This window comes from Microvirga pakistanensis (genome assembly GCF_004458765.1).
GTDB lineage: Bacteria > Pseudomonadota > Alphaproteobacteria > Rhizobiales > Beijerinckiaceae > Microvirga > Microvirga pakistanensis.
This window is the reverse complement of record NZ_SPJX01000012.1, coordinates 226,170-281,777: the sequence shown is the minus strand read 5'-3', so window position 1 is coordinate 281,777 and position 55,608 is coordinate 226,170. Positions and strand designations below refer to the sequence as shown.

Sequence of the window (55,608 nt, the reverse complement as noted above, 5' to 3'; positions counted from 1 at the left end):
CTCTNATCCGGCCGACTGCGCCCTTCGGGCTCAGTCGGCCGGCGTACCGATCGGACCGAAAAGCAGTTCGCGGCTTTTCAGAACATGGTCCGCCATCAGCCTGGCGGCCTTCTCGCTGTCCTTGGCCTCGAGTGCATCGACGATGCCTGTGTGCTCGGCGTTCGAGATCTTCATGCGGCCCGGCATGTCGAGGGTTCGGCGACGGAACAGGTGCATCTCACGATGAACGGACGCACACATGCTGAGGAGCCGCCCGTTGCCGCTGAACTCCACGATCGCCTCATGGAAGCGCACGTTGAGCGGATAGAAGACGTTGAGCTCGTCCTTTTCGGCGGCCTCCTCCATCCGCCTGGTCATGCGGCGCAGCTCCGCGACCTGCTTCTTGGTGATCTTCGGTGCGAGGAGCCGCCCTGCGAGCGCATACAGTGAAGCGCGAATGTCGTAGAGCTCGGCCGCTTCACGGTTGCTGATTTCCCGGACGAACACGCCGCGATTGACGATGACATGAACGAGGCCGCTCTGCTCGAGCCCGCGGCAGGCCTCCCGCACCGGCCCGCGACTCACGCCGAGCTTGGCCGCAAGAGCGTTCTCGTTGAGGCGATCACCGGCTTTGAGCTCGCCAATTTCAATCATCCGTTCGAGTTCGCGCCGGATAAGGGAGGTCAAGGATTCCGTTCGCCGGATCCGCAGCCCCAATCCTGGATCTAAAGTCGAGTCCATCGTCCACCACCATCTGTTGCGCACCCCTTTAAATGATACCGCATTCCAATGCCAGTCCGCAAAAGATTGTTGACAATAAACAATGAATGCAAAATGCTCACGGGCTCAGAGACCCTTCAGGGTCAGCACAAGGGAAGGAAGAGTATGGACACGAAGGTCGAAACCGGAGAGCGCGCTCTCACGTGGTATGTCGCCGATTTCATCTGCAACACGGACGCGGCGGATCTGCCGCAGGACGTCGTCGATCTCGGCAAGAAGTCCATTCTCGACGGTCTCGGGCTCGCGCTCTCCGGTTCGGTTGCCAAATCAGGTGAACTCGTCCGCCGCCATCTCGCCGATCTGGGGCTCCGCGAAGGCCCGTCGACCGTGATTGGCACCTCGTTGCGTGTGGCTCCCCGGTTCGCCGCCTTTGCCAATGGCGTGGGAGTCCATGCCGACGACTACGACGACACCCAGCTCGCGGTCGCGGCCGACCGTGTCTATGGGCTTCTCACGCATCCGACCGCGCCTGCGCTTCCGGCTGCTCTGGCGGTCGGCGAGATGGTCGGCGCGGATGGCCGCTCCGTCATGCTGGCCTACCATCTCGGCGTCGAGGTCGAGTGCAAGATCGCCGAAGCGATCAATCCGCGCCATTACCAGACCGGCTTCCATGCAACGGCGACCTGCGGCACCTTCGCGGCCGCTGCGGCGACCTCGCGCCTGATGGGCCTGAACGCCGAGACCACGAACAGGGCCTTGTCGATCGCGGGAAGCCAATCGGCGGGCCTTCGCGAGAACTTCGGCACGATGACGAAGCCGTTCCATGCGGGACGCTCGTCCGAGAGCGGCGTCGCAGCTGCCCAGTTCGCGAATTATGGATGGACCGCGACGGACAAGATCCTTGAGGCGCCAAGAGGCTTCTTCCGCGCGGCAGGCGGAGGCTTCGACGCCAACGCTATCGTGGGCAAGCTCGGTGCGCCCTGGACCTTCGCTGAGCCGGGAGTCTCGATCAAGCCGCATCCGTCAGGCTCCCTCACGCATCCCGGCATGACCGAGATGCTCAGGCTCATCCGTGAGAACGGGATCCGTGCCGGAGACGTCAAACGGGTTCGTGTCGGCACCAACTCGAACATGCCGAATGCCCTGATCCATCACCGCCCCACCAATGAACTCCAGGCCAAGTTCTCGATGGAGTTCTGCATGGCCATTCTCCTCCTGGAGGGAAGAGCCGGATTGAACGAGTTCACGGATGAGGTGGTGCTGCGTCCGGACGTGCAGGCGATGATCGAGAAGGTGGACTTCGTCGTCGACGACGAAGCCGAGAATGCCGGCTACCACAAGATGACGACGATCATCGACATCGAGCTCGCCGACGGGCGCAAGATTTCCGGCCGAGCGGATTTCGGCAAGGGCAGTCCGTCGAACCCGATGTCCTATGATGAGGTGGCCGACAAGTTCCGCGAATGCGCCGAGTTCGCCCGCTTCCCCCGTCAGCAGGCGGAAGAGGTCGTCGCCATGGTTCGCGATCTTGAGTCGCTCAAGTCCATCGAGCAGCTGACAAGCCGGCTGCGCGTGAAGGACTGAGCATCCGCCGCGTCACCGGTCAGCGATAAGAGGCCCGGCTTTGCCGGGCCTCGAACACGGCGCCGCGACCCGCGAAGGTCCGGCGCTTCATTTCATACCAAGATCAGATCATCAAAGATCAAAGGCTGCGTGGCCGGAACCGCCGGCATCGTGGCTCCAGGAACGGAGAAAAACAGTGAGCAGCAAGACTCTCAAGATTGGCATTCTGGAGGGCGATGACATCGGCCACGAGGTGGTGCCGGCCGCCGTCGAGGTGGCCAAGGCAGCGGCGCGACGGCACAACCTGTCGATCGACTGGCTCCCTCTGCCGATCGGACGAAAGGCCCTCGACACCCACGGCTCCACCATGCCCGATGGAACGCTCGAGACCCTGTCGACGCTCGACGGCTGGATCCTCGGGCCGATCGGGCATCGGGCTTATCCCCGCGTTCCCGGCGCCATCAATCCCCACCCGATCCTGCGCAAGCATTTCAATCTGTTCGCCAATGTGCGGCCGACGCGTTCCTATCCCGATATCGGCTGCCTTCATGACAATGTCGATCTCATCATCGTGCGCGAGAACAACGAAGGCTTCCAGCCGGATCGCAACGTGGTCGCCGGCTCGGGCGAATTCCGTCCGACGGAGGATGTGACCATCTCGGTCCGCGTCATCACGCGAGCGGGCAGCTATCGCGTCGCCAAGGCCGCGCTCGAGCTCGCGCGCCATCGGCGCAAGCACCTGACCTTCGTACACAAGGACACCGTCTTCAAGCTCGGATGCGGCATGTTCGTGGAAGAGTGCAGGCGCGCCGCGCAGGAATATCCGGATGTTCTCGTCGACGACGTGATCGTCGATACCTTCGCCATGCGCCTCGTCAAGGATCCGCAGAGCTTCGACGTAGTCGTGACCACGAACATGTTCGGGGACATCCTGTCCGACGAAGCCGCCGGTCTCGTCGGGGGCCTCGGCATGGCGCCGGGCCTCTGCATCGGCGAGGGTAACATCGCCATGGCGCAGGCGACCCATGGTTCGGCGCCCGACATCGCCGGCAAGGGCATCGCAAATCCCTATGCGATGATCGAGTCGACCCGGATGCTCTTTGATTGGCTCGGACATGCGCGCGATGTTCCCGAGGCGGTTGCTGCCGCAGCCTCCATGGAACGCGCGACGACGCAGGCTCTGATGGATCCCGCAAGCCGCACCGGCGACATCCGCGGCCACGGCGGTACCGAAGTCATGACCCGCGCCATCGTGCGGGGAATCGAGGCGGAAACCCGCGCCGTCGCATAAACGCGATCAGGACCACAGAGGACACGGCGGCGGAGCGGGCCGCCGTGTCGGCGGCATCAGAGCAGGAACGTGCCCCGTTCCTGGGAATCCAGCCGCTCGATGAGCCCCATCTCCCAGGCGAGATATTGCCGGGCCGCATCCAGATTGCCGTCATGCCTGTCGTGAACGAAGGCGAGGAAGTCGACGGGCCGCGATGACGTCCTCGTCCACCCTGTCTCCGTGGGAAGACCTACCAGCTTCCATGCGGAGAAGCCGCCATCCACGATGCGCACGTCGTTGTGCCCCAGTTCTCCCAGGTCCACGGCAGCAAGGCCGGCGATGGCCGGATCGTCGACGATCAAGCTGATGCCGCCCTGCCAGCCTCCGACAGCCTTCCCTAGCTCGGGACGGATCGCCCAATGGCTCCGCGCGGCATGTTCCCGCCGAAATTCGATGGAGGGGCGCAGGTCCAGCACCATCGCATCGCCACAAGTGGCAGCCTTTGCGGCATCTTCTGCCGAGATTCGGCGCAGCGACGGAGCCACGAAGTCGGGCATGTGCCGGGAGGGTTGCCACCCGTCATGGGCGAGAGGACCATCCGCGTCCGGCAGAACATAGGTTTCATAGCCCATTTGCTTCAGCCAATAGGCGGCGATCGCGGCACGCAGGCCGGTATCGTCGACGAGCACGATCCGTGCGCGCCGGACGGCGATCCAGCGGTCCGTAGCCTGCACGATCTGAACACAGGGCGCATGGACTGTCCCGTCCAGGTGTCCGGCCGCAAATTCCTCCGCGCTGCGGACATCGAGCAGATACAGCGTGCGGCTGCCATCCGCAGCCAGCGCATTCAGATCTTCGACGCCGATCATCCTTATGCCGGCTTCTTGCGCGAAGCTCTGCGCCCGGAGACGGCTTGCGGCAAGATCCGCATGGGACAGCACCGGGTACTCCAAGGGATCCTGGCCGCGGTTAAGATCGAGACCCGCGAGAGTCCACCCCTGGGTGCCGTTGCGCAGCCCATAGACGGGATTTTCGATCCCGAGCAATCTCAGGCTGATGGCGCCGATAAGGCTTCTCGTGCGCCCGGCGCAGGTCAGCACGATCGGCGTCGACGGATCCGGCACGGCGGAGGGCAGGCGGTGCGGGAGTTCGCCATTCGGTAGGCAGCGTGCCCCAGGGACGGTCATCTTGCGGTGCTCCGCCGGGGGGCGTACGTCGAACAGAAGATGCGGACGGTGCTCCCTTCGCCATTCGGCCAAGGTCTGCGGATCGATCACGCTTGGATGAAAGATGTGTTCGGCGAGTTCTCCCAGAGTCTTGCTCGGGACATGCTCCCCTTCGAACAGCGTGTAGCCCGCTTCCGTCCATGCCCGGATGCCTCCGGCCATCACCATCACGGCCTGATATCCGAGTCGCTCCAGGCGAGCCGCGGCCTTCTCGGCAATGCCATCCCCGCCATCGAACAGGATGATAGGCACTCGCAGATTGGGAACGAGCTCCAGGGCCGCGACTTCAAGCCGGCTGTAAGGGCACCATACCGCCAGAAAGGGGTGCCCTTCGCCATAGGGTCCGTGCTCGCGAACGTCCAGGAAGGCAACCTCGGCGGCCGAGTGGACAAGCGCTTTGGCGGTGGCTGGATCGATGCTCCGCATCACTGCGCCACGGCTTCGACAGCAGCCTCGCGGAAAGGTGCCGGCTCGCGGCCCGTAAAGAATGTCCAGAAGGCGTCATAGACAAGATCCGGCCGATGTTCCGCAGGATAATGGCCCGTCGGGACCGCCCAGCCTCTCAGATCCGGCGCCCACGGCGCCCAGGCCTCGAGCGGCTTGAAGTGGCGGCCGCAATGGCTGTTCGAGCCCCACAGGACCAGGACCGGGCACTTGATCGTCTTCACGCCGAACTCCGCTTGGTCCATGGCGAGATCGAGTGTGACGGTCGCACGATAATCCTCGCAGACCGCGTGGATCTGCTCAGGGGTGGTGCACCGAACGTATTCCGCCATGGCCTCGGGCGAGAAGATCTCGAGGCCGACGCCCTTCTTGTTAAGTTTGTAGTGAATGTAATAGTCGAGATCGGCACAGATCAGCTTCTCCGGGAAGGGGGCTTTCTGCGCCATGAAGAACCAGTGATAGGCTTCCAAGCCCCATCCGAGGGACACGTTGGTCAGCACATGGTGGGTCGGAACGATGTCGAGGGCTGCAACCCGCTCGATGTGGTCGGGGTAATCCAAGGCCATGCGGAAGGCGACGCGTGCGCCACGGTCGTGACCCGCGACGGAGAAGCGCTCGAAGCCGAGGGCTGCCATGACTTCCATGTTGTCCCGCCCCATGGCCCGGAAGGTATAGGCTTCATGGTCAGGGCCGCCATCGGGCTTCGAGCTGTCGCCATAGCCACGCAGATCCGGCGCAACCACCGTGAACGTTTCCGCAAGGCTCGGAGCGACCTTGTGCCAGCTCACATGCGTCAGCGGGTTGCCGTGAAGGAGAAGAAGAGGCGGGCCGTTCCCGGCGACGGCCACTCGGATGTCCGCACCCGCCGTCTTGACGGTCCTGTAGGTGAAACCCTCCATCAGCGAGGTGCCGTAGGGCCGCAAGGGCGGCATGGAAGAGTTTCGCTCGAACAAAGCTCGATTCATGGCTGGCACCTGAACTGACCGATGCCGCAAGGTCAGCCCGATTTCGTAAATTGTCAACAATCTTCGATTGACTATTTGCCCCAAGTTGCCATGCTTCCGAAAAGACGTGTGCCGGACAGGGCAGGCTCGCATCGACTCCGCCGCCCTGTTTCGAGCGCCACCGGCCGACAAGAGGAGTTTTGAACGTGGCAACGCTGAATACGGAAGGGCAGATGCTGCCCCGGGTGGCGCTTCTGCTCGGCGATTACACCGGCATCGGGCCGGAGCAATGCGCGCGGGTGCTGTCGGACGGGCGCCTGAACGATGCGGCTCGTCTCGTCGTGGTGGGCGATGTGCGCGTCCTGGAGCAGGGCATGCGCGACGCAGGCGTATCGCTGTCCTGGCGGACGGTTGCTTCCGTTGCTGAGATCGACTGGAGCCGTCCGGAAATCCCGATCGTCGATCTCAACAACATCGATCCCGCAAGCCTGCCCCGAGGCGTCGTCTCCGCCGAGTCGGGGCGCTTGACGGGCGATACCCTGGCTCACGCCATCGAAATGGCACGCCACGGCGAGGTGGATGCCATCACGTTCGCGCCCCTCAACAAGGCGGCATTGCATGCGGGCGGATGGCATTTCCCCGACGAGCACAAGATGTTCGCTCATCTTCTCAAACACCACGGCTACTTCTCTGAGATGAACGTTCTCGACAACCAGTGGATGTCGCGGGTCACATCGCATGTATCCCTCCGACAGGCCATCGAGCAGGTCAATTTCCAGAGCATCACGGATGCCATCCAGCTGGCCGATCGAACCATGCGACGCGCAGGCTTCGTCAAGCCGCGCCTTGCCGTCGCGGCTCTCAATCCTCATGCCGGCGAGGGGGGATTGTTCGGTAGCGAGGAGATCGAGACCATCGCTCCCGCTGTGGCGGCCGCGGCGCAGAGCGGTATCGACTGCCGCGGTCCGTTTCCTGCCGATACGGTTTACCTAAAAGCATTCGCCGGCGAGTATGATGGCGTGGTCGCCATGTACCACGACCAGGGACAGATCGCCACGAAGCTGCGTGGCTTCAACCGCGGCGTCACCGTCACGGCGGGCCTCGAAGCGGTGTTTACGACACCCGCCCATGGAACCGCGTTCGATATCGTCGGAAAGGGTATCGCCTCCACGGGGGCTTTGGAGAATGCGGTGCGTCTGGCCGCGAAGCTCGCGAGCGCAGAGAAGGCGCGCATGGCAGCCTGACCGATCCAGGCTCGACGAAGATCACCATCCCTCGATCGACGCCGACCAGGCACAATATCAAGCGCATCACAGGTATCAACGATGTCTCTGGATCAGAAAAGAAAATACCGCCTTGCGGTCATCCCGGGCGACGGCATCGGCAAGGAGGTCGTTCCGGAAGGGGTACGGGTGCTCGAAGCCGCGGCATCGAAGTTCGGCTTCGACCTGCAGCTCGATCACTTCGATTTCTCCTCCTACGACTACTATGCCAAGCATGGACGCATGCTTCCTGAAGACTGGAAGGAACAGATCGGCCGCCACGACGCCATCTTCTTCGGAGCGGTCGGCTGGCCGGACAAAATCCCGGATCACATCTCGCTTTGGAGTTCGCTCCTTCAGTTTCGGCGCGAGTTCGACCAGTACATCAACCTGCGGCCCGTGCGCCTGATGCCCGGCGTCCCCACGCCGCTTGCGAACCGCAAACCGGGCGACATCGACTTCTGGGTGGTCCGCGAGAATACGGAAGGCGAGTACTCGTCCATCGGCGGCAGGATGTTCCCGGGCACCGAGCGCGAGGTCGTGATCCAGGAAACCGTCATGACGCGGGTCGGCGTCGATCGCGTCCTGCGGTTCGCGTTCGACTTGGCGCAGAAGCGCCCCAAGAAGCATCTGACGTCGGCCACGAAGTCGAACGGCATCTCCATCACCATGCCGTACTGGGACGAGCGTGTGGAGGAGATGGCCCGGAAGTATCCGGATGTGAAGTGGGACAAGTATCACATCGACATCCTCACGGCTCATTTCGTGCTGCACCCGGATTGGTTCGATGTGGTGGTCGCATCCAACCTGTTCGGCGATATCCTGTCCGATCTCGGCCCCGCCTGCACGGGAACGATCGGCATCGCACCCTCGGGCAACATCAATCCGAACGGCGATTTTCCGTCGCTCTTCGAGCCGGTCCACGGATCCGCTCCGGACATCGCGGGGCAGGGGATCGCCAATCCCATCGGCCAGATCTGGGCAGGGGCCATGATGCTCGAACATCTTGGGGAGAGCGAAGCGGCGGCCGCAATCGTGAGGGCGATCGAGAGCACGCTGAGCGAGCGGACCCTGCGGACGCGCGACCTTGGGGGCAATGCCGATACCGAGACGACCGGGAAAGCCGTCACCGACGCCCTCGGCTAAAGGTTTATCGCTGAAGACATATCGGATCGAGTGGTCGAGTCCGAGCAGGAGATTGTCGTGAAGAACTACAGGATCGCGGCCATTCCGGGTGACGGGATCGGCAAGGAAGTCATCGCCGCCGGCGTCGAGGTTCTCCATGTGCTCGCCGAGCGGGAGGGAAGTTTCCGCCTCGGCTTCGAGACCTTCGATTGGGGGTCCGACTACTACAAGCGGCATGGGATCATGATGCCCGAGAACGGATTGGAAATTCTGAAGCCGTTCGATGCGATCTATTTCGGTGCGGTCGGTGCTCCCGATGTGCCCGATCACATCACCCTCTGGGGCTTGCGCCTTGCCATTTGTCAACCTTTCGATCAATACGCCAATGTTCGTCCGACGCGCATTCTCCCAGGTATCGAGGGTCCCTTGCGCAACATCGAGGCCAAGGATCTCGACTGGGTGATCGTCCGGGAGAACTCGGAGGGCGAGTATGCCGGGCAGGGGGGACGTTCCCATCGAGGTCTGCCCGAGGAAGTCGCGACCGAGGTGACGATCTTCACCCGGGCCGGAGTTACGCGGATCATGCGCTTCGCATTCGAACTCGCCCGCTCGCGTCCGCGCAAGCTGCTGACCGTCGTGACCAAGTCGAACGCGCAGCGGCATGGAATGGTCATGTGGGATGAAATCGCCGCCGAGGTGGCGGCGGAGTATCCCGATGTGACCTGGGACAAGATGCTCGTCGACGCCATGACCATGCGCATGACGCTCAAGCCCTGGTCCCTCGACACCATCGTCGCGACGAACCTTCAGGCGGATATCCTGTCCGACCTCGCGGCGGCACTCGCGGGCTCTCTGGGCATCGCCCCGACGGCGAATCTCAATCCGGAGCGCAGATTTCCGTCGATGTTCGAGCCCATTCATGGCTCCGCGTTCGACATCACGGGCAAGGGCATCGCCAATCCCATCGGCACGTTCTGGTCGGCGACCATGATGCTGGAGCATCTCGGCGAGAAACCCGCAGCCGACCGCCTCATGAGGGCGATCGAGCGCGTCACAGCGGACCGCAATCTCCACACACCCGATCTCGGCGGGCCGGCGACGACGCGGCAGGTGACGGATGCCGTCATCGCGGCCATTCTGGGCGACAACGCATAGCGGCCTTATAGGGCATAATCTCGTTCATTGTGCCCCACAGTCTCAGGTATAGTAAATCGAGATCCGCCGCCCCTGGATCTCCTGGATCTCGACGTCCATGTCATAGACGTCCCGAATTGCCTCACTCGTCATGATCACGTCGGGTGGACCATGGCGGACGACGGCTCCGTCGCGCATGGCTACGATGTAATCCGAATAGCAGGACGCAAAGTTGATGTCGTGGAGGACGAGGACGATCGTCTTGCCCAAAGTATCGGCAGCCTGTCGCAGGAGCTTCATCATGCCGACCGCATGTTTCATGTCTAGATTGTTCAGCGGTTCGTCGAAAAGCACGTAGTCCGTGTCCTGGCACAGCACCATGGCCACGTAGGCCCTCTGCCGCTGTCCGCCCGACAACTCGTCGAGAAAGCGGTCGGAGTACGCTTGGAGGTCAAGGAAACGGATAGCCTTGTCCGCCTGGGCGCGGTCTTCGGGCGTGAGACGGCCTTTGGAATAGGGATAGCGCCCGAACTCGACCAGGTCCCGCACTGTCAGCCGTGAGCCGACCCGGTTGTCCTGCCTGAGGATGGACAGGCGCTTCGCCAGCACGTCCGAGGGCGTCCTCGTCACGTCGAGGCCGTCGACCTTCACCGTTCCAGCCGTCATGGGCGCGAGGCGGCTGATCATCGACAGGAGGGTGGATTTGCCGGCCCCGTTGGGTCCGATGATGGAGGTGACGCCGCGGCGTGGGATCTGGAGCGAGACCTCGCGCACCACGATAGTGTCGCCGTAGCTTTTGCTGACGTTGGAGATCTCGATCAACGGGCTGCTCCTCTGATCAACAGGGCGAGGAAGACGATGCCGCCCACGAATTCGATGACGATGCTCAAGGCGGTATCGAAGGCGAAGATCCGCTCAAGGATGAGCTGTCCACCGACGAGACAGATCACGGCGAGCAGCACTGCGACAGGCAGCACGACGCGGTGCTTATGGGTCCCGGCGAGCTGATAGGCAAGATTCGCGACGAGCAGCCCGAAGAAGGTGACCGGCCCAACCAAGGCGGTGGAGACCGACACGAGAATCGCCACCATCATAAGGACGATGGTCACCACCCGGTTGTGATTGACGCCCAGATTGATGGATGGATCGCGCCCCAGCGCCAGCACATCATAGGCATGCATGAACCGCCACGCGACGACCGATACGGCCAGGATCGTAGCGGTCGACACCGCAAGAAGATTGCTGTCGACGCTGTTGAAATTCGCGAACAGGCGGTCCTGCAGGAGCACGAACTCGTTGGGATCGATGATCCGCTGCATGAAACCCGAGAGGCTGCGGAACAGCACGCCGAAAACGATACCCACGAGAATGAGCAGGTGAAGGCTGCGGCTGTTGCCGGAGAAGAGCCAGCGGTAGAGCAGGCTGGAGAATGCCACCATCAAGGCCACCTCACCCGCGAACAACAGACGGGGGTCAAAATCCGTCACCGCGGCCGAACCGACAGCGAAGATCAGGCTCGTCTGGATGAGGACATAGAGAGCGTCGAAGCCCATGATCGAGGGCGTCAGGATCCGGTTATGGCTCACCGTCTGGAACAGGACGGTCGAAACCGCGATGGCATGGGCCACCAGGACCATGGACAGAACCTTCGCGCCGCGGAAGGGCAGGACGAAGTCCCATCGACCCTTTGCGCCCAGCGTCATGAAAAGCACGATCACGCCTACCGCCAAGGCAGTGAGGATCAGGAGCACAGGGATCGTCTGTCTCTGCTCACGCAAGGCGTTCGCGCCCCTTGAGCAGGAGGAACAGGAACAGACCGCTGCCGATGATTCCCATGATCGTCCCGATGGGGATCTCGTAGGGATAGTAGGCCACACGCCCGATGATGTCGCAGGCCAGGACGAGCCCTGCGCCCAGCAATGCGACCCACGGCAAGGAGCGGCGCATGTTATCGCCCATCATCAGGCTGACCACGTTCGGCACGATAAGCCCTAGAAACGGCAGCATGCCGACGGTCACCACGATGGTGGCCGTCACCATCGCGACGATGATGAGGCCGAAGGACACGACACTCCGATAGCGCAGACCCAGATTGGTGGCGAAGTCTCGCCCCATGCCGGCCAGGGTCAGCCGATCGGCGGCGAGATAGGCGAGGAGGGTCAGGGCGAACGCGATCCAGAGGAGCTCGTAACGCCCGCGCAGGACACCGGAGAAATCGCCCGTGGTCCACGCGTTCAGCGATTGAAGCAGGTCGAACCGATAGGCGAAGAACGTGGTGATCGCACCGATGACGCCGCCCAGCATGATGCCAACGAGGGGAACGGTCAGCACCGAGCGCAGGGGCACGAGCTTGAGAATGCGCAGGAACAGGGCGGTTCCCGCCAATGCGAACCCCCCTGCGACCAGCATCTTCACGATGACCGGCGCTTCAGGCGCGAACAGGGTAACGATGAGGAGTCCGAGGCTCGCGGACTCGACCGTTCCCGCGGTGGACGGCTCCACGAAGCGGTTACGGGTCAGCATCTGCATGATCGTTCCGGCGACCGCCATGGCTGTTCCGGCCAGGATGAGGGCCAAGGTCCTGGGGATCCGGGAGATCAACAGGACCTGTGTGGCGTATTGTCCCTCCTGCGGCGAGAAGAGCGCCTGCAGCGACAGGTCGCCGACACCGATCAGCAGGCTGATCGATGCGAGAGCGATCACGATGGTGGCTGCGAGCAGGAGGCGTTTCACGATTCTTCGGCAGCACTCGCGGCGAGTGCGTCCCGTTGAGGGTTTCACATGGCAAAGCGGACCACCCATGGGGTGATCCGCTGTCGAAGGCAATGCCCCGAAGAGCAGAACCATTCAAGCCTATTTCTTGGTGATGGCCTTCGCGATCTGGTCCACGCTGGCCTGCAGGGCCGTCAAGCCACCGCCGACCAGATACCAGTTCACCGGATCGAGGTAGACGACCTGCTTGTTCTTCCAAGCTTTGGTCTGGGCTACGAGGTCGTTGTCCAGCACCTTCTTGGCCGCGTCGCTGCCGCGGCCCGTCGCCGCATCCCTGTCGATCACGAAGAGCCAGTCCGGATTCGTCTTGAGGATGAACTCGGCATTCACGGCTTGTCCGTGGTTCGTCGTAGCCAGCCCCTCGACGGCCGGCACGATTCCGAACTCCGTGTGCAGCAGTCCGAAGCGCGAGCCGGGTCCATAGGCGCTCATTTTACCGCCGGTGGTGAGGACGAGAAGGCCCTTGCCGGCTTTCGCGGCTTCCTGCCGAAGGGAGGTGATCGACTGATCGAGCCTGGCGATCTGCGTGTCCGCCTCGGCCTGCTTGTCGAAGATCTTGGCGAGAAGCTGAACGTTGCGCTTGACGCTGCCGACATAGTCCTTCGGGTCGACCGTCATGTCGATCGTGGGAGCGATCTTCGACAATTCCTCGTACTTGGCGCTGGAGCGGCCTCCGACGATGATCAGGTCCGGCCCGGCGGCATTCACGGCCTCATAGTTCGGCTCGAACAAGGTGCCGACCTTCTCGTACTGATCCGAGCCGTACTTCGCGAGATACTCGGGAAAACGGGCCGCCGGGACGCCCGAGACCTCGACCCCTAGCGCGTTCAGCGTGTCCAGGGATGCGAGATCGAAGGCGAGCACCTTCTTCGGCTTCAAGGGAACCGCCGTTTCACCTTTGGTGTGCTGGACCTTCAGATCCTGCGCCTGCACGCCCGTGGTCAAAACACCGAACGTGAGAGCTCCCGCAAGGATTGTGGCAAGGACGTGTGGTAGACGGGCAGAGACATTGATCATGACATGGTTCTCCAGAAATAGGGTCAGGCAATGGTGCATGGGGCGTCAGTCATCGACATGGTCGTGGCCGCCGATGCGCCCCGGGCGCCAGTAGCCCTCCGATGAAATTTGATCGCGGGTGAGCCCTCGCGCGATGAGGGTGTGCCGTTGACGGCGGACGTTGCTCGTCTCGCCGATGAGGTAAGCGTGGCCTTTGCCGGGTGGCAGGACAAAGTCCTGTATCACACCGTTCATGAGCCCGCTCGGACCGGCCGGTGCGCCATTGCGATGCATCCAGCGCACGGAGGCATCGGCCTTTGTTTCCAGCGCGATCTCACCATTCCTGTCGCTTGTCTCGATGAACACAAAGGCTTTGGTGCCGGCCGGCATGGTCTCAAGGATGTGGGCGATAGCCGGGATGCAGGTTTCATCCCCGGTCAGCAGATGCCAGTCCGCATCGGGGCGCAAAACGGTGCCGCCGCGCGGGCCCCTGACTTTGATGATATCGCCGCGTGCGACGCGCCGCGCCCAGGTAGGCGCCGGCGTGTCGCCATGGAGCAGAAAGTCGACGCTGATCGTTCCTTGAATGCGGTCCTGGCTGCGGATCGTATAATCTCTCCGCCCCGTCCCGCCGTCCGGGAGAGGAATCATCATGACGATGGCCTGCCCCGGCTTGTAGTCGAATTCGTGGATGTCATCCGCAGTCAGAACGACCCGTCGCATGCCAGGCGGTACATCGAAGCTGTCGACGACATGAAGATTCCAGCTCCGCAGCGGAGGGCGCTGCCGCGGCTTCTCGTGAGTGTCTGGTTTGCTGTCTGCAGCCATGCCTGTTCCCGTTGACGTCACTGAGGCCAGATGTGAGCGGGAAGGCATTGCCTCCCGCATGGATCAGAAGGTGGCCGACATGCTCACCCAAAGACGCCGTCCTTCGACGACTGTGTTGTAGTCGGTGGGTTCGACTTCCTTGTCGAAAACGTTGTAGAGGGCCGCATTCAGAGTGAGCTGTTCCGTGAAATCGTAGGACAGGCCGACATCCATGGTGGCGTAGGCGTCGTACTTGCGTCCGGCCATGCCGTTGATGATCACCGGCGTTCCATTGGTGCCGATGCGGGCGCCGCCCACGATCTCGGATCCGTGATAGTTCGCCGACACCCATGTCGCCAAACCGGCAACAGGCGTGATCCAGTCCACGCGAGCATTGGCGATGTGCCTGGGGGTGCGGGCGAGGGGAAAGCCGGCGTATTCACCTGTCCGCTGCTCGGAATCCGTGAAGGTGTAGCTGCCGCGAAGGGAGATTGTATCCGTCGCCCGCCAGGTGGCTGCCAGTTCGACGCCTTGGATGACTGCATCGTCGATGTTGTAGCTGTACCAGAGACGGTAGTTCGGATCCTCGGACCAGCGCACCGGGTTGCCGGCATCGTCCAGCACCAGCGCGTTGCTGATCTTGTCCCGGAAATCCGTGTGGAAATACGTTGCGCTGGCGGTGAAGCCGTTGAGATTGTCCCACACGGCGCCGATTTCATAGCTCGTGCTGGTTTCCGCCTGCAGGTCCGGATTGGCGAGAATGACGCCGCAGGTTCCGTTGGGGCCGTAACTGCAGCCTCCGCCGCCCGTCGTATAGGCATAGCCTGGCGCGATCTGGCGGATTTCAGGTGCGCGGAAGCCAGTGGAAACGCCGCCCTTCAGGGTGAGATTGTCGGTGGCGTGCCACACGGCGTAGCTGCGCGGGCTGTAGTGGGCGCCATAGATCTCGTGATGATCCATGCGCAGGCCGTTCGTGATCGAGAACGTGTCGGTCAGGCGCCACTCGTCCTCGGCGAAGAGCGCCCATTGGTTGATCTCGAAGCGCTCCTCGAGTCCGGTGCGTCGGCCGGGATTTTGATCCCTCAGCATGGCGTTGAACCATTGACCTCCCGTCACCAGGGTATGGGAGCCGAAGAACTCGAACGGCGTCGTGAACTTGCCGTCGACGACCGTGTTCCTGATCTCGGGCGATCGGGAGTTCTTGTCGAAGGCGGAGGTCAGCGGATTTTCCGTGTAGCTCCTCCGCTCGGCCCATTCCTGCATGATGGAGAAGTTCGACGTCGTCGGGCCCCACCGGCCCTCATGGCTCAGCGACCAGTACTTGCGGTCGTTGAGGTTGTAGGTGTCATTGGCGGTTTCCTCGAGTGTTCCCCACTTCGACGCATTCCGGCGGATGCGGGTGTAGCCGCTTTCCAGCATCAGGTCGTGGTTCGCGGTGGGCGTGAAGGTCAGGCGTCCTCCCACATTGCCTTCGCGTGCCCCGGTGATGCCGCTCAGGAGTTCGTCCTCATCGCGGCCGAACCCGCGGCCCCAGAGCTGAAGTCCCAGCATCCGGTGGATCAGCGGCCCGCTCGTGTAGAAGGTGCCCTGGGCGGAATGGCCGAATTCATCATGCTGCTGGAGCGTGCCTTCCGTCGTAACCGTCCCGCTCCAGGTGTCGGACACTTTCCTGGTGATGATGTTGATCACGCCGCCCATGGCATCCGAACCGTAGAGCGACGACATCGGGCCGCGGACCACCTCGATGCGATCAATGGCCGCGACGGGAGGAATGAAGCTCTGCTCGAAGCCCGAATTGCCGTTGGTGCGGGAATCGCGGGTGCTCTGGCGCTTTCCATCGACGAGGATCAGCGTGTAGCTGCCCGGAAGGCCCCGGATGAGGATGTCCTTCTCGTTCGCGACGCCCGACACCGTGACCCCCTGGACCTCCTTCAGGGCGTCCGTCAGGTCGCGGAAGGCGCCCTTCTTGAGGTCCTCACGGGTGATGACCGAGATGCTCGCCGGAGCATCCTTGACGTTCTGCTCGAAACCTGCGGCCGTGACCACGACCTGATCGAGGGCGATCACGTCGCCTCCCGCCGCGTCGGGGTCTTCGCCCGCCGTCTGGGCCATGGCGGTCGGACCGGCGAAGAAGGCAGCCGACAGGCCGGTGCAAGCCAGGAGAGCGAGCATCCGGCCCGCGTTGCTCCGCGCCGCGACTCCGGTGCCGACATCCCGCTGAATCGACGCGTCAAATCCCATCATGTGCCCCCAACTCATGAGAAACCAAGCGATGGGAGCTAGTAGGTTCTGCGGAAGAAGAGGGTCAACGGCTATGTTTGAGAGTCATTCTGAGTTCAGGAAATCGCAATTTATAATGTCTCTAAGGTGTTCCTGCCTGGCTTGAAAGACTTGCCTGAATAGGGAATAGGCAGGGAACCCTGAACAACAGACAGATAATTGTCCGATGCCTGCGGCTCGGCTGTGAAACAGAGTTATCTTGGATCCTGCATCACAAGAACCCGGCCTGAAACTTGGGCGCCTTCGTCTCCTCTTGGCGCTGGATGCATTGCTCGTGGAGGGAAGCGTCAACCGCGCCGCCGAGCGGCTCGGGATGAGCACGCCTGCGATGAGCAGGCTCCTCGGCCAGATCCGGGAGGCTTATGACGATCCGATTTTCATCCGCTCGTCCCGGCGCCTGATCCCGACACCTTTTGCAGAATCCATGCGCCAGCGATTGCGGGCTCTGGCCGCGGAGGCCGAGGCGCTGTCCCGGCCGCAAGACAAGGCACCAGTCGGCACGACCGCGGATCCCTCCTCCTGGTCCGGATCTCCGGTCATTGATGCCGCACCCTTGACCGCTCGTCCGAGCATCCTCCTCGAGGGCGAGCCTCCGCCGGAGGCATTCGCGCGCAAGCTCGCATCTCTCGGCAAGGCGGAGGACACGCGCAAACGGCTGGCCAAGCACATCGCGACGATCGGAGCCGGCATCGGCCACAGCCGCCCGTTGACTGCCGGCGAGGCGGAGGATGCGTTCTCCATCATTCTCCAGGGCGAGGCGGATCCCGTACAGATCGGAGCGCTCCTGTCCGTGATGAACTTCAGGGGAGAAACGGCAGCCGAATTGGCCGGCCTGGTTCGCGCGGCCCGCTCCCACCTGGGGGCTTCGGATTGCGAAATGTCTCGCATCGACCTGGATTGGCCGGCCTATATCTCCCCGAAATCCCGCAGGATGCCCTGGTTCCTTCAGGCGGCATTGTTGCTGGCGCAGGCAGGCCACAGGATTCTCATTCACGGCTTGGATGGCGGCGACGGGACCAGGGGCAAGCTCGTATCTGCGGCGGGTGCAATCGGTATCCCGACCTGCGCGAGCCTCGCGTCCGCCACGGAAGCGATCGATGCGCAGGGGATTGCCTATCTGCCGGTCGCCGCGATGTCCTCGCAGCTGCACCGCCTGCACATGCTCTATGGATTGTTCGAGACGCGCTCGCCGGTGAACTCGCTGATGCCGCTGCTCAACCCTCTCGACGCGCCTGCGATCGTAATGGGCGTCGTGCGTCCGGCTTACCGCGAACTGCATTGCGATGCCGGGGCGCTTCTCGGATGCAATAACCTGGCCGTCATGGGAGCCAGCCGGGATGCCGCCGAGGCCACGCCATTTCGTTCGAGCACGCTCCTCCGGCTGGTCGGCGGACATGCGGAGAGCCTTTTCCTGCCGGCCTCGCCGGAGCCGATGTCCTACCCGCTGACGGGAATGACGAGCCTCGAGTACTGGCAGGGTGTTTGGAACGGAACCGTTCGCGACGAGCGTGCGACGGACATCATCGCCGCCACTGCGTCCATAGCCCTCCTCACGCTGACCGGCGCCGATGCGGATCGTCTTGAGGAATGCCGAACGGTCGCCAGGAAGCTTTGGGAAAGACGGAGGAAAGACGTGTCGCAAAGTACCCATTCCTGCCGGGATGAGGCTGCCCTATGAAATCGATCCTCCTGTCGTGGCAGCTTTGGGCAGCCCTTTCCGCAGCATTCGCCGCATTGACGGCCATCTTCGCTAAGGTCGGAATCGAGAACGTCAATTCGGATTTCGCGACTTTCATCCGCACGATCGTCATTCTGTGCGCTCTCGGGGCGATCCTGATCGGGACTGGACAATGGCAGCCCCTCGACACGATTTCGGGGCGCAGCTACCTGTTTCTCGTGCTCTCCGGCCTCGCCACGGGCGCCTCGTGGATCTGCTACTTCCGGGCGCTCAAGCTCGGCGATGCGGCACGGGTCGCCCCCATCGACAAAATGAGCGTTGTCCTCGTCGCACTCTTCGGCGTCGCCTTCCTCGGCGAACGGCTGTCCCTGCCGAACTGGCTCGGCGTCGCTTTCATCGCCGCCGGTGCGGTTCTCGTGGCCTACAGGGGTTGAGCGATGGTTATCGCAGAGAGCCCCTATAGGTGCGTGCGAGGCCTGGGCGCTCTGCGCTTCACGCAGGAATAGCGGACGAGGCCTCTGAGGCAGCCAAACATTGCTCTCGCTGGAATATCGTACCGGCTTTATAGGAATGTATGGCCATCTTCCCCGCTGGCTGTTTCTTCCAGCTCGGGTGAGTCCCTTCTGCGATCCTGGTCAGGCCGATTGGTGCTCAGACAAGTAAAGAGCCGTAGGGGTGAAGTGTCCCGATTCGATATTGGGGCAGCCGGCAACTTAATGTAGTTTACTGACAGTAGCCGACCTTGACGACCAGGCTATGACCGACTCCTTATAGTCGAAATTGCAGTGCATGGTAGACGTTCTAAACGGGGAGACGAGGCCGTTGCGCTTCGGATTCCTTATATTGCCGGGCTTTTCTCTCATGGCTCTGAGCGCAGCGAGCGAGCCCTTGCGTGCGGCCAACAGGCTTGCGGGCCGCAGTCTCTATGAGTGGCATCTGATCAGCGCGACGGGAGAGCCGGTCCAGTCAAGCAGTGGTTTCCGCCTCCAGCCTGATGGCGGGCTCGATCATCCGGCGACCTTCGATGCGGTGATCGTGGTGGCCAGCCTCAACGTGGCGGATTTCCATGAGGCGCCCGTATTCCGCTGGCTGCGCCAGCAGGAGCGCGCGGGCAGTGAGATTGGGGCTGTGAGCACCGCAAGCCTCTTGCTCGCCCGCGCGGGCCTTTTGAAGGGTTACAAGTTCACGATCCATTGGGAAATGGCCCAGGACCTCATGGAGGAATTCCCGGACCTGAAGCCCAGCCGCACCTTGTTCGTGATCGACCGCAAGCGCTTCACCTGCGGCGGCGGCATCGCGGGGCTCGACATGATGCTCACCTTTATCGCGCGCCAGTTCGGCTCGACGCTGGCCGCGGGTGTCGCCGAGCAGTTTCTCTATACGCATATCCGCTCGGCGGATGACAGTCAGAGAATCGATGTTGTCGGCCGCTACGGCACCACGAGCCCAGCCCTGGTGACAGCCCTGACCCTGATGGAGCAGTCCATCGAGCAACCACTCGAGATCAGGCATATCGCTGTCCGATCAGGCGTTACGGAAAGGCAATTGGAGCGGCTTTTCGCTAGCCATCTGGGGGCAACACCGGGGCGATTCTACATGAACCTGAGGCTCCGCGAGGCGAAACGCCTTTTATCCGAAACCGACACGCCCCTGACGGAGGTTGCATTGCGCTGCGGCTTCACCAGCCCATCGCATTTCGGCCGCTGCTTTCGTCAGGCTTTCCAGCAGACACCTCGGCAGTCGCGTCAATAAATGGCGGTTATAGGACATCAGATGTCGTTTATGGAATAGTTCCAGGCGTGGAAGTGTGCGAGGGTTGAAGGTCTAGAGCGCAGACAATGCGCCGGGGACTTTAGGATGGAAACTCTGGCTTTCATGCGCGACAACGCGCAGACGATCCTGTTTTTGACAGGGCAGCACGTATCGATCGTCGGCTTGGCCGTGGGGCTCGCCATCATCACAGGCGTGCCGATCGGCATTGCCATCACCCAGAACAAGAAGGCGGCGGACATCGTTCTCTACATCGCCGCCATCGTGATGACGATCCCGTCCATCGCCCTGTTCGGCATGCTGATTCCGGTGCTGTCGCTGATCGGGCAGGGCATCGGCTACCTGCCCGCCATGATCGCGGTGCTGCTCTATTCCCAGCTTCCCATCATCCGCAACACCTATACGGCCATCAACAATGTCGACCCTGCCTTGCGCGAGGCCGCCCGGGGCATGGGCATGACGGCACTCGAACGGTTGTGGAAGGTGGAGCTTCCCATCGCGGTGCCGGTCATCATGGCGGGCGTGCGGGTGGCGGTCGTCATCAATATCGGCGTTACCGCCATCGCCACCTATATCGGTGCGGGTGGTCTCGGTTCGCTCATCAGCCGAGGCATCTCGCAGACCGACAGCCGCCAGCTCGTCGCGGGCGCATTGTGCGTGAGCCTTCTCGCCATCGCCGCCGACTACGTCCTGTTGTGGATTCAACGCCAGCTCACCCCAGCCGGCCTGCGTGCGTGAGCCGAGGATTCCCCATGATCAAGCTTGAAGATCTCACCAAGACATTCGGCTCCGTCATCGCGGCGGACCGGATCAACATGGAGGTTCCGGAAGGAGAGATCTGCATTCTCCTCGGGCCTTCCGGCTGCGGCAAGACCACGACACTCAAGATGGTCAACCGGCTGATCGAGAAAACCTCGGGAAAGATCCTCGTCGGCGGGCGAGACACGGACAATATGGACCCGGTCGAGGTGCGTCGCGGCATGGGTTACGTGATCCAGCAGATCGGCCTCTTTCCCAACATGACGGTGGAAGAAAACATCTGCGTCGTGCCGCGCCTGCTGAAGTGGGACGATGCAAAGGCCAAGCGCCGTGCTGCCGAGCTTCTGGAGCTCGTGGCCCTCGATCCGTCGGTCTTCCTCAAACGCTTCCCGCGCGAGCTCTCGGGCGGCCAGCAGCAGCGTGTAGGCGTAGCACGGGCACTCGCGGCCGATCCGCCGGTCATGATCATGGACGAGCCCTTTGGGGCCATTGACCCGATCAACCGCGAGATCATCCAGGACGAGTTCCTGCGCATGCAGAAGACCTTGCGCAAGACCATCCTCTTCGTCAGCCATGACATCGACGAGGCGGTGAAGATGGGCGACAAGATCGCCATCTTCCGCGCGGGCAAGCTGGAGCAATACGACACACCCGATACGATCCTCGCGCATCCGGCCAACAGCTTCATCGCCGATTTCGTGGGTGCCGATCGCACCCTCAAGCGCCTGAGGCTCGTGACGGTCGCCGAGGCCCAGAATGGCGCAGTGGGCACGGTCTCCCTCACGGACGATCTCAGCCGCGCCTACGCGATCCTGCGCGAGGGCCACCTCGACACTATTGTGGTGCTCGACCCGCAGGGCTTGCCCGTGGGCTGGGTTCATGCGGAGGATGCGGTCGGCATCGGGCCGGTCTCATCGAGAATGCGGCCCTTGCCCGCGACAATCCGCACCGATGCGGACCTGCGCACCGCCGTGGCAATGATGTTCACCCACGACGTCACATGGCTTACCTGCATCAATGCTGACGGACGCTTCGGCGGCTGCATCACGCAGGCCGGAATCACCCGTCGTCTTGGTGATACTTATCGCAGCCGGAGCGCCTCTGCACCCATGCCGCAGGGAGCTGTCGCGTGACCAAGGAAGCCGGAGCCGCCATCGCCATCGGGCGCCTGTCGAAGATTGCGCTTCCTGTGCGTGGGTTCGTCATTCTGAGCGCCATCGGGGTGGCCGTCGCGGCGGCCTATGCCATGGGGCTTCTCAAGGATATTATCCGGCGCTGGGACGACATCACCTTCCTGTCGGTGCAGCATATGGAGCTGGCCGCCATCTCTGGCGGCATGGCCGTGGTGGTCGGCGTATTGCTGGGCATCGCGTTGAGCCGAAAGCGATTCCGCGCCTTCGCGGAGGCTGTGATGCAGGCGCTCAATATCGGCACCACGATTCCGACGCTCGCCGTGCTCGCCCTCTCCATGAGCATCCTCGGCATCGGCGCGCCGCCTGCGATTTTCGCGCTCTGGCTCATGACGCTGCTGCCCATCGTGCGCAACACCTATATCGGTCTGCTCGAGGTGCCGGCTCATCTCATCGAGGCCGCGACCGGCATGGGCATGAAGCCCGCCGAGATCCTGTGGCGGGTCGAGCTGCCGAACGCACTTTACGTCATCTTCGCCGGGATCCGTACGGCCGTCACCGTCAATGTCGGCACGGTGCCGCTCGCCTTTCTGATCGGAGGTGGTGGACTGGGCGAACTGATCTTTACCGGCATCGACCTCAGCGAGCCCGGCATGATGCTGGCCGGTGCCATTCCCACGGCGATCCTCGCCGTGATCACGGACTTCGTCATCGCTCTCGTCACGCGCGCCGTGGTGCCGCGCGGCGTGATGCCGGAGACATAACAAGGCACGGGGCAGTCCCGGCCAAATGGGAGGACACAACCATGAATTTCATCAACCGTCGCCTCGTTCTGGCAACAGCGGCCTTCGCCGCCATGGGCCTCGGCTCGGCTCTCGCGCAGACGCCTGTTGTCGTGGGAGGCAAGAACTTCACCGAACAGCAGCTGATGGCCGAAATGACGTCTCAGCTCCTGAACGCGAAGGGCTTCAAGGCCGATAAGCGCGCAGGCATGGGTAGCGCCGTGCTGCGCCAGGCGCAGGAGAACGGCCAGGTCGACGTGTATTGGGAATATACCGGCACCTCGCTCATCACCTACAACAAGATCAGCGACAAGCTCTCGCCGGAGGAAACCTATAAGCGCGTGAAGGATCTGGACGAGAAGAAGGGTCTCGTCTGGCTCAATCCGTCCCGCGCCAACAATACCTACGCCCTCGTGATGAACCGCGATGCGGCCGAGAAGAGCGGCATCAAGTCGATTACCGATCTCGCCGGCAAGGTCGCGGGCGGCAATAAGCTGACATTTGCCAGCAATGCGGAATTCGCCGAGCGTCCGGACGGACTGAAACCCCTGGAGGAGGCCTACAAGTTCGAGTTCGGTCGCGCGAACGTCAAGCGCATGGATTCCGGTCTCACCTATTCGGCTCTCAAGGAGCGTCAAGTCGATGTGGCGCTCGCCTTCGCCACCGATGGGCGCATCCCGGCCTTCAACTTCGTCGTGCTCAAGGACGACAAGAACTTTTTCCCTTCCTATGCACTCACCCCGGTCGTCCGCAAGCAGACGCTCGATGCGAGCCCGAAGCTCGCCGAGCTGTTGAACGGTCTCTCCGCCAAGCTCGACGATGATACGATGGCGAAGCTCAATGCCAGCGTCGATGTGGAAAAGAAATCGGTTGAGGAGGTTTCCATGAACTTCCTGAAATCCAACGGTCTCATCTAACGCCGTCGGCCGAAGCCATGGCTTCGGCCTCTTCCCTCACGCTTGGTCCTGCAATGAGAATCCTCAAACTTGCCGCAGCGCAAATCGAGACGCCCCTCGGTGATCTCGACGCTAATCTTCGCAAGCATCTCGACGTGATTGCCGAGGCGCGTGCGGCAGGTGCGCAGGTGCTTGTATTTCCGGAGCTTTCCCTTGTTGGACATTCAGGCGGGCGTGAGGCAACGCGCTTGGCATTGAGGATGGATCATCCGGCTTTACGCGAGCTGAGCCGCGCAAGCGGACCGATGCTGACCATCGTTGGAGGCGTTGAGGAGGCTGCGGGTGCCTTGTTCTTCAACAGCGCTTTCGGACTAACGGGTGAGAGGGTTGCCTTCGTTTACCGGAAGATCAACCTTGCGACCTATGGCCGTCTTGAGGACGGCAAATTTTATGGAACGGGAACGAGCATCTCGCTTCACCCGATCGGAATGGAGTGGCATGCATCCGTGATGATCTGCGCCGATCTGTGGAATCCGGGTCTTGTTCATTGGGCCGCGCTGAGCGGCACCAACCTGCTGCTCGCCCCGATCAGCTCTGCCCGGGAGGCGGTCGGCGATGAGTTCGACAATAGGGAAGGATGGGCGATCAATGCCCGCTTCCACGCTATGACCTATGGCTTTCCCCTTGTTCTTGCCAACCGCGTCGGGCGGGAAGGTGAACTTACCTTCTGGGGCGGCTCCCGCATTCTCGGTCCGGCAGGGAACACGCTCGCTCAAGCCGAGGACAGAGAAGCACTGATCGTGACAGATATCGATTACGAAGCCGTGCGCCAGGCACGCTTTCTCCTGCCTACCGTGCGCGATGGAGCCGCCACCCTGCTTGCCCGCGCCTTTACCCGCCTTGCCGAGGGCACGCCGTCATGAGTCGTGTGCAGGATTTCATCCTCGATGAGGAAGATAGGCGGTTTCGTGCGGAGATACGCGATTTTCTGGCGCGTGAACTCGCGCCGCGTGCTGCGGCCATCGAGGACGATGACAGCTGGGATGCGGTGAAGGCCGTGGTGCATGCACTCGGCAAAGCGGGTTACCTGAAACTCATGTTCCGCGACCTCTATCGCGGGTGGCTCACGAAGCCAGGGTTGACGCACGCGACCATCCTCTCCGAGGAGGCGGCCGCCATCAATTATGCGTTTGAGACCACCATCGGCACTGCTTTGAGTTGTGCCTATCCGCTACACCGCTATGCGAAGGACGAGATTCGCGAGCGTTATCTCGGCGATATCATTGCCGGGCGCACGGTCGGGGCCATCGGCGTCACGGAGCCGTCCGCCGGCTCAGACACATCCCGCCTGCAGACACGGATCACGTTCGACGAAGCGCGGCAGGAATGGGTGCTGAACGGCCTCAAGCGCTACATCTCCAATGCCAGCGTGGCCGATGTCTACATCATGTACGGGATCACCGATCCCGGTGCACCTCCCGGCAAAGGCCTATCTGCCATCGTCGTGCCGGCAGGCAGGCCGGGCTTGAGCTTTCCGAGACGCTACACTTTCATGGGCCGCCGGGGCTGTGTGGTCGGCGAGGTGGAGATGCGTGACGTGCGCGTGCCGCGCGACCACATCCTCGGAGAGCCCGGACAAGGCACGCGCATCATGGTGAGCATGTTCAATTTCGAGCGCACGATCCTCGGCGGAACCGGCGTCGGCGTTTCCCGCTCCGCCTTCAAGATCGCCCAGGATCACGCCCAGACCCGGGAGGTTTTCGGGCAGAAGCTCGGGGCGAAGCAGCTCATCTGGAGCACCATTGCCGAAATGAGCTGGCGCATCGATGCGGCGGAGCTCCTGACCTATAGAGCCGCCAAGCTGTACGATGCCGGCATCACGGGTAAGGAGCTGGCCAAGCCTGCCGCGATGGCGAAGCTCGTCGCCACTGAAACCGCTGTTTACTGCGCCGACAAGGCGGTTCAGATTCTCGGCGGCGACGGCATCACCAAGGAATATGGCCGAGCCGAGCAGCTTTACCGCGATGCGCGTGCTCTACCCATCGTCGGCGGAACCTCCGACATGGCACGCTACCTCATCGCCTCCACTGACCTGCCCACCTTGAAGCCTAATCTTTGAAGCTGTGTCCCATGTTGACGATCACGAGCCTCCTTCTGCAGAGCGTTGAAAAATATCCGAGCCGCACCGCTCTGGTCCACAATGAGCGGCGCTGGACGTACGAGGCCTGGTATGCACGAATCCTACGCTTTGCCGGCGCTCTCGCCGAAATGGGCGTGAGACCGACGGATCGCGTTGCCTTCTATCTCAATACATCGGAAGCATCGGCCACAACGTTCTTTGCTTGTCAGCTTCTCGGTGCCGTGGCCGTGCCGATGAATTTCCGTCTGGCCTCGGGCGAGGCCGCCTACATCCTGCGCGATTCCGGAGCACGAGTGCTGGTCTATGGCCGCAGCCTCCAGGACAATGTGCTGCGCATTGCCGAGAATGTCCCCAGCGTTCATGCCTATATCGCCTATGGTGGTGACATTGCCGAATTGCCAGCCGGGCATTTCGACTTCGAGATCCTGGCCGAGCAGCATTCACCGTCCGACATGCACCCGGCGGTCCTGCCTGAGCATCTCTCCGCTCTCGTCTACACATCCGGTACGACGGGTAAGCCCAAGGGCGTCATGCATACCCATGCCAACGATGTGGCAATCGCGCAGAACTGCACGATGGAATATAAATTGTCTCATCGAGATATCGCTCTCCACATCGCGCCCCTTTATCATGTCGGCGGCATGCAGGCTTATTTCACACCTCACATGATGGTGGGCGGTACGAACGTGATCATGGAGCGCTATGAGGCGCTGGCGACGCTCGAAGCCATTGATTCCGAGCGCATCACGACGCTTTTTGCCGTGCCAACCCAGATCCAGGAGATGCTGTTTCACCCCCGCTTCAACCTTTACGACGTGTCATCGCTGCGCATGATCACGACGGGCGGAGCGGCTATTGCCAGCACGACCATGCAGCAGGTGATCGAACGATTCTGTCCCAACATTTATAACGGCTACGGCATGACCGAGGCGAGCCTCACGCTTCTTCTGCATCCCGAGGATGCGCTGAGCCATCTCGGCTCCTGCGGCAAGCCAACTCTCATTACCAATTGCCGCATCGTCCGTATCGGCCAGGACGATGATTACGATCCCGAGGACATGGTTGCTGACGACGAGGTGGGGCAACTGCTCGTGCGCGGCCCGCAGATGATGGCTGGCTACTGGAACAAGCCGGCGGAGACGGCGAAGAAGCTGCAAGATGGCTGGCTCATGACCGGCGATCTGTTCAGTCGCGACAAGGATGGGTTCTACACCTTCCGAGGGCGCGCCGACGACATGATCGTTTCAGGCGGAGAGAACATCTATCCCCGTGAGGTCGAGGATGTGCTCTACCGCTGCCCCGGTGTGCAGGAAGCTGCCGTCGTCGGATTGGCCGATCCCAAATGGGGCAGCATCGTCACCGCTTTCATCGTGAAAGGCTCTCCCGACCTGACCGTTGACGTGATCGATCAGCACTGCCGCACCAGTCACGATCTTGCCCCGTTCAAGCGCCCCAAGCGCATCATCTTCATCGATGCGCTTCCTCTCAATCCCAGCGGCAAGGTTCTCAAACGCGAACTCATCGCCGCCTACTCGCAGAAAGCTGCCTGATGAGCGCCGTGCTCTACAACCAGCAGGGTCATGTGGTGACCATGATCCTGAACAAGCCTGAGAGCCGCAACCTCGTCACGGATGCCGACATCCTGGCCGGCATTAACGAGGCCTGCGACCGTGCTGCGGACGATCTGTCGGTACGCTGCGTCATTGTCACGGGTGCAGGGCAGACTTTCTCCGGTGGCGGCAACCTCAAGGAGATGAGGGACCGCGCCGGGAGTTTCGCCGGATCGCCTGGGGAGCTGCGGGACCGGTACAGGGCCGGAATTCAGAAAACCATCGCCAAGCTCTACAACCTCGAGGTTCCAACCATCGCTGCGGTCAATGGGCCCGCCTATGGCGCCGGATTTGACATCACCTGCGCCTGCGACATCCGCATCGCCGCCGAGAGCGCCGTCTTCGCCGAGAATTTCGTCAAAGTTGGCATCATCTCCGGCGATGGCGGCTCATGGCTCTTGCCACGCGCCATCGGGCTCAGCCGGGCGGCCGAGATGACTTTCACCGGCGAGCCTATCGATGCATCGACAGCTTTAGCCTGGGGGCTCGTCTCGAAGGTGGCGCCTGATGAGGAGCTTATGAATGAAGCGGTTAAGACAGCAGGCCGGATCGCGGTGAACCCACCCCGCCACCTGCGCATGTCGAAGCGACTCCTGCGTGAATCCCAGAATAGCCGGTTCGACATGCTGCTTGAAATGGCCGCGGGCATGCAGGGCATATGCCATCACACCAAGGATCACGAAGAAGCCATTCGCGCGATCTTCGAAAGGCGGTCTCCAAATTTTGTGGGGGAGTAGGATCGTTCGAGGTTTAAGCTCATGTAAGGACATCCTGCTGGAAGGGTACCCTCACCTCACCTGGTTCTAGGAACCAAGTTCTTGGTCTGCAGCAGGACCGGCTTCGAAAGCCGATCTGAGGCTATTCGCGGGCTCCGTCTCTCAGAGCCTCCCTGATGCGCCGGATGATGACTCCCTTCGCGTTCCGGTCACGGCCAACGTCGAGGAAAACTATGACGAGAGCCGCACGATCGGGAAACGTCTCTCGGGGGGTCTTGCCATATTCGGCGGCAGTTGACCGTGTCTCATCGTATTTGGGTTCGGACTAGGAGCCTGGATCCTCGTCAATGCCCTGCGCGGCCCGGAGACCCTCGATTCCTATCCTTACATCCTGCTCAACCTCATGGTGTCTTGCCTCGCGGCCGTTCAGGCTCCAGTCATCATGATGAGCCAGAGGCGTCAGGAGGCGAAGGACCGGTTGCGCTCCCTCAACGACTATCAGGTCAACCTGAAGGCGGAGTTCGGAATCCGGTTTCATGTCGAAGACCAAAGCAATAAGACGCGGTTCAAAGCAGCGCTCATTGAGCAAGGCTACGAGGCTTGCTGTTACCATTCGCCGTATGCAGATCCGGCGCAAAAGGGCAGAGGCGGCAGAAGAAGCGACAAGGGAAACGAAGGTCCAATCGCAACATGGAACGGCGCTTGCTCACCGCGAAAAGACTGCGCGGTTGGCATCTGCCCAGATTAGAGCAGGCGAGAGGGCGCCTAGGATTGACGGCGCTCTGAACCCTATACAGCCATCTTCGACCAGAACCTCAGCTTAAAGGTTGAGAGAGGATCAAAATGGAGAAGGGCCTTGGCGGCCGGCAAATAGATAAGCAAGTTCAGTTGGTTAGGCCTGAATTATGGCGGAGAGGGGGAGATTCGAACTCCCGATACGGTTGCCCGTATGCCGCATTTCGAGTGCGGTGCATTCAACCACTCTGCCACCTCTCCGGGGTGCGAAGGCGTTCAAGCCCGCTGGTTGAGGCGGGGTGGATATCATGGGCTTGGCGGCTCTTCAAGCACCTCAGTGGATGTTTTTTCGGGGTTTTTGGTTGACAAAGCCGGTGACAATCCGTAGGTAGGCGTCCTCTATGAGCGGGTACGAGTGCCTGCTCGTATCCATGCGGCTGTGCTAAGCGGCCGTGAAACGAAGCCGGAACTGCCAAAAAGCCAATCCTGCGGGCCAAGAGCCTCGTTGAGATTTGGGTTTGAACACGAGGATCAAGATGTTCGCAGTGATCAAGACCGGCGGCAAGCAATATCGCGTTGCCGCCAACGACGTCATCACCGTCGCCACGCTCGCGGGCGAGCCGGGCACCGCCGTTACGTTCGACCAGGTTCTGATGGTCACCAACGACGGCAACACCCAGGTGGGCGCCCCCCTCATCCAGGGCGTGACCGTGGCAGGCGAAGTGGTGGAGCATACCCGCGGCGAGAAGGTCATTTCCTTCAAGAAGCGCCGCCGCCAGAATTCGCGCCGCAAGCGCGGGCATCGCCAGGACTACACCGTGGTGCGGATCACCGAGATCCGCGCATAAGGTGAGGCGAGAGCCGGTCAGCGGCTTAAGGTAGGTAGAACACAAGGCTGCGGCCGAAGAGGCTGCGCCGGCTCCGCCGAAAGGCAGGGCACAGCTAAGAAACACGGGAGTTACCCATGGCTCACAAAAAAGCAGGCGGTTCGTCTCGCAACGGTCGCGATTCGGCAGGCCGTCGTCTCGGTGTCAAGAAGTTCGGCGATCAACAGGTCATCGCCGGCAACATCATCATTCGTCAGCGCGGCACGAAATGGCATGCGGGTGCGAATGTCGGCATGGGCAAAGATCACACGCTCTTTGCTACGGCCGATGGCCGCGTCCGATTCCTTACGCGTCAAGGCCGAGCTTTCGTATCGGTCGTACCGGCCCAAGAGGCCGCAGAGTAAACGGCGAGAGCAAAACGAAGGAGCTCCCGCCGGCATCACACCGACCCGGCGGATCAAAAGCTCCAAATGGCCCCTCAAGGCCAAGCTCAGATCCAAAACCAACAGGGGAGGTGGGATGTCCACCTCCCCTTCGTGTTTTCCGGGCCAGGGAGGCCCAATTCGGATCGGAGCAAGACCATGTTTCCCGACCTCACCCGTGACGATGTTTTCCGTCTCGAGACCCGCCGCCTGTGGCTGCGTTGGCCTCGCCTTGCGGATGCCCAAGCCGTCGTACGCCTTGCCGGTGAGAAAACTGTCGCGGACATGACGGCCCGAATTCCGCATCCGTACCATCCGGAACAGGCCGAGAGGTTCATCTTCGAGGCCCGGCGGTGCAATGCCCATGGCGACGGCCTGCAGCTGGCAATCACGCCCAAGGGCAAGCCGAACAGCCTCATCGGCATGGTCGGCATCACCGCCGATCCCGAAACCGGCAAGCCCAATCTGGGCTACTGGCTCGGCATCCCCTTTTGGGGGCAGGGCTATGCCACCGAGGCGGTCCGAGCCCTGATCGACGCCTTCTTCGCCTATACCGACGGCGGCGAGGTCACGGCCTGCGCCCGGGTGATCAACCCGGCCTCCCGCCGTGTGCTGGAGAAGTGCGGTTTCGCCTATCAGGGCGCGGGTCTCTCGGAGCTGCCGGCCAGGTGCGGCCTCTATCCGGTCGACCATTTCCGCCTCGACCGGCGGACCTGGGAGAGCCTGAAGGCCTGGGGCCACACAGGGTTCGTCCCCGAGGCCGCCGCCCTCGAGATGGAGCTGGATTCCTCCATATCGCTGGCGAGCTAAAGCATCGATCCCAAAACTGGACTTGCACTTTTGGGATCGAACCGATGCTTCTTCTTAGGTTACGAGCGTCGTTTGTCGCGGACCCTGAGGGCCGCACGATGCTCGAGGCCTCCAGGCCGAAAGCCGGATCCGGCTCTCCGTGCCTGGTGATGCTCCTGGCGGCAACTCCAAGAACCGGGGCGCTCCCGAAACCATTCGGGGGCGCTTCTCTTTTGCTTGCATCGCTCACGTTGTGCGTTGCTCATCTGTGCGTTGCTCATGGGCATGTTGTCCCGTAAAGGATGCGGGTTATGAAATTTCTCGACCAAGCCAAGATCTATATTCGTTCGGGCAATGGCGGCGCAGGCGCCGTGTCGTTCCGCCGTGAAAAGTTCATCGAGTTCGGCGGGCCGGACGGCGGCGACGGCGGCCGCGGCGGCGACGTATGGGCGGAATGCGTGGAGGGGCTCAACACCCTCATCGACTACCGTTATCAGCAGCACTTCAAGGCCAAGACCGGCGGTCACGGCATGGGCAAGAACCGGGCGGGCGCCAAGGGGGCCGACGTAGTGCTCAAAGTCCCCGCCGGCACCGAGATTCTGGAGGAAGACGGCGAGACCGTCATCGCCGACATGACCCATGTGGGCCAGCGGGTGCTGCTCGCCAAGGGCGGCAACGGCGGCTTCGGCAACGCCTATTTCACCACCTCGACCAACCGGGCGCCGCGACGGGCCAATCCGGGCCAGGAGGGCCAGGAGCGCACCATCATCCTGCGCCTGAAGCTGATCGCCGATGCGGGCCTCGTGGGCCTGCCCAATGCGGGCAAGTCGACCTTCCTTGCCGCCGTCACGTCGGCCAAGCCCAAGATCGCCGATTACCCGTTCACCACCCTTCATCCGGGGCTCGGCGTCGTGCGCGTCCACGGACGCGAATTCGTGCTGGCCGATATTCCGGGCCTCATCGAGGGCGCATCGGAAGGTGTCGGCCTGGGCGACCGTTTCTTGAGCCACGTGGAGCGCTGCCGCGTGCTGCTGCATCTGGTCGAGGGCACGAGCGAGAACGCCGGCGAGGCCTACAAGACCGTGCGCCACGAGATCGAAGCTTATGGCCACGGCCTTGCCGACAAGCCCGAAATCGTCGCCCTCTCGAAGGCGGATGCGTTGGACGAAGAAACCCTCCAAGAGCAGCTCAAGGCGTTGAAGAAGGCCTGCAAGCGCACGCCTCTCGTGATCTCCTCCGCATCGGGACTGGGCGTGCAGGACGTCCTGCAGGCGTTGCTCACGGTCATCGACGAGGCCAAGGCGGAGGAGGAGACGGTCCAGACCCAGGAAGAGTGGCATCCGTGAGCCCCCAGATCAGCCAGTTCCGCCGCGTCGTTCTGAAGGTCGGCTCCGCGCTCCTGGTGGACCGGGCCCGCGGACGGCTGAACCATGCATGGCTCGCGGCCCTCGCCGAGGACATCGCCGATCTCCACGCGAAGGGCGCGGATGTGCTCGTGGTCTCCTCCGGCGCGATCGCGATGGGGCGCACGGTTCTGGGGTTTCCCTCCGGTCCCCTGAAGCTCGAGGAAAGCCAAGCGGCCGCCGCCGTCGGCCAGATCGCCCTCGCACGCACCTGGTCGGAGGTGCTCGCTCACCATGGGATTACGGCGGGCCAGATCCTGGTGACGCTCTCCGACACGGAGGAGCGGCGGCGCTATCTCAATGCGCGTGCGACGACCCTGAAGCTTCTCGAATTGCGCGCCGTGCCGGTGATCAACGAGAACGACACGGTGGCGACCTCCGAGATCCGCTACGGCGACAACGATCGTCTGGCGGCGCGTGTCGCCACCATGATCGGCGCGGATCTCCTCGTGCTTTTCTCCGACATCGACGGGCTCTATACGGCGCCGCCCGCATCCGATCCGCAGGCCCGGCATATTCCCGTCGTCCAGCGCATCACGCCGGAGATCGAGGCGATGGCGGGAGGAGCTGCTTCCGAACTGTCCCGCGGCGGCATGCGTACCAAGGTGGAGGCCGGCAAGATCGCCACCTCCGGCGGCACGCATATGATCATTGCCGACGGGCGCGCGAAGAACCCGCTGAGGCGCGTGGTCGAGGGGGAGCGCTGCACCTGGTTCCTCACGCCGTCCAATCCCGCGACCGCGCGAAAGACATGGATCGCCGGTGCGCTCGAGCCGCGCGGCACGATCGTGGTCGACGAGGGCGCAGCCCGCGCGTTGCAGGGCGGCGCAAGCCTTCTTCCCGTCGGCGTGCGCCGGATCGAGGGCACGTTCCATCGGGGCGATGCGGTGACGATCCGCGACGAGAGCCGCGTTCTCGGGCGCGGTCTCGTGGCCTACGATGCCGAGGAGGCCTCGCGCATCATCGGCCGTCCGAGCCGTGAGATCGAAGCGATCCTCGGCTATCCCGGACGCGCCGAGATGATTCACCGGGACGACATGGCGCTGAGCGACTGATCCTCGTCCAGGATCCTCAACAAGGTTTGTGCGTCGCCGGGTGCGGCGCTTTTGATGTCGTTGTCGAAATAGACGTAGACGTCCCGTCCCTGCCGATGCCACTCCGCGATCCGACGGGACCAATCGCGCAAGGTTTCTTCGCTGTAGCTGCCCGCATAGCGCCCGTCGGTGCCATGGGCGCGCACATAGACGAAATCAGCCGTGGTCACCCATGGAGCGGGAGCATCGGCGTGGTCGGACAGACAGAGCGCCGCGTTGTGATCGCGCAGGATGCGGAACGTGGCTTCCTCGTACCAGCTCGGGTGGCGAAATTCGAAAGCGACGCGCCGGTTCCGCCGCACGAGCGACAGGCATCGCGCCACCCGCTCGCGGGTCTCCTCGCTGGCCCTGAAGACAGGTGGCATCTGGAACAGGACGGGCCCGAAAGCCTCGCCCAGGCCCTCCATGCGGCCGAACACGAGCTCGATGCTCTCCTCGATGTCTTTGAGCTTTTTCATATGCGTGATGAAACGCGAGGCCTTCCAGGCGAAGAGAAACCCGTCCGGCACGCTCTCCCGCCATGCCCTGACGGCTTGTTCCGTGGGCAGCCGGTAGAAGGAATTGTTGATCTCCGCCGTATCGAAGCGCTTCACGTAGTAGGACAGGAATTCCTTGATCTTTGATTCTTGCGGGTAGAAAGGTCCGTGCCACGACTTATAGTGCCAGCCGGAGGTTCCCACCCGGATCTCGGGGTTCGTCGGGTCGGGCCGCATCGAGCGGCTTGGTCCTGGCGCGGCCCGGCGTGCTATGGATCGGGGACGGGAGGTTTCCCTCCGGACGTCGGAGGGGCGGGACTTGGACATGGATGACACGCGAGCCTTGAGCGAAAATTCGACCATCGACCATCTCAACGCGCCAGGTGCGACATCGGTCGGAAATCCCGGTGTCGCGGCGCTGATGGCCGATCTGGGCCGCCGCGCCCGCCGCGCCGCCCGGGGCGTCGCCCTGGCCTCGGCTGAGCAGAAGAATGCGGCCCTGCACGCCATGGCTGCCGCGATCCGTGCGCGAGCCGCCTCGATCCTTTCAGCCAATGCCGAGGATCTCGCCGAGGCCGAAGCCAAGGGACAGACCCCGGCCTTCATCGACCGTCTGAGGCTCGACTCCGGGCGCCTGGAAGCCATCGCTGCGGCGGTGGAGAGCGTGGCGGCCCTGCCGGATCCGGTCGGGCGCGTGCTGGCCCGCTTCGAGCGTCCCAACGGATTGCGGATCGAGCGCGTGGCAACGCCGCTTGGCGTGATCGGCGTGATTTTCGAGAGCCGCCCGAACGTCACGGCGGATGCCGGCGCCCTGTGCCTCAAGGCCGGCAATGCCGCGATCCTGCGGACGGGATCCGAAAGCTTCCGCTCTGCGCTCGCCATCGCGGACGCCATGAGCCAGGGCCTGGAGCAGGCGGGGCTTCCCGCGGATGCGATCCGTCTTGTTCCCACCCGGGAGCGTGCCGCCGTCGGGGCGATGCTGTCGGGACTCGACGGCAACCTCGACGTCATCGTGCCGCGCGGGGGCAAGAGCCTCGTGGGGCGCGTGCAGGAAGAGGCGCGGGTGCCGGTCTTCGCGCATCTCGAAGGCATCTGCCACGTGTTCGTGCACGAGAAAGCCGATCTGGAGATGGCCAAGGCCATCGTGCTGAACGCCAAGATGCGCCGCACCGGCGTCTGCGGTTCGACGGAGACCCTCCTGGTGGATGGCGCCTGCGCGAAGACGCATCTGGAGCCGCTGGTGCTCATGCTGCTGGAGGCGGGTTGCGCCGTGCGCGGCGACAGGGCCGTCCAGGCGGTTGATCCGCGCGTCACGCCCGCCACGGAGGAGGATTGGCGCACGGAGTATCTCGACGCGATCATCTCCGTGCGCGTCGTAAACGGCCTGGACGATGCCATCGCGCATATCGAGACCTACGGCTCGCACCATACCGACTCCATCGTGACCGATGACGATGCGGCCGCGCAGCGCTTCCTCCGGGAGGTGGATTCGGCCATCGTGCTGCACAACGCCTCCACCCAGTTCGCCGATGGCGGCGAGTTCGGGTTCGGAGCCGAGATCGGCATCGCCACGGGGCGCATGCATGCGCGGGGTCCCGTCGGCGTGGAGCAGCTGACCTCGTTCAAGTATCGCATCCACGGTTCGGGTCAGACGCGTCCGTGAGCTCTCCGCCCTCCCGTTTCCGTCTTGCGCCCACCGGCCTCGCCCGTCTCCCGCTGGCGACGCCCGGCATGAGGATCGGGCTCTATGGCGGCTCCTTCAATCCGGCCCATGCCGGGCACCGCCATGTGAGCCTCATGGCGCTCAAGCGGCTGCGGCTCGACCGGATCTGGTGGATCGTCACGCCCGGCAATCCCCTGAAGGATACGGGCGAGCTCGCCTCCACCGACATGCGCATGGTCCAGGCCAGGGACATCGCCGACGATCCCCGCATCGACGTGACCGCCTTCGAGCGCGAGATCGGAGCCCGCTACACGGTCGATACCCTGGCCTACCTCAAGCGGCGCTTTCCAGGGGTGCGATTCGTGTGGGTCATGGGGGCGGACAATCTGGCGGGCTTCGATCGCTGGCGCGGCTGGCGGCAGATCGCCCGCATGATGCCGATCGCCGTCATCGACCGCCCGGGCTGGACCTTGAAGGCGGCGCGCTCCCGCACCGCGACGGCCTTCTCGCGCCGTCGCATCCCAGAGGACAGGGCCTCCGCGCTGGCGGATCTCGGGCCGCCGGCCTGGGTCTTCCTGCATGGGCCGCGCTCGCACCTGTCCTCCACCATGCTGCGGCAAATGAGGCGAACTTCTCCTTCCGGGGGACGTTGAAATATTGGGGCATCCGATCTTATCTTAGGACACGGCGCTCCGCACGAGCGCTGCTTAGAAAGGGCTTGAACCTGAACCGACTGAACTCTCTCGAAGCGGACACGAACACGCTTCCCCCTCTCTCCGGAGCGACTGCTCCGCAGGATGAGGATATCCGGGCCGTCGCCCTGGCTTCCATCGAGGACATGAAGGCCGAAAACACGGTCGAGATCGACCTGGCCGGTAAGACCTCGCTTGCAGACACCATGATCGTCACATCGGGCCGTTCCCACCGTCACGTGGGCGCGATCGCCGACCGCCTGGTCAAGGACCTCAAGGACAAGGGGTTCGGCACGCCGCGCGTGGAAGGCCTGCCTGCCTGCGATTGGGTGCTGATCGACGCCGGCGACATTCTCGTTCACATTTTCCGTCCCGAGGTGCGCGGCTTCTACAACCTCGAGAAGATGTGGGGCGCCGATCGTCCTCAGGATCGCGCGAGCTGAATGAAGGCTTGATCCGTTGCGACTGAGCTTGCTGGCCGTGGGCCGTCTCAAGAGCGGCCCCGAACGGGAGCTGGTCGAACGATACAGGCAGAGGGTCGAAGGCCTGGGCCGGGCCTTGGGCTTGGGCGGGCTCGATATCGTCGAGCTCCCGGAAAGCCGGGCGCGCCGGGATGACGACCGCCGCGCCGAAGAGGCGGCCGCCCTTCTGGAAAAGGCCGGATCCTCCGTGCTGATCGTCTTCGACGAGCGCGGCAGGAGTCCGTCGAGCGAGGCCTTCGCCGAACGAATCAGGCAGTGGCGCGACGAGGGCCGCTCCGGAGTGGCCTGCGTGATCGGCGGGCCGGACGGCCTCGATCCCAAGGTCCGCCAGCGGGCGGAGCTCGTGGTGTCCTTCGGCGCGCTCACGATGCCGCACCAGATCGTCCGGGCCCTTGTGGCCGAGCAACTTTATAGAGCGCTGACAATCATTGCCGGACACCCTTATCATCGCGCCGGCCACGATGATTCCTGACGAATGATCCGATTCGATGCCCTCCCGTCCCGCAAGGCCCTAGGCTTTGCCGCATGCCTGGTTGCCTCCGTCCTGGGTCCCGCATCGGCCCAGCAGGCGCCTGCGCCCGCGGGCGGAGCGCCCCAGATCGTGCCGGAGACCGAGGGGGAGAAGAAGAAGCGCCAGAGCGATCTCAAGGTCCTGGAAGAGGCCATGAACGCCAGCGCCGAGGCCCAGAAGCGCCTGGCGTCCGAGGTCGAAGAAATCCGGACGGACCGGGCCAAGCTCAACACGACCCTGATCGAAACCGCCGGCCGGGTCCGGGACACCGAGGACAGGATCCGCGGGCTGGAGCAGCGTCTCCAGACCCTGACCGCGTCCGAGGCCGCCATCCGCCGCTCCCTGGATGGGCGCCGGGAGGTGATCGTCGAGGTCTTCGCAGCGCTCCAGCGCATGGGCCGCCGCCCGCCGCCGGCCGTCCTGGTGCGGCCGGAGGACATGCTCGAGGCCGTGCGGGCCTCCATCATGCTCGGCGCGGTGCTGCCCGAGCTCAGAGCCGAGACCGAGATCCTGGCCTCCGACCTCGCCGAGCTGGTGCGCCTCAAGGAGGCCATCGCCACGGACCGCTCCACCCTCAACGCGGAGCTGACGGCCCTGAATGGCGAGCAGCAGCGCCTGAACGCGCTCATGGCCGCCCGTCAGAGCCGCCTGTCCGAGGTGGAGCGCAGCATCGGGGCCGAGCGGGACAAGACGGTGGAGCTCGCCCGCCAGGCGGGCACCCTCAAGGAGCTGATCGGCCGCATGGAGGCGGAAATCGCCGGGGCCCAGAGGGCCGCCGAGGAAGCCCGCAAGGCGGCCGAAGCCCAGGAGCGCGAGGCCAAGGAGCGCTTTGCCCAGGCGGCTTTCCGCGATCCGGCCCGCCTGGCTCCGAAGATCCCGTTCTCCGAGGCGAAGGGCCTGTTGCCGCGGCCCGTCAGCGGCGAAGTGACTCAGAGCTTCGGGGCCGACGACGGCTATGGCGGAACGACGCGCGGCATTTCGATCACGACCCGCCCGAAGGCGGCCGTTGTATCACCGGCGGACGGCTGGGTTGCCTTTGCCGGGCCCTTCCGATCCTATGGTCGACTCTTGATCATCAACGCGGGCGCGGGATATTATATTCTTCTGGCCGGTATGGACCAAATCAACGTCGACGTTGGGCAATTCGTGCTCGCTGGCGAGCCAGTCGCGACCATGGGGGATACTCCTCTCATGAGTTTGACCGGTTCCGCCATAGAAAAGAACAATCCCGTCCTCTATGTTGAGTTCAGGAAAGACGGCGGTTCGATCGACCCAGGTCCCTGGTGGGCGAAATCGCAAAGCGAAAAGGTTCGCGGATAATGCGCAAACTCTCCCTATTGATTCTCGGTGTGGCCATCGGCGCAGGCAGCGCGACCATGGTGTCGCAGACGAGCCTGATGACGTCGGGCGCTGTTGCCGCCTCGGCCGATACCTACCGACAGCTGAGCCTTTTCGGAGACGTCTTCGAGAAGGTCCGGACGGATTATGTCGAGAAGCCCGACGAGTCGAAGCTCGTCGAATCGGCCATCAACGGCATGCTCACCTCCCTCGACCCCCATTCGAGCTACATGGACGCCAAGAGCTTCCGCGACATGCAGGTGCAGACCCGCGGCGAGTTCGGGGGCTTGGGCATCGAGGTGACGATGGAAGACGGCCTCGTGAAGGTGGTCACGCCCATTGACGACACCCCGGCCTCCCGCGCCGGCGTCATGGCCAACGACATCATCACCCAGATCGACGGTGAACAGGTTCAGGGCCTCAACCTGAACCAGGCCGTCGACAAGATGCGCGGTCCGGTCAACTCCTCCGTCACGCTGAAGATCCAGCGCAAGGAGGCCAAGGATCCCATCGAGGTGAAGCTCACCCGTGAGACGATCAAGGTTCGCCCGGTGCGCGCCCGCGTCGAGGGCGATATCGGGGTCCTGCGCGTCACGCAGTTCAACGAACAGACCTACGAGGCCCTGCGCGCGGGCATCGAGAAGCTCACCCAAGACATCGGCGCCGACAAGGTGTCGGGCTTCGTCATCGATCTGCGCAACAACCCGGGCGGCCTGCTCGACCAGGCGATCATGGTGTCCGACGCCTTCCTCGACCGCGGCGAGATCGTTTCGACACGCAGCCGCAATGCCGAGGATACGCAGCGCTTCAGCGCCAAGTCGGGCGACCTGACCAAGGGCAAGCCTCTCGTCGTGCTCGTGAATGGCGGCTCAGCCTCCGCATCGGAGATCGTGGCCGGCGCCCTGCAGGATCACAAGCGTGCGACGGTGCTGGGCACCCGCTCCTTCGGCAAGGGCTCAGTCCAGACCATCATCCCGCTCGGCGGAAACGGCGCGGTGCGCCTGACCACGGCACGCTATTACACCCCGTCCGGACGCTCGATCCAGGCCAAGGGCATCGACCCGGATGTCGAGGTGTTGCAGGACGTGCCCGAGGAGCTGAAGGGCAAGGACGAGACCAAGGGCGAGGCCGGGCTGCGCGGGCACCTGCAGAACGGCGGCGACAAGGAAGAGCGCGGCGGTTCCTCCGCTTACGTGCCGCCGGATCCGACCAAGGACAAGCAACTGCTCGCGGCCTACGACCTGCTCCACGGCGTGCGCAAGGGCGCTGCCAACACCACGGCCGCCCCGAACTGAGTTCGAGCGGCGACGCGAAGATCATCGGGCCTGGCGGCACTGCCGCCAGGCCTTTTCTATTCAGGCTTTGACAACAGCACGGAACAGCTTGTGCAGGCTTCTGCGAAACGGCACTCTGGAAGCTCGACCTTTGGAACCATCGACACATGCCGGCGATACCTCAGATGATCGGCAACCGTGGGGGCAAGGCATGGGAGTGAATGTCTGATGAGAAGCGCCAAAACCCAGCAGAGCAGGAAGGAAATGCCTTATCGTTCCTGCGTCGGCGTCATGCTGCTCAACAGGCAGGGTCAGGTTTTCATCGGACGGCGTCATTCCGATTCCAGCGATCAGGTTGCCGATGGTTATGCGTGGCAGATGCCCCAGGGCGGCATCGATCCGGGTGAGGATCCCTATCAGGCGGCCTTGCGGGAGTTGTATGAGGAGACAAGCGTTCGCTCCGTGAGCCTGCTTGCAGAAGCACCTGATTGGTATTCCTACGACCTGCCTTCCATCGTGGCCGGGCGTGCATGGCGAGGGCGGTATCGCGGCCAGACACAAAAATGGTTCGCCTTCCGGTTCGAGGGCGACGAGAGCGAGATCAACATTCTTCAACCGGGCGGCGGGCACCATAGGCCCGAATTCGACGAGTGGCGCTGGGAAGACATGCATCGCCTGCCGGAGTTGATCATTCCCTTCAAACGTGGCGTTTACGAGAACGTCGTCGCAGCGTTCAGCCACCTGGTGCCACAGGTCACGAAATCCTGATCCTGGGGGACCGCCCTCGCTCCTGCGTTACTTGGCAGGAACAGCCACAAGGCCTGCGGGTTGTTTCGACGCTTTCTCGAAACTGCCGAGGTCGATCATCATGAACAAGCCTTTCAATCCCGAACCGACCAATCCTCTCGTCAGCGACATTCGCATCTTTCTCGATTCCGGATTCTGGATCGCGCTGCTGCTGGGATTGTTGCTGCTCGCCTGTGTCGGCGGCGTCATTCTCTACGCCACGGTCAAGCATGGGATCTCTCCTGTGTAACCGTGAGGCGGGAAGTTGCTCCTCGCCGCAGCGCGAGCAGACCGTCAGGGACCTGGGGTGGGATAGTGGATGGGGCCATCCGACCCGCGAGCGGAGCAGCCGATCAATGAGCACGACATTCAGGACCTCCAACATCGATGTGACGTCTGAGGCGCATGCGGAAATCGCGCAATCGTCAGGCGCGCGAATGAGGGATCGGGATGCAACGTGAGCGGCATCACCGGTGGTCCGGATCTGATCGTCATGCGTCGGTCAGCATGCCCGCGAAGGGAAGGCGTCTATCGTAAAACGACAGCGCCCGCGGCGAAAAACTTCGCCACGGGCGCCTGTAGTGAGCCGGTCAAGCTAGGCCGCGTACTGGATCTCGTCCGCGCGTCCCTGCTGCTCCTGCCGGGCCATCATCGCAATGGCTGCACGGGCATAGCAGCGGAATTCCTCTTTCAGGATTTCCGGCTCGGCTTCCCACAGCAGCGCATCGTCCTCGGCCTCATAAAGTGCACGAGCGACATATTCGACTTCTTGTTCCATGGTGGTGCCCCTTGTTTGCAGACGTGATTACTTCTTGCGGCCCCTTAGTGACCCGCAGCGTGGTTGACGTCAGCGAGTGGAAAGGACTTGGCCGTGCAACGAAGCCATTTGTCCGATAGGTTCCCGATTCGGCAAAGGTGCAAAAGGGGTAGTCCGACAGTTCTACGCCACGCGGCCAGCATGGGCCGATGCGCGTCCGGCATCCGTCAGGACACGCCGCCTCGAACCACTTGTCAATGCTGAGGTCCGACAGCAGGTAGCCCATTTCGGTTCTGGACTCGGTCAGGAACACGTGCGTCACGCTCGTGCTTGGAAACAGACTTTGCGCTGCGCTGGTCGCTAGAGCGATCCAGGTTACCGCAGCGATCCTTCGCGAGGCCGAATGGTTGTTTCATCGAGGCGCAAACATCTGATTGGTGAGACAAGGATGCACGGCTCCCATCTCTTGACCAGCCCAGGACTTTCAATCAGAACGACCCAGGAACGGACCGGCTTATCCTACAGCAAAAATTCCATGGAAGCGGTCCACGCTACGTTCATAGGGCACCATCAGACAATGGTATTGCGACCGATTCACAGCCTCCGCAAGAGGCTTGCGAAGCTGCGGCGATTTCCGTCCATCAGCTACCGCGACGAGGCGACCTTCATCCTCGATCCCCGCAACTGGATCGACAACCGAATTCTGGCCGGAGTTCGCTACGAGGACGCGCAACTTGCCTTCGTGCGCAGCGAGATCCGCAGGCGACGCCTCAGCCATGTCATCGATATCGGTGCGAATATCGGCCTCTACACGGTCCTGCTGGGCCGCGAGGCAACGGTCGCGGCCGTGCATGCCTTCGAGCCCGTCCGGCGCAACTACAACCAGCTCCTCGGCAATGTCTTCGCCAATCGGCTCGACATGAAGGTCACGGCTCACCGGCTCGGGCTCGGCGATCGGACCGACGAGCTGGTTATCCATGTCGATCCGACCTCGACCGGTGTCTCGCGTCTCGACCTGAGCACCACGGCGAGAAACCTGTCCGTCTTTACGGACCAGGAGACCATCCAGGTGCGCCGCCTCGACGACGTCATCGCTCTCGATCACCAGCGCATCTTCTCCAAGATCGATGTGGAAGGCATGGCCGAGGCTGTTGTCCGCGGAATGCCCCGTCTCCTGGACCGGAACACGGGCCTGCTTCAGGTCGAGATTTCAAAGGCCGAGCAGGGTGCTGCGGAACTCCTCGAAACCCACGGCTGGCGCCTCGTCAGACAGATCGAGGCGGATTGGTACTTCGCTAAGGAATGATGGGCACTGGCGAACATCATTCCTGAGCTCCGGCCTTGCATCGGCGGGTCTGCGGTTCGGGGAAGCAATCGGCTCCGGTGCCGGAGCCTTCATCGAGAGGTTGGTTGCTTCTCATTCGCTGGAAAGGGATGCGGCTTGAAGCGTCAGGCGGCGCCGGATGCATGAACGGCGGTCGTCGGCCCCTACAGGTGCGGCCGTCTGATCGTCTTTTGCCCTTGAGGATATTGTGTTCTCACAGGCTTCCCGCCGTGCCATCTGAAAAGGCGATGGTGCCCCTGGCCGGGATCGAACCAGCACTCCTTGCGGAACTCGATTTTGAGTCGAGCGCGTCTACCAATTCCGCCACAGGGGCAAGGATCTGCGGAGTACCATGAGGCATCGCGCATGGTCAATCAGGCAGATGTGAAAGCTTGAGCGGAGGCTGCCCCTCGCTATTCCGGGCGGGTTATGCTCAAACAGGCCGCCGCGGTCCTCAAGACCGATCATTGCCGGAATCTCATGCTCAGACGACTCTACGACTGGACCCTGTCCCTCGCTTCGAGGCCTTCCGCTCCCTATGCCCTGGCCGCCGTGTCCTTCGCGGAAAGCTCCTTCTTTCCCGTGCCGCCGGACGTGATGCTCGTGCCCATGATGCTGGCCCGTCCCGACCGGGCCTGGTTCTATGCCCTCGTCTGCACGATCGCGTCGGTCCTCGGCGGCATCCTGGGCTATGCCATCGGGGTCGCCTTCTACGACACGATCGGGGTCCGGCTCTTCGAGTTCTACGGTCTCACGCAGGGCGTGGAAGCCTTCCGGCACGGCTATGCGGAATACGGGCATTGGGTGATCCTGCTCAAAGGCCTCACGCCGATCCCCTACAAGCTCGTCACCATCACGTCGGGCCTTGCCGGCTACTCCTTGGGCTGGTTCATCCTGCTCTCGGTCCTGACCCGCGGCGCGCGCTTCTTCCTGGTCGCATTGCTCATGAGCCGGTTCGGACCCCGCATCAAGGCGATCATCGACAACAACTTCAACCTTGTTGCGACCCTCGCCATCGTGGTCATCATTGGCGGCTTCGTGGCCTTCCGGTATCTATTTTAAGGGGGACGGGCATGAGCCTTCGCCTGACCATGCGCCAAGCCGCCCTGGCGATCGTGTTGGCCGCGGCCGTCACGATCGGCGGCGCACTCGTGTTCGAGCATGCCTTCGGCTATGTGCCCTGCAAGCTCTGCCTGGTCCAGCGCAACCCCTATTACGCCGCCATGCCGCTCGGGCTCGCGGCGGCTCTTCTGCCGCCGCATTGGACACGGATGGGGCTGTGGATCCTGGCGCTGATCTTTCTCGTGAGCGCAGGGCTCGGCGCCTATCATTCGGGAGTCGAATGGGGCTTCTTCGTCGGTCCCAGCGATTGCGGCGGCGGCTCTGGCGCGGGTGCCGGCAATGTGGGCGATTTTCTCAGCCAGCTGCAGAACACCCGCGTGGTGAGCTGCACAGAGGCCGCATGGCGCTTTCTCGGGTTGTCGCTGGCAGGATGGAACGTGCTGATCTCTCTTGCCCTGGCGGCCTTCGCGGCCACGGCTGCGGCGGGAAAGGGCATCGCCGTCAGGGACTAGAGCATCGGACCCATGGGCGGTGAGCCGGGTCCCCTTCGCCGAAAAAGGCTCTAGCTCTCGAGCTCGGCATCCCAGTACAGGAAGTCCATCCAGGTCTGGTGGAGGTCGTCCCTCGCCTGGGGGAGGCGCCGGGCGATGGCGTCGAGTTCGTGCGGGCTGGGTTCGAACGGCCTGCGCCTGAGCGTCATCCCGGCCTGCTGCGGGGTCTTGCTTCCCTTGCGGAGATTATCGGCGCTGCAGGAGGCCACGATGTTGCTCCAGGCCGACATGCCCCCCCGACTTTTCGGAATGACATGGTCGAAGGTCAGGTCCTTGGCGTCGTATCTCTGGCCGCAATACTGGCAGGTAAACTCGTCCCTCAGGAACAGGTGGTAGCGGGTAAAGGCCACCTTCTTGCGCTTGCGGTAACGCTTGAGGGCTACGACGGCGGGGACTTCGAAGGACTGGTTGGCGGAATGAACCCGGACGTCCTCGTAGGTCTTGATCTGAACGACCCGGTCCTGGATCACGGCCACGAAGGCGTCCTGCCAATTCCAGATCGAGAGCGGCGCCCAGCTCAGGGGTTGGAGATCCGCATTGAGGACGAGGGTTCTGAGATTGGAGATGGGAACGTTCATTCTAGAACCCCCACTCCGTTACATGGTCTTGCCGGTCCGGGAGTCGACGGGGTTGCGGGTCCGATCCGGGCAGTCGCCACGATCTCGGCGGCTGGCGTAACGGCGCAGGAAGGTCTTGAAGCGAAAGAGAACCGGATATCGGAGGGGCTGAACGTCGGGTCGCGGAGACGTCCGGAAGGATAGAGGCTGAAGGTCTCGGACTTCGGACGGCCTTGTCGTACTCGGATAGGGCGTTCACACGGTTCGTAAGCGCCGCCCTGATCGCACCCCGCCGGCCGCAGGAGCGCAAGGCATCATCCCTCAAAGGCCGGTCCCCAGCATCGAGGAAAAGGGCCGGACAGGTCTCCGGCTTCGCAACAGGTTTGATGCGAATCGTCACATCGCCTCCTCTCAAAGAAGAGTAGTCCCGTCTGAGTAGACTATAGGCAATGTGACGCTGTTGTGAAGCTCACCCACAGGACGTTTGTGCCGCACCCGATCCGATTTCGGTGAACAATTGGCGCCGAGACGCCCTCAGGGCCTCCGCGCGGAAGCGGCCTGGCCGCCCGCACGCGACGAAGCGCCGCCCGAAAGAGGGAGCTCGCATGGGCTTCCCGAAGGGACGATGCCGTCCCGTCCGATCCTCTAGCGGGTCGGAACCGGGTGCTCGCCGCGATAATCGTAGAAACCGCGCTTGGTCTTGCGACCGAGCCAGCCGGCTTCGACGTATTTCACCAGGAGCGGGCAGGGGCGGTACTTGGAATCGGCCAGGCCCTCATAGAGCACCTGCATGATGGACAGGCAGGTATCGAGGCCGATGAAGTCGGCAAGCTGCAGCGGCCCCATCGGGTGGTTCGCACCGAGGCGCATGGCGGTGTCGATGGCCTCGACCGAGCCCACGCCCTCATAGAGGGTGTAGATCGCCTCGTTGATCATCGGCAGCAGGATGCGGTTGACGATGAAGGCAGGGAAATCCTCCGAGACCGTGGAGGTCTTGCCGAGCTTGGCGATGAATTCCTTGGCGGATTCGTACGTGGCATCGTCGGTCGCGATGCCGCGGATCAGCTCGACGAGCTGCATCACCGGCACCGGGTTCATGAAGTGGATGCCGATGAACTTCTCCGGGCGGTCGGTGGCGGCGGCAAGCCGGGTGATCGAGATCGAGGATGTGTTGGTCGCGATCATCGTGTCCGGGCGCAGCGAGGGGCAGAGATTGGTGAAGATCTTGCGCTTCACCTCCTCGTTCTCGGTCGCGGCCTCGATCACGATGTCGCAAAGGGCCAGGTCGTCATAGCCCTGCGCCGGCTTGATGCGCTCGAGCGCCCCCTGCCGGTCGTTGTCGGCGATCGCGCCCTTGGCGACCTGGCGCGCCATGTTGCCGTTGATGGTGGCAAGGCCCGCATTGATGCGGTCCTCGGAGAGATCGTGGAGCCGGACGCTGAACCCCGCGAGCGAGCAGACATGGGCGATGCCGCTGCCCATCTGCCCTGCGCCGATCACGCCAACCGTTTTGATCTCGATGCCCATCTGAATCCGCCTGCAGTCCATGCTCGAAGCGTCCGGGCGGGACGTCCCGCCCGGATCGCGATCATTCGCCTATTCCTGACCCGATTAACCGGCTTTGNCCGTCTTGAGCGGCCGGTCGGGATCGGTGCGCCACTCGGGCAGGAGGCCGTCGAGCCCGATCGGGTCGATCACCGCGCCGGACAGAATGTGGGCGCCCACCTCCGAGCCTTTTTCCACCACCACCACGGAGATGTCCGCGCCGGCTTGCGCCGCCTGCTGCTTGAGCCGGATCGCCGCGGCAAGCCCCGCAGGGCCGGCCCCGACAATCACGACGTCAAACTCCATCGATTCCCGAGCCGGTAGATCGGACATGATTTGCGCTACCCAGCCTTACGCTGCTTGCCCGTGTGACGACGTCNATGTCCGCGCCGGCTTGCGCCGCCTGCTGCTTGAGCCGGATCGCCGCGGCAAGCCCCGCAGGGCCGGCCCCGACAATCACAACGTCAAACTCCATCGATTCCCGAGCCGGTAGATCGGACATGCGTGTTCTCCTGTACGCGACCTCGAAGCGCACCCTGACCGTTTAGATATGAACAATCGAGCGGGCTTCTCAAGGGCAGCCTTCTTTGGAACTGTCCTAGCTTCATTGGCTGGAAGCTGAAAGTTCGCTTTGTGCATAAGGTTATGCCGGGAGCCGATGACCTGGCACCCGGCGCGGGCGGTCGCATGCCGCAAAACAGGGCGATAACCGCCCTGGAGACGAGCCTCCCGAGTTGTCCGCCCTCCTCCGAGACACATAAAATGCGTCGATGCAGAATCACCCTTCAGCTCGCGAAGCGTTCTACACGCTCTTCGACACGCCCATCGGCGTCTGCGGTCTTGCCTGGAACGGCCGCGGGATCGTCGGCGTGCAGTTGCCGGAAGACGATGCATCCCTGACGCGAAGCCGCATCGCCAAGCGTTTTCCTGGAACGGCCGAAGCCCCTCCCCCGCCCGCCATTCGGGCGATCATGGCGGATATGGTCGCTCTGCTGAAGGGCGAGGCGCGCGATCTGTCCGGTGTCCCGCTGGATATGGAGGGTGTGCCGGAGCTCCACCGAAATGTCTACGAGGTTGCGCGCGGCATCCCGCCCGGACGGGTCCTGACCTATGGGGAGATCGCGTCCAGGCTCCATATCGAGAATGCCCGGCTGATCGGTCAGGCGCTCGGACGCAATCCGTTCGCCCTTATCGTCCCCTGCCACCGGGTTGTCGCTGCGGGCGGCAAGCTCGGCGGGTTTTCGGCGAATGGCGGCAGCATGACGAAGCGCCGCCTCCTCGCCATCGAAGGCGCCCGGCGCGACGAGGAGCCGACGCTTTTCGATCCGATATCGTAAGCACAGCTCCAGTCTTCGGCTCCCCAAGCTCCTATCCTGAGGAGGACCAGAGGTCCGCCTCGAGGGACGAGGGCGTCTCCAGTACAATCCAGATCATCCTTCGAGACGCCGCTCACGAGGCTCCTCAGGACGAGGTCGGAGGTTCTGGAGTTTCATGAGCCGTGAGTTGTTCATTCGTACCGGAATGCTTACATACGGGTCATGCAGGATCTCCCTTCCGACCGCGATGCTTTGAGGGCGCTCCTCGACTTCCATGTCGAGGCGGGGGTCGATCTCGCCCTCGACGAGACCCCGCACAACCGCTTCGCGGAGCCGAAGTCCGAGCCCGCTCCGGCCAGGAGCCCGCCCCTCCAGGGGACGGCGTCCCCTGCCGCATCGCCCGTTTCTCCGCTGCCCCGGGCGCTTCCGAAGGCTGCCGCCGGCGCGCCCGACGAGGTGGCGAGCCTCGCCCGCGAGCAGGCCCGCCATGCGCAGTCCCTGGAGGAGCTGGAAACGATCCTTGCAGGCTTCGAGGGCTGCGCCCTGAAGTTCTCGGCCAAGAACCTGGCCTTCGCCGACGGCAATCCGGAAGCCCGCGTGATGCTCGTGGGCGAGGCCCCGGGCGCGGAGGAGGACCGGATCGGCAAGCCTTTCATGGGCCGCTCCGGCCAGCTGCTCGACCGGATGCTCGCCACCATCGGCCTCGACCGTTCCCAGGTCTATGTGGCCAACATCGTCCCCTGGCGTCCGCCGGGCAACCGCACGCCGACCCCGCAGGAGATCGCGATCTGCAAGCCGTTCATCGCGCGGCAGATCGAGCTGGCCTCTCCCGAATTTCTTCTGTGCCTCGGCGGCCCCGCAGCCCAGAACCTGCTCGGCCTGAAGGACGGAATCCTGCGCACCCGGGGGCGCTGGTACACCTACCAGGCCGAGGACGGCCGCGAGATCCGGGCGATGCCGACCCTGCATCCGGCCTATCTGCTGCGCCAGCCCCTGCAGAAGCGCCTCGGCTGGCGGGACTTCATGGCCCTGCGGCGGGCGCTCGACGCGAAGGAATAGCCCTCCCCCAAAGGGGCTTCCCCAGGGGCATTCGGAACTCGTTCATACATTTGCGCCTTAAGCTCATGCGGCCAATCAGGCCGCTGCCCGTAGGTGGAACATGCGCTGGGAAGACTTTCGAACCTCGTCCAATGTGGAAGACCGCCGTGGCATGGGCATGGTCGGCGGCGGCGGACTGGGCATCGGCACCATCGTGATTCTCGGTCTCGTCGGCTGGGCGCTCGGCATCGACCCGCGTCTTCTGATCGGCGGCGCGGAAATGATCGCGGGCGGCGGTTCGGGCTACCAGCAGCAACAGGGCCGCCAGGGCGCGCCCCAGGACGAGGCCGGGCGCTTCGCCGCCGCGATCCTCGGCAATACGGAAGACGTGTGGAAAACCGTGCTGCCCCAGCAGGCCAACAGGCAGTACCGGGAGCCGAAGCTGGTGCTGTTCTCCGGCGCCACGCGCTCGGGCTGCGGCGGCGCGCAATCGGCCATGGGGCCGTTCTATTGCCCGCTCGATCAAACCGTCTACATCGACCTCTCCTTCTTCGAGGAGATGCAGCGCCGCTTCCGCACGGGCGGCGACTTCGCCTATGCCTATGTGCTCGCGCACGAGGTCGGCCACCATGTGGAGAACCTGCTCGGCATCCTGCCCCGCGTGCAGGAGCGCCAGCAGGAGGTGAGCCGCTCGGAAGCCAACCAGCTCTCCGTGCGTGTGGAGCTGATGGCCGATTGCCTGGCGGGCGTGTGGGCGCACCATTCCAACCAGCGCTGGAAGTCGCTCGAGCAGGGCGACATCGAGGAAGCGATCCGCGCGGCGGAAGCCATCGGCGACGACCGGCTGCAGAAGCAGGCCCAGGGCCGCGTGGTGCCCGATTCCTTCACCCACGGCTCGTCGGAACAGCGCATGCGCTGGCTCACGACCGGCCTGCAGAGCGGCTCCGTCCAGTCCTGCGACACGTTCAGGGCCGCGAGATTGTAAGTCTACGACTTCCACCGTCAGGGCCGTGCTTGTCACGGCCATCCACGTCTCTTTGCATTGCGGTTCAAAAACGGGGATCACCGGCACAAGGCCGGTGATGCCGGAGGAGGTGTTCGTGTGCTCGCCTCTGCGTTAGATGTTGGTCGTCCACGCGAGAGTTCTCCCATGCCCGGCATCGACGACACGCTCACCTTCGTTCCCTTGACCATCGCGGTGCTCACCGTGTCCGACACGCGCTCGCTCGACGAGGACAAGTCGGGAGCAACCCTCGCCGAGCGGATCACGAAGGCGGGTCACCGATTGAGCGACCGCGCCATCGTGCCGGACGATGTGGAGGCCATCCGCGCGACGGTGAAAGGCTGGATCGCCGATCCCGCGATCGACGTGGTCATCACCACCGGCGGCACGGGCTTCACCGGCCGCGACGTCACGCCGGAAGCGATCGAGCCCCTGTTCGAGAAGCGCATGGACGGCTTCTCCGCCGTGTTCCACCGCATCTCGTACGACAAGATCGGCACCTCGACGATCCAGTCGCGCGCCACGGCGGGCGTGGCGAATTCCACCTTCATCTTCGTGCTGCCGGGTTCGCCGGGCGCCTGCAAGGATGCGTGGGACGGGATCCTCGTCACGCAGCTCGATTACCGCTACCGCCCCTGCAATTTCGTCGAGATCATGCCGCGCCTCGACGAGCATCTGAAGCGCGGGAAGCTCAAAGGCTAGGGTCCTTGCATGAGGGACGCATTTTGGACCGCAAAACCGGCAGCCACTTTTGCGGTAAAATGCTCCGATCAGCCGAAGACCGGATCGCGCTCGATCCGGGCCGACAGGCGCACGGGCGTGCGGGCCTTGACCTCGTTGAGCAGAACCCGCCGGTGCACCAGATCGCCCGCGCGCACCGATGCGCCCGGGAAGGCGCGACGCAGGAGCCCGGCCAGGCCGGAGCCGTGACGGCGGAGCCGGGCGAGGCCCCGCTCGGGCGGGGCCAGGGCCACGAAGCGATCGAGAACCCGAATCCAGTCTTCCTGGGGAATGTCGCCGTCGTCGAGGCAGAGCAGCCAATCGCGCCGCGCCGCGCGGACGCCGTCCGCCCAGGAGGCCCCCTCCGCCACGATCAGGCTGGCCCCCACCGCGTCGGCCACCTTGGCGAGCGTCTCGTCGGGCTCCGCCGCCAGGATGACGGCATCGCCCACGAGGCCCGCCGCGACGGCAGGCACGAGGGCGCTCAAGGTGGCGGCCAGGGCCTCCGGCCCATGGGTGACACGGACGAGAACGGTGATCATGGGCCTCTTATAGCCCTTTCAGATGGATACGTCGCCAACAAGATCCTCATCAGGCCTCTTGATTTTGTTCCTCGTTTGTTCTGTTCTAATTCCGTTCTCACCGACAGATTCGCTCGAGGCCGCCATGTCCGCCCGTCCCAAGGATTTCACCGCGCCGCCGAGGCCCCCGCTGCGCTCGCCCATCGACGCTGCGGAAGCGGCGCGGCGGCGCATGGACGATCCGGCCTACCGGGTGGAGATGGACCGTCGGCGGGGCCGTGGCGCCGCGTCGAATCCGTCGGGGCGCTACGAGCCCGCGCGCCGCGAGAGCTTCGACGACGGCTGGGACATCGAGGAGGATCTGCCTCCCCTGCCGACCGAGGTGATCATCGAGAAGCCGCGCACGATCATCACGAAGAACGATTCCCCCGACATCCTCTTCGAGAAATCGATCAACCCCTATCGCGGCTGCGAGCACGGCTGCTCCTATTGCTTCGCGAGGCCAACGCACGCCTATCAGGGCCTGTCCTCGGGTCTCGATTTCGAGACCAAGATCTTCGCCAAGCCCAATGCCGCCGAACTCCTGGAGAAGGAGCTGCGCGCCCCCAACTACCAGCCCACGACCATTGCGCTCGGCGCCAATACGGACCCCTATCAGCCGGTGGAGCGCAAGTTCCGCATCACGCGCTCGATCCTGGAGGTGCTCAACCGGGCCAACCACCCGGTCGGCATCGTGACGAAATCGGCGCTCGTCACGCGCGACATCGATCTCCTGAGCCAGATGGCGGACAAGCAGCTCGTCAAGGTGGCGCTCTCGATCACGACCCTCGACCCGAAGCTCGCCCGCAAGATGGAGCCCCGCGCCGCCACCCCGGCGAAGCGCCTCGAGACCGTGCGCAGGCTCTCCGAGGCCGGCATTCCGGTGACCGTGCTGGTGGCCCCGATCATTCCGGCGATCAACGACCACGAGATCGAGGCGATCCTGAAGGCCTCACAGCTCGCAGGCGCCCAGGAGGCCGGATACGTGCTGCTTCGCCTGCCGCACGACCTGAAGGATCTCATGCGCGACTGGCTGGTCGAGCATTACCCGGACAAGCTCAAGCACGTGTTCTCGCTGCTGCAGGAAGCCCGCGGCGGCAAGGATTACGATTCCGACTGGAGCACCCGCCAGTCGGGCGTCGGCCCCTATGCATGGATGATCGGCCGCCGCTTCGAGACCGCCGCCGAGCGGCTCGGACTGAACAAACGCAACCTGTCGCTGCGCAAGGACCTGTTCGCGCCGCCGGCAAAGGAGACGGGGCAGTTGAACCTGTTCTAGACGCTGCACACCATAGCCCATTTCGTCATGGCCGGGCTTGTCTCGGCCATCCGCGCCTGAGCGGCTTGAAAACGTGGATGCCTGCAACAAGTGCGGGCATGTCGGGAGGGTATTCCCACCGGCGGCATAAAGCGCGGATGACACGGCGGCCGTCTGCCGCTTTGATCCTGCGCCATGACCGCACCGATTCGCTCTCTCAGGAAATCCGGCCTCGGCCTCGACCGGGAGCTCGCCGCCCGCGCGGCGGGCTACACCTGCATCGCGGGCCTCGACGAGGTCGGGCGCGGGCCGCTGGCAGGTCCTGTGGTCTCGGCGGCCGTCGTGCTCGATCCCGAGCGCGTGCCGCAGGGCCTGGCGGATTCGAAGGCGCTCTCGGCACACAAGCGCGAGGCGCTGTTCGCGGAGATCCTCGCGACCGCGAAGGTGGGCATCGCGTCCGTGTCCCATGCCGAGATCGACACCATCAATATCAGGCAGGCCTCGTTGCTGGCCATGTGCCGGGCGCTCGCGGCCCTTCCCTGCACGCCGGACCTGGCCTTCGTCGACGGCAACGATCCGCCGCGGCTGCCCTGCGCGACGCAAGCGGTCATCAAGGGTGATTCGAGCATCGCGTCGATCGCCGCCGCGTCCATCGTGGCGAAAGTGGTGCGCGACCGCATGATGGCGCGCCTCGCCGCGACTTATCCGGCCTACGGATTCGCGAGCAATGCGGGCTACAGCACGAAAACGCATCTCCAGGTGCTCGCCAGCGACGGTCCCTGCCCGTTTCATCGGATGAGTTTTTCGCCCCTTCGCCAAGGGTTACTGGACCTGTAACCAAACCTAACGGGCGTTAACCTGAAAAGCTCAATCATTTCAATTAGTCGGCAAGTTTTGCCGACCCAAAATAAGACGAGATTTTTTCCACCTGGAAACCTGATCTTTACCCTAACGGACGATGATCCTGAATGTCAGTTGCGTAACCGGTGATCACCCATGGGTACCTTGCGTACCGGGGCCGCCGGCGCCGCCTCCCGGATCAGTGTCTCGCGTACCGGGCGGTCTGCGCCGGCTCCTCGGACGGGGCGTAAAGCGCCCCTCTCCGTCCTGCCGAAGCCTCTTCCTCTCAATGAGATCCTTCTCGGCGACTGCATCGCCAGCCTCGAGAAGCTGCCTCCCGAGAGCGTGGACGTGGTCTTCGCGGATCCGCCTTACAATCTCCAGCTCGAACAGGCGCTCACGCGGCCCGACCAGAGCCTCGTCGACGCGGTCGACGACGACTGGGACAAGTTCGCGAGCTTCGCCGACTACGATGCCTTCACCCGCGCCTGGCTGTCCGCCGTGCGCCGCGTGATGAAGAAGAACGCCACGCTGTGGGTGATCGGCTCCTACCACAACATCTTCCGCGTGGGCGCGGCCCTGCAGGACCTCGATTTCTGGATTCTCAACGACATCGTGTGGCGCAAGGCCAACCCGATGCCGAACTTCAAGGGCCGCCGCTTCACCAACGCCCACGAGACCATGATCTGGGCCTCGAAGAGCGCGGATTCGAAGGGCTACACCTTCCATTACGATGCGCTCAAAGCCGGCAACGAAGACGTGCAGATGCGCTCGGATTGGTTCATCCCGATCTGCACCGGCGACGAGCGCCTGAAGGACGAGCACGGGCGCAAGGTGCACCCCACCCAGAAGCCGGAGGCGCTGCTCGCCCGCGTGCTGCTGTCCTCGTCGAACCCCGGCGACGTGGTGCTCGATCCCTTTTTCGGCTCCGGCACCACCGGCGCCGTCGCAAAGCTGCTCGGCCGCAACTTCATCGGCCTCGAACGTGATCCGACCTATGCGAAGGCCGCGCGCCGGCGCATCGACGCGGTCGTCCCGCTCGACGACGTCTCCGTTGCGGCGCCGCCGGAGAAGCGCGCGGAAGTGCGCGTGCCGTTCCTGTCGCTCATCGAGAGCGGCCATGTGAAGGCCGGCGAGACGCTGGTGGACGAACGCCGCCGCCACAAGGCCGTGGTGCGCGCCGACGGCACCCTCGCTCTCGGCCCCATCATCGGCTCGATCCACAAGATCGGCGCGCTGACCCAGGGCTTCCCCTCCTGCAACGGCTGGACCTTCTGGCACGTGGAGCGCGAGGGAAAGCTCGTCTGCATCGACGAATTCCGCACCAAGGTGCGCGCCGAGCTGGCGGCGTAGGCGATCGCTCGGATCTCGAATCCGCGAAAGGGTCGGCACCGTGCTGGCCCTTTCCGCTTCATGCGCTAGTCTTTCGTCACAGGAACGTCATCCAAGGCCGCTAGCGCGGGATGGACCCAACGAAAGACAGGAATCGCCCGTGCTCATCAAGCGCCTACTCCCGCTGCTCGCCGTCCTCGCGCCCACCCTGGCCCAGGCGGAAGGGATTTCCGGCAACCTGGTGCTCTATACGAGCCAGCCCAACACGGACGCGCAGCAGACCATCGACGCCTTCAAGGCCAAGCATCCCGGGGTCGACGTCACGTTCGTGCGCGACGGAACGCCGAAGATCCTCGCCAAGCTCGGCGCCGAGTTCGAAGCCGGGCAGCCCCGGCCCGACGTGCTGCTGATCGCCGACAGCGTCACCATGGAAGGCCTCAAGCAGGACGGCCGCCTCCTCGCGCACGACAAGGCCGACGTTTCGGCCTATCCCGCAGGCACCCACGATCCGCAGAAATTCTGGTTCGCCACCAAGCTGATCACCACCGGGATCGCCTACAACACCAAGGCCCCGTTCAAGCCCACGTCCTGGCTCGACCTCACCCGTCCCGAGGTCAAGGGCCAGCTCGTCATGCCGAGCCCCCTCACCTCGGGCGCGGCCCTCATCCACGCGGCGACCCTCACGGGCCGTCTCGAAGGCGGCTGGAAATACTACGAAGACCTCCAGGAGAACGATGCCGTGGCGGGCGGCGGCAACGGCGACGTGCTGAAGCAGGTCGCCGGCGGCGAGAAGCTCTATGGCGTCATCGTCGACTACATGCCGATTCGCGAGAAGGCCAAGGGCGCTCCGATCGAGTTCGTGTTCCCGAAGGAAGGCGTCTCGGCCGTGTCCGAACCGGTGGCCATCCTCAAGACCACGAAAAACCCCGATGCGGCCCGCGCCTTCGTGGATTTCCTGCTCTCGCGGGAAGGACAGGAGCTGGCGTTGAAGCAGGGCTACATCGCGGCGCATCCGGCCGTCGCGCTGCCCGCCGGCTATCCGCCGCGCGAGCAGATCAAGGTCATGCCCTTCGATGCCGCGAAGGCTCTCGCCGATGAGACCGCGAACAAGGCGGCCTTCGCCGACATCTTCGGCCAGTGAGACATCGGACGCACACCCGATCCTTCCTGGAGCGGGGAGGTTTCGGCCTCCTCGCTCTCGTCGTTTCGATCGTCCTCGCCTTCGAGGTGCTGCCGGCGCTTCGGCTTCT

The 55,608-nt window shown here is 63.4% G+C and carries 58 protein-coding genes, 2 tRNA genes and 1 pseudogene (1 of these 61 cut by a window edge); 42 read left to right on the top strand and 19 right to left on the bottom strand.

Going from position 1 to position 55,608, the window contains the following annotated elements:
• Nucleotides 1–30: 30 nt before the first annotated feature.
• On the bottom strand, nucleotides 31–666 hold the full coding sequence (locus E4K09_RS01380) for an FCD domain-containing protein (RefSeq protein WP_166802092.1): 636 nt from the start codon (nucleotides 664–666) through the stop codon (nucleotides 31–33).
• Nucleotides 667–864: 198 nt separating this feature from the next.
• Here E4K09_RS01380 and E4K09_RS01375 point away from each other — a divergent pair, with 198 nt between their 5' ends.
• Both E4K09_RS01375 and E4K09_RS01370 read left to right on the top strand, forming a co-directional pair.
• Complete coding sequence (locus E4K09_RS01375; protein WP_134494505.1) at nucleotides 865–2,283, top strand: MmgE/PrpD family protein; 1,419 nt, start codon at nucleotides 865–867, stop codon at nucleotides 2,281–2,283.
• A gap of 175 nt (nucleotides 2,284–2,458) precedes the next feature.
• Nucleotides 2,459–3,553: an isocitrate/isopropylmalate dehydrogenase family protein gene (locus tag E4K09_RS01370; RefSeq protein WP_134494503.1), complete on the top strand. Its 1,095-nt coding sequence runs from the start codon at nucleotides 2,459–2,461 to the stop codon at nucleotides 3,551–3,553.
• Between the two features lie 56 nt (nucleotides 3,554–3,609).
• On the opposite strand, the gene E4K09_RS01365 is transcribed toward E4K09_RS01370, so the two are convergent.
• Together E4K09_RS01365 and E4K09_RS01360 are read right to left on the bottom strand one after the other, a co-directional pair.
• Nucleotides 3,610–5,184, bottom strand: coding sequence for a rhodanese-like domain-containing protein (locus tag E4K09_RS01365; protein ID WP_134494501.1), 1,575 nt, complete (start codon nucleotides 5,182–5,184; stop codon nucleotides 3,610–3,612).
• On the bottom strand, nucleotides 5,184–6,167 hold the full coding sequence (locus E4K09_RS01360; protein ID WP_134494499.1) for an alpha/beta fold hydrolase: 984 nt from the start codon (nucleotides 6,165–6,167) through the stop codon (nucleotides 5,184–5,186). The genes E4K09_RS01365 and E4K09_RS01360 overlap by 1 nt, the downstream gene beginning before the upstream one ends.
• 185 nt (nucleotides 6,168–6,352) lie before the next feature.
• On the opposite strand from E4K09_RS01360, the gene E4K09_RS01355 reads away from it, so the two are divergent.
• From E4K09_RS01355 to E4K09_RS01345, 3 genes are all read left to right on the top strand, one after another.
• Nucleotides 6,353–7,390 (top strand): PdxA family dehydrogenase, encoded by a 1,038-nt coding sequence (locus E4K09_RS01355; protein WP_342211324.1) that lies wholly within the window; start codon nucleotides 6,353–6,355, stop codon nucleotides 7,388–7,390.
• Between the two features lie 81 nt (nucleotides 7,391–7,471).
• Nucleotides 7,472–8,554, top strand: coding sequence for a tartrate dehydrogenase (locus E4K09_RS01350; protein ID WP_134494497.1), 1,083 nt, complete (start codon nucleotides 7,472–7,474; stop codon nucleotides 8,552–8,554).
• Nucleotides 8,555–8,611: 57 nt separating this feature from the next.
• Entirely contained in the window at nucleotides 8,612–9,688 is a 1,077-nt protein-coding gene (locus E4K09_RS01345; RefSeq protein WP_134494496.1) for a tartrate dehydrogenase, read from the top strand.
• Nucleotides 9,689–9,730: 42 nt separating this feature from the next.
• Here E4K09_RS01345 and E4K09_RS01340 read toward each other — a convergent pair whose 3' ends face one another.
• From E4K09_RS01340 to E4K09_RS01315, 6 genes are all read right to left on the bottom strand, one after another.
• Nucleotides 9,731–10,489 (bottom strand): iron ABC transporter ATP-binding protein, encoded by a 759-nt coding sequence (locus E4K09_RS01340; protein ID WP_134494494.1) that lies wholly within the window; start codon nucleotides 10,487–10,489, stop codon nucleotides 9,731–9,733.
• Entirely contained in the window at nucleotides 10,486–11,445 is a 960-nt protein-coding gene (locus E4K09_RS01335; RefSeq protein ID WP_166802091.1) for an iron chelate uptake ABC transporter family permease subunit, read from the bottom strand. The genes E4K09_RS01340 and E4K09_RS01335 overlap by 4 nt, the downstream gene beginning before the upstream one ends.
• Nucleotides 11,438–12,400: an ABC transporter permease gene (locus tag E4K09_RS01330; protein WP_244610302.1), complete on the bottom strand. Its 963-nt coding sequence runs from the start codon at nucleotides 12,398–12,400 to the stop codon at nucleotides 11,438–11,440. Before E4K09_RS01330 ends, E4K09_RS01335 begins: the two co-directional genes overlap by 8 nt.
• A 120-nt stretch (nucleotides 12,401–12,520) precedes the next feature.
• On the bottom strand, nucleotides 12,521–13,456 hold the full coding sequence (locus E4K09_RS01325) for a siderophore ABC transporter substrate-binding protein (RefSeq protein WP_134494490.1): 936 nt from the start codon (nucleotides 13,454–13,456) through the stop codon (nucleotides 12,521–12,523).
• A gap of 45 nt (nucleotides 13,457–13,501) precedes the next feature.
• Nucleotides 13,502–14,263: a siderophore-interacting protein gene (locus E4K09_RS01320; protein WP_134494488.1), complete on the bottom strand. Its 762-nt coding sequence runs from the start codon at nucleotides 14,261–14,263 to the stop codon at nucleotides 13,502–13,504.
• A gap of 63 nt (nucleotides 14,264–14,326) precedes the next feature.
• Complete coding sequence (locus E4K09_RS01315) at nucleotides 14,327–16,414, bottom strand: TonB-dependent receptor domain-containing protein (RefSeq protein ID WP_134494577.1); 2,088 nt, start codon at nucleotides 16,412–16,414, stop codon at nucleotides 14,327–14,329.
• Between the two features lie 307 nt (nucleotides 16,415–16,721).
• Here E4K09_RS01315 and E4K09_RS01310 point away from each other — a divergent pair, with 307 nt between their 5' ends.
• From E4K09_RS01310 to E4K09_RS29960, 12 genes are all read left to right on the top strand, one after another.
• Complete coding sequence (locus tag E4K09_RS01310) at nucleotides 16,722–18,200, top strand: glycosyl transferase family protein (RefSeq protein ID WP_342211323.1); 1,479 nt, start codon at nucleotides 16,722–16,724, stop codon at nucleotides 18,198–18,200.
• Complete coding sequence (locus tag E4K09_RS01305; RefSeq protein WP_134494484.1) at nucleotides 18,197–18,634, top strand: EamA family transporter; 438 nt, start codon at nucleotides 18,197–18,199, stop codon at nucleotides 18,632–18,634. The genes E4K09_RS01310 and E4K09_RS01305 overlap by 4 nt, the downstream gene beginning before the upstream one ends.
• Before the next feature lie 427 nt (nucleotides 18,635–19,061).
• A complete protein-coding gene (locus E4K09_RS01300; RefSeq protein ID WP_166802090.1) occupies nucleotides 19,062–19,952 on the top strand; it encodes a GlxA family transcriptional regulator in 891 nt (296 codons plus the stop codon).
• 105 nt (nucleotides 19,953–20,057) lie between these two features.
• Nucleotides 20,058–20,708: an ABC transporter permease gene (locus tag E4K09_RS01295; RefSeq protein ID WP_134494480.1), complete on the top strand. Its 651-nt coding sequence runs from the start codon at nucleotides 20,058–20,060 to the stop codon at nucleotides 20,706–20,708.
• A 14-nt stretch (nucleotides 20,709–20,722) separates the two neighbouring features.
• Nucleotides 20,723–21,862, top strand: coding sequence for an ABC transporter ATP-binding protein (locus E4K09_RS01290; protein ID WP_134494478.1), 1,140 nt, complete (start codon nucleotides 20,723–20,725; stop codon nucleotides 21,860–21,862).
• Nucleotides 21,859–22,623 carry an ABC transporter permease gene (locus E4K09_RS01285; RefSeq protein WP_244610301.1) on the top strand — a complete coding sequence of 255 codons (765 nt, stop codon included), beginning with the start codon at nucleotides 21,859–21,861 and terminating at the stop codon, nucleotides 22,621–22,623. Before E4K09_RS01290 ends, E4K09_RS01285 begins: the two co-directional genes overlap by 4 nt.
• Nucleotides 22,624–22,664: 41 nt before the next feature.
• On the top strand, nucleotides 22,665–23,558 hold the full coding sequence (locus tag E4K09_RS01280) for a glycine betaine ABC transporter substrate-binding protein (RefSeq protein ID WP_134494476.1): 894 nt from the start codon (nucleotides 22,665–22,667) through the stop codon (nucleotides 23,556–23,558).
• A gap of 53 nt (nucleotides 23,559–23,611) precedes the next feature.
• Complete coding sequence (locus tag E4K09_RS01275; protein WP_134494474.1) at nucleotides 23,612–24,460, top strand: nitrilase-related carbon-nitrogen hydrolase; 849 nt, start codon at nucleotides 23,612–23,614, stop codon at nucleotides 24,458–24,460.
• Complete coding sequence (locus E4K09_RS01270; protein WP_204985669.1) at nucleotides 24,457–25,656, top strand: acyl-CoA dehydrogenase family protein; 1,200 nt, start codon at nucleotides 24,457–24,459, stop codon at nucleotides 25,654–25,656. Before E4K09_RS01275 ends, E4K09_RS01270 begins: the two co-directional genes overlap by 4 nt.
• A gap of 11 nt (nucleotides 25,657–25,667) precedes the next feature.
• Entirely contained in the window at nucleotides 25,668–27,227 is a 1,560-nt protein-coding gene (locus tag E4K09_RS01265) for a class I adenylate-forming enzyme family protein (protein WP_134494472.1), read from the top strand.
• Nucleotides 27,227–28,024, top strand: coding sequence for a crotonase/enoyl-CoA hydratase family protein (locus E4K09_RS01260; protein ID WP_204985668.1), 798 nt, complete (start codon nucleotides 27,227–27,229; stop codon nucleotides 28,022–28,024). Before E4K09_RS01265 ends, E4K09_RS01260 begins: the two co-directional genes overlap by 1 nt.
• A 286-nt stretch (nucleotides 28,025–28,310) precedes the next feature.
• On the top strand, nucleotides 28,311–28,751 hold the full coding sequence (locus tag E4K09_RS29960) for a DUF1003 domain-containing protein (protein WP_166802098.1): 441 nt from the start codon (nucleotides 28,311–28,313) through the stop codon (nucleotides 28,749–28,751).
• Between the two features lie 158 nt (nucleotides 28,752–28,909).
• Here E4K09_RS29960 and E4K09_RS01250 read toward each other — a convergent pair.
• Nucleotides 28,910–28,999: transfer RNA gene (locus E4K09_RS01250), tRNA-Ser, on the bottom strand.
• Nucleotides 29,000–29,274: 275 nt separating this feature from the next.
• Here E4K09_RS01250 and rplU point away from each other — a divergent pair.
• The 5 genes from rplU to proB all read left to right on the top strand — a co-directional run bounded on the left by rplU (nucleotide 29,275) and on the right by proB (nucleotide 33,234).
• A complete protein-coding gene (gene rplU, locus E4K09_RS01245) occupies nucleotides 29,275–29,586 on the top strand; it encodes a 50S ribosomal protein L21 (protein ID WP_134494468.1) in 312 nt (103 codons plus the stop codon).
• Nucleotides 29,587–29,702: 116 nt separating this feature from the next.
• On the top strand, nucleotides 29,703–29,969 hold the full coding sequence (gene rpmA / locus E4K09_RS01240) for a 50S ribosomal protein L27 (protein WP_134494466.1): 267 nt from the start codon (nucleotides 29,703–29,705) through the stop codon (nucleotides 29,967–29,969).
• Between the two features lie 177 nt (nucleotides 29,970–30,146).
• Nucleotides 30,147–30,797 carry a GNAT family N-acetyltransferase gene (locus E4K09_RS01235; protein WP_134494464.1) on the top strand — a complete coding sequence of 217 codons (651 nt, stop codon included), beginning with the start codon at nucleotides 30,147–30,149 and terminating at the stop codon, nucleotides 30,795–30,797.
• 290 nt (nucleotides 30,798–31,087) lie between these two features.
• Nucleotides 31,088–32,122 (top strand): GTPase ObgE, encoded by a 1,035-nt coding sequence (gene obgE, locus E4K09_RS01230; protein ID WP_134494462.1) that lies wholly within the window; start codon nucleotides 31,088–31,090, stop codon nucleotides 32,120–32,122.
• On the top strand, nucleotides 32,119–33,234 hold the full coding sequence (gene proB, locus E4K09_RS01225) for a glutamate 5-kinase (RefSeq protein WP_134494460.1): 1,116 nt from the start codon (nucleotides 32,119–32,121) through the stop codon (nucleotides 33,232–33,234). Before obgE ends, proB begins: the two co-directional genes overlap by 4 nt.
• Here the strand turns inward: proB and E4K09_RS01220 are convergent.
• Nucleotides 33,204–33,986 (bottom strand): DUF72 domain-containing protein, encoded by a 783-nt coding sequence (locus E4K09_RS01220; protein ID WP_244610300.1) that lies wholly within the window; start codon nucleotides 33,984–33,986, stop codon nucleotides 33,204–33,206. The two genes, proB and E4K09_RS01220, sit on opposite strands and share 31 nt — an antisense overlap.
• Before the next feature lie 184 nt (nucleotides 33,987–34,170).
• Here E4K09_RS01220 and E4K09_RS01215 point away from each other — a divergent pair, with 184 nt between their 5' ends.
• The 8 genes from E4K09_RS01215 (at nucleotide 34,171) to E4K09_RS28660 (ending at nucleotide 40,745) form a co-directional block, all read left to right on the top strand.
• On the top strand, nucleotides 34,171–35,412 hold the full coding sequence (locus E4K09_RS01215; RefSeq protein ID WP_244610310.1) for a glutamate-5-semialdehyde dehydrogenase: 1,242 nt from the start codon (nucleotides 34,171–34,173) through the stop codon (nucleotides 35,410–35,412).
• A complete protein-coding gene (locus E4K09_RS01210) occupies nucleotides 35,409–36,065 on the top strand; it encodes a nicotinate-nucleotide adenylyltransferase (RefSeq protein ID WP_134494454.1) in 657 nt (218 codons plus the stop codon). The genes E4K09_RS01215 and E4K09_RS01210 overlap by 4 nt, the downstream gene beginning before the upstream one ends.
• A gap of 152 nt (nucleotides 36,066–36,217) precedes the next feature.
• The gene (gene rsfS, locus E4K09_RS01205) at nucleotides 36,218–36,547 is read left to right on the top strand and encodes a ribosome silencing factor (RefSeq protein ID WP_244470453.1); all 330 of its coding nucleotides are present in this window, start codon (nucleotides 36,218–36,220) and stop codon (nucleotides 36,545–36,547) included.
• Between the two features lie 16 nt (nucleotides 36,548–36,563).
• Nucleotides 36,564–37,058: a 23S rRNA (pseudouridine(1915)-N(3))-methyltransferase RlmH gene (rlmH, locus tag E4K09_RS01200; RefSeq protein ID WP_134494452.1), complete on the top strand. Its 495-nt coding sequence runs from the start codon at nucleotides 36,564–36,566 to the stop codon at nucleotides 37,056–37,058.
• Nucleotides 37,059–37,061: 3 nt separating this feature from the next.
• Nucleotides 37,062–38,417: a murein hydrolase activator EnvC family protein gene (locus E4K09_RS01195; protein ID WP_134494451.1), complete on the top strand. Its 1,356-nt coding sequence runs from the start codon at nucleotides 37,062–37,064 to the stop codon at nucleotides 38,415–38,417.
• A complete protein-coding gene (locus E4K09_RS01190) occupies nucleotides 38,417–39,730 on the top strand; it encodes a S41 family peptidase (protein ID WP_134494449.1) in 1,314 nt (437 codons plus the stop codon). The genes E4K09_RS01195 and E4K09_RS01190 overlap by 1 nt, the downstream gene beginning before the upstream one ends.
• A gap of 207 nt (nucleotides 39,731–39,937) precedes the next feature.
• Entirely contained in the window at nucleotides 39,938–40,477 is a 540-nt protein-coding gene (locus tag E4K09_RS01185) for an RNA pyrophosphohydrolase (protein ID WP_134494447.1), read from the top strand.
• Nucleotides 40,478–40,577: 100 nt separating this feature from the next.
• Nucleotides 40,578–40,745, top strand: coding sequence for a hypothetical protein (locus tag E4K09_RS28660; protein ID WP_166802089.1), 168 nt, complete (start codon nucleotides 40,578–40,580; stop codon nucleotides 40,743–40,745).
• Between the two features lie 345 nt (nucleotides 40,746–41,090).
• Here the strand turns inward: E4K09_RS28660 and E4K09_RS01180 are convergent, their stop codons facing one another.
• The gene (locus E4K09_RS01180) at nucleotides 41,091–41,273 is read right to left on the bottom strand and encodes a hypothetical protein (protein ID WP_134494445.1); all 183 of its coding nucleotides are present in this window, start codon (nucleotides 41,271–41,273) and stop codon (nucleotides 41,091–41,093) included.
• 556 nt (nucleotides 41,274–41,829) lie between these two features.
• Between E4K09_RS01180 and E4K09_RS01175 the strand changes: the two genes are divergently transcribed.
• Nucleotides 41,830–42,558, top strand: coding sequence for an FkbM family methyltransferase (locus tag E4K09_RS01175; RefSeq protein ID WP_166802088.1), 729 nt, complete (start codon nucleotides 41,830–41,832; stop codon nucleotides 42,556–42,558).
• Between the two features lie 267 nt (nucleotides 42,559–42,825).
• Here E4K09_RS01175 and E4K09_RS01170 read toward each other — a convergent pair.
• A tRNA-Leu gene (locus E4K09_RS01170) sits at nucleotides 42,826–42,910 on the bottom strand.
• A 146-nt stretch (nucleotides 42,911–43,056) separates the two neighbouring features.
• On the opposite strand from E4K09_RS01170, the gene E4K09_RS01165 reads away from it, so the two are divergent.
• Entirely contained in the window at nucleotides 43,057–43,638 is a 582-nt protein-coding gene (locus tag E4K09_RS01165) for a YqaA family protein (RefSeq protein ID WP_134494441.1), read from the top strand.
• An 11-nt stretch (nucleotides 43,639–43,649) separates the two neighbouring features.
• Nucleotides 43,650–44,150, top strand: a complete 501-nt coding sequence (locus E4K09_RS01160; protein WP_134494439.1) for a disulfide bond formation protein B — start codon at nucleotides 43,650–43,652, stop codon at nucleotides 44,148–44,150.
• A gap of 50 nt (nucleotides 44,151–44,200) precedes the next feature.
• Here E4K09_RS01160 and E4K09_RS01155 read toward each other — a convergent pair whose 3' ends face one another.
• From E4K09_RS01155 to E4K09_RS30915, 5 genes and pseudogenes are all read right to left on the bottom strand, one after another.
• Nucleotides 44,201–44,767 carry an HNH endonuclease gene (locus tag E4K09_RS01155; RefSeq protein WP_134494437.1) on the bottom strand — a complete coding sequence of 189 codons (567 nt, stop codon included), beginning with the start codon at nucleotides 44,765–44,767 and terminating at the stop codon, nucleotides 44,201–44,203.
• Nucleotides 44,768–45,391: 624 nt separating this feature from the next.
• A complete protein-coding gene (locus tag E4K09_RS01150; RefSeq protein ID WP_134494435.1) occupies nucleotides 45,392–46,273 on the bottom strand; it encodes a 3-hydroxybutyryl-CoA dehydrogenase in 882 nt (293 codons plus the stop codon).
• A 98-nt stretch (nucleotides 46,274–46,371) separates the two neighbouring features.
• Nucleotides 46,372–46,624 (bottom strand): FAD-dependent oxidoreductase (locus E4K09_RS01145; protein WP_134494569.1); only part of this gene is annotated, 253 nt, incomplete at its 3' end.
• Nucleotides 46,587–46,670, bottom strand: a pseudogene (locus E4K09_RS30920) (hypothetical protein); the annotation flags it as partial. The pseudogene E4K09_RS30920 and the gene E4K09_RS01145, both read right to left, overlap by 38 nt.
• Before the next feature lies 1 nt (nucleotide 46,671).
• Nucleotides 46,672–46,766 (bottom strand): FAD-dependent oxidoreductase (locus E4K09_RS30915; protein ID WP_425293799.1); only part of this gene is annotated, 95 nt, incomplete at its 3' end.
• A gap of 295 nt (nucleotides 46,767–47,061) precedes the next feature.
• Between E4K09_RS30915 and E4K09_RS01135 the strand changes: the two genes are divergently transcribed.
• From E4K09_RS01135 to moaB, 4 genes are all read left to right on the top strand, one after another.
• Nucleotides 47,062–47,628, top strand: a complete 567-nt coding sequence (locus E4K09_RS01135) for a methylated-DNA--[protein]-cysteine S-methyltransferase (RefSeq protein ID WP_134494431.1) — start codon at nucleotides 47,062–47,064, stop codon at nucleotides 47,626–47,628.
• 201 nt (nucleotides 47,629–47,829) lie between these two features.
• Nucleotides 47,830–48,666: a uracil-DNA glycosylase gene (locus tag E4K09_RS01130; RefSeq protein WP_134494429.1), complete on the top strand. Its 837-nt coding sequence runs from the start codon at nucleotides 47,830–47,832 to the stop codon at nucleotides 48,664–48,666.
• Between the two features lie 100 nt (nucleotides 48,667–48,766).
• Entirely contained in the window at nucleotides 48,767–49,630 is an 864-nt protein-coding gene (gene ypfJ, locus E4K09_RS01125) for a KPN_02809 family neutral zinc metallopeptidase (RefSeq protein WP_134494427.1), read from the top strand.
• Nucleotides 49,631–49,795: 165 nt separating this feature from the next.
• Nucleotides 49,796–50,350 carry a molybdenum cofactor biosynthesis protein B gene (gene moaB / locus E4K09_RS01120; RefSeq protein WP_134494426.1) on the top strand — a complete coding sequence of 185 codons (555 nt, stop codon included), beginning with the start codon at nucleotides 49,796–49,798 and terminating at the stop codon, nucleotides 50,348–50,350.
• A gap of 68 nt (nucleotides 50,351–50,418) precedes the next feature.
• Here the strand turns inward: moaB and E4K09_RS01115 are convergent, their stop codons facing one another.
• Nucleotides 50,419–50,910, bottom strand: a complete 492-nt coding sequence (locus E4K09_RS01115) for a hypothetical protein (protein WP_134494425.1) — start codon at nucleotides 50,908–50,910, stop codon at nucleotides 50,419–50,421.
• A 124-nt stretch (nucleotides 50,911–51,034) separates the two neighbouring features.
• On the opposite strand from E4K09_RS01115, the gene E4K09_RS01110 reads away from it, so the two are divergent.
• The 5 genes from E4K09_RS01110 to E4K09_RS01090 form a co-directional block, all read left to right on the top strand.
• Entirely contained in the window at nucleotides 51,035–52,207 is a 1,173-nt protein-coding gene (locus E4K09_RS01110; RefSeq protein WP_134494423.1) for a PA0069 family radical SAM protein, read from the top strand.
• Between the two features lie 174 nt (nucleotides 52,208–52,381).
• Nucleotides 52,382–53,023, top strand: coding sequence for a ribonuclease HII (locus tag E4K09_RS01105; protein WP_134494421.1), 642 nt, complete (start codon nucleotides 52,382–52,384; stop codon nucleotides 53,021–53,023).
• A 159-nt stretch (nucleotides 53,024–53,182) separates the two neighbouring features.
• Nucleotides 53,183–54,379 carry a site-specific DNA-methyltransferase gene (locus tag E4K09_RS01100; RefSeq protein WP_134494419.1) on the top strand — a complete coding sequence of 399 codons (1,197 nt, stop codon included), beginning with the start codon at nucleotides 53,183–53,185 and terminating at the stop codon, nucleotides 54,377–54,379.
• Between the two features lie 145 nt (nucleotides 54,380–54,524).
• Nucleotides 54,525–55,499 carry an ABC transporter substrate-binding protein gene (locus E4K09_RS01095; protein ID WP_204985671.1) on the top strand — a complete coding sequence of 325 codons (975 nt, stop codon included), beginning with the start codon at nucleotides 54,525–54,527 and terminating at the stop codon, nucleotides 55,497–55,499.
• Nucleotides 55,496–55,608: the start of an ABC transporter permease gene (locus tag E4K09_RS01090; protein WP_134494415.1), read on the top strand. 1,699 nt of this gene lie beyond the right edge of the window; only the first 113 of its 1,812 coding nucleotides appear in the window; the start codon lies at nucleotides 55,496–55,498; its stop codon lies off the right edge, out of view. The genes E4K09_RS01095 and E4K09_RS01090 overlap by 4 nt, the downstream gene beginning before the upstream one ends.

Excerpts from the sequence above, each read along its gene's own strand:
- E4K09_RS01375 (WP_134494505.1), top strand. The coding sequence starts at position 865 with ATGGACACGAAGGTCGAAACCGGAGAGCGCGCTCTCACGTGGTATGTC.
- E4K09_RS01365 (WP_134494501.1), bottom strand. The coding sequence starts at position 5,184 with ATGCGGAGCATCGATCCAGCCACCGCCAAAGCGCTTGTCCACTCGGCC.
- E4K09_RS01360 (WP_134494499.1), bottom strand. The coding sequence starts at position 6,167 with ATGAATCGAGCTTTGTTCGAGCGAAACTCTTCCATGCCGCCCTTGCGG.
- E4K09_RS01350 (WP_134494497.1), top strand. The coding sequence starts at position 7,472 with ATGTCTCTGGATCAGAAAAGAAAATACCGCCTTGCGGTCATCCCGGGC.
- E4K09_RS01325 (WP_134494490.1), bottom strand. The coding sequence starts at position 13,456 with ATGATCAATGTCTCTGCCCGTCTACCACACGTCCTTGCCACAATCCTT.
- E4K09_RS01320 (WP_134494488.1), bottom strand. The coding sequence starts at position 14,263 with ATGGCTGCAGACAGCAAACCAGACACTCACGAGAAGCCGCGGCAGCGC.
- E4K09_RS01315 (WP_134494577.1), bottom strand. The coding sequence starts at position 16,414 with ATGCTCGCTCTCCTGGCTTGCACCGGCCTGTCGGCTGCCTTCTTCGCC.
- E4K09_RS01305 (WP_134494484.1), top strand. The coding sequence starts at position 18,197 with ATGAAATCGATCCTCCTGTCGTGGCAGCTTTGGGCAGCCCTTTCCGCA.
- E4K09_RS01300 (WP_166802090.1), top strand. The coding sequence starts at position 19,062 with ATGGCTCTGAGCGCAGCGAGCGAGCCCTTGCGTGCGGCCAACAGGCTT.
- E4K09_RS01295 (WP_134494480.1), top strand. The coding sequence starts at position 20,058 with ATGGAAACTCTGGCTTTCATGCGCGACAACGCGCAGACGATCCTGTTT.
- E4K09_RS01290 (WP_134494478.1), top strand. The coding sequence starts at position 20,723 with ATGATCAAGCTTGAAGATCTCACCAAGACATTCGGCTCCGTCATCGCG.
- E4K09_RS01280 (WP_134494476.1), top strand. The coding sequence starts at position 22,665 with ATGAATTTCATCAACCGTCGCCTCGTTCTGGCAACAGCGGCCTTCGCC.
- E4K09_RS01275 (WP_134494474.1), top strand. The coding sequence starts at position 23,612 with ATGAGAATCCTCAAACTTGCCGCAGCGCAAATCGAGACGCCCCTCGGT.
- E4K09_RS01270 (WP_204985669.1), top strand. The coding sequence starts at position 24,457 with ATGAGTCGTGTGCAGGATTTCATCCTCGATGAGGAAGATAGGCGGTTT.
- E4K09_RS01265 (WP_134494472.1), top strand. The coding sequence starts at position 25,668 with ATGTTGACGATCACGAGCCTCCTTCTGCAGAGCGTTGAAAAATATCCG.
- E4K09_RS01260 (WP_204985668.1), top strand. The coding sequence starts at position 27,227 with ATGAGCGCCGTGCTCTACAACCAGCAGGGTCATGTGGTGACCATGATC.
- rplU (WP_134494468.1), top strand. The coding sequence starts at position 29,275 with ATGTTCGCAGTGATCAAGACCGGCGGCAAGCAATATCGCGTTGCCGCC.
- rpmA (WP_134494466.1), top strand. The coding sequence starts at position 29,703 with ATGGCTCACAAAAAAGCAGGCGGTTCGTCTCGCAACGGTCGCGATTCG.
- E4K09_RS01235 (WP_134494464.1), top strand. The coding sequence starts at position 30,147 with ATGTTTCCCGACCTCACCCGTGACGATGTTTTCCGTCTCGAGACCCGC.
- obgE (WP_134494462.1), top strand. The coding sequence starts at position 31,088 with ATGAAATTTCTCGACCAAGCCAAGATCTATATTCGTTCGGGCAATGGC.
- E4K09_RS01220 (WP_244610300.1), bottom strand. The coding sequence starts at position 33,986 with ATGCGGCCCGACCCGACGAACCCCGAGATCCGGGTGGGAACCTCCGGC.
- E4K09_RS01215 (WP_244610310.1), top strand. The coding sequence starts at position 34,171 with ATGGCCGATCTGGGCCGCCGCGCCCGCCGCGCCGCCCGGGGCGTCGCC.
- E4K09_RS01195 (WP_134494451.1), top strand. The coding sequence starts at position 37,062 with ATGATCCGATTCGATGCCCTCCCGTCCCGCAAGGCCCTAGGCTTTGCC.
- E4K09_RS01190 (WP_134494449.1), top strand. The coding sequence starts at position 38,417 with ATGCGCAAACTCTCCCTATTGATTCTCGGTGTGGCCATCGGCGCAGGC.
- E4K09_RS01185 (WP_134494447.1), top strand. The coding sequence starts at position 39,938 with ATGAGAAGCGCCAAAACCCAGCAGAGCAGGAAGGAAATGCCTTATCGT.
- E4K09_RS28660 (WP_166802089.1), top strand. The coding sequence starts at position 40,578 with ATGAACAAGCCTTTCAATCCCGAACCGACCAATCCTCTCGTCAGCGAC.
- E4K09_RS01180 (WP_134494445.1), bottom strand. The coding sequence starts at position 41,273 with ATGGAACAAGAAGTCGAATATGTCGCTCGTGCACTTTATGAGGCCGAG.
- E4K09_RS01175 (WP_166802088.1), top strand. The coding sequence starts at position 41,830 with ATGGTATTGCGACCGATTCACAGCCTCCGCAAGAGGCTTGCGAAGCTG.
- E4K09_RS01165 (WP_134494441.1), top strand. The coding sequence starts at position 43,057 with ATGCTCAGACGACTCTACGACTGGACCCTGTCCCTCGCTTCGAGGCCT.
- E4K09_RS01160 (WP_134494439.1), top strand. The coding sequence starts at position 43,650 with ATGAGCCTTCGCCTGACCATGCGCCAAGCCGCCCTGGCGATCGTGTTG.
- E4K09_RS01155 (WP_134494437.1), bottom strand. The coding sequence starts at position 44,767 with ATGAACGTTCCCATCTCCAATCTCAGAACCCTCGTCCTCAATGCGGAT.
- E4K09_RS01150 (WP_134494435.1), bottom strand. The coding sequence starts at position 46,273 with ATGGGCATCGAGATCAAAACGGTTGGCGTGATCGGCGCAGGGCAGATG.
- E4K09_RS01135 (WP_134494431.1), top strand. The coding sequence starts at position 47,062 with ATGCAGAATCACCCTTCAGCTCGCGAAGCGTTCTACACGCTCTTCGAC.
- E4K09_RS01130 (WP_134494429.1), top strand. The coding sequence starts at position 47,830 with ATGCAGGATCTCCCTTCCGACCGCGATGCTTTGAGGGCGCTCCTCGAC.
- ypfJ (WP_134494427.1), top strand. The coding sequence starts at position 48,767 with ATGCGCTGGGAAGACTTTCGAACCTCGTCCAATGTGGAAGACCGCCGT.
- moaB (WP_134494426.1), top strand. The coding sequence starts at position 49,796 with ATGCCCGGCATCGACGACACGCTCACCTTCGTTCCCTTGACCATCGCG.
- E4K09_RS01115 (WP_134494425.1), bottom strand. The coding sequence starts at position 50,910 with ATGATCACCGTTCTCGTCCGTGTCACCCATGGGCCGGAGGCCCTGGCC.
- E4K09_RS01110 (WP_134494423.1), top strand. The coding sequence starts at position 51,035 with ATGTCCGCCCGTCCCAAGGATTTCACCGCGCCGCCGAGGCCCCCGCTG.
- E4K09_RS01105 (WP_134494421.1), top strand. The coding sequence starts at position 52,382 with ATGACCGCACCGATTCGCTCTCTCAGGAAATCCGGCCTCGGCCTCGAC.
- E4K09_RS01100 (WP_134494419.1), top strand. The coding sequence starts at position 53,183 with ATGGGTACCTTGCGTACCGGGGCCGCCGGCGCCGCCTCCCGGATCAGT.